This is a genomic window from Streptomyces sp. NPDC087845 (genome assembly GCF_044742755.1).
Lineage (GTDB): Bacteria > Actinomycetota > Actinomycetes > Streptomycetales > Streptomycetaceae > Streptomyces.
In genome coordinates this window covers 1-54,773 of record NZ_JBIUVC010000004.1, presented here as the reverse complement: position 1 = coordinate 54,773, position 54,773 = coordinate 1, and the positions used below count along the sequence as shown (strand labels likewise).

Annotated in this window: 49 protein-coding genes and 1 other RNA gene; 22 read left to right on the top strand and 28 right to left on the bottom strand. The window is 71.7% G+C overall.

Translation table 11 applies throughout. The features are described 5' to 3' along the window. Positions 1 to 628: 628 nt before the first annotated feature. From ACIOMQ_RS12210 to ACIOMQ_RS12195, 4 genes are all read right to left on the bottom strand, one after another. A complete protein-coding gene (locus tag ACIOMQ_RS12210) occupies positions 629 to 1,843 on the bottom strand; it encodes a recombinase family protein (protein ID WP_402188891.1) in 1,215 nt (404 codons plus the stop codon). 162 nt (positions 1,844 to 2,005) lie between these two features. After that, entirely contained in the window at positions 2,006 to 3,442 is a 1,437-nt protein-coding gene (locus ACIOMQ_RS12205; protein WP_402188889.1) for a sensor histidine kinase, read from the bottom strand. Between the two features lie 11 nt (positions 3,443 to 3,453). Continuing rightward, positions 3,454 to 4,176, bottom strand: a complete 723-nt coding sequence (locus ACIOMQ_RS12200; protein ID WP_401263818.1) for an ABC transporter permease — start codon at positions 4,174 to 4,176, stop codon at positions 3,454 to 3,456. Then, on the bottom strand, positions 4,176 to 5,126 hold the full coding sequence (locus ACIOMQ_RS12195; RefSeq protein WP_362194806.1) for an ABC transporter ATP-binding protein: 951 nt from the start codon (positions 5,124 to 5,126) through the stop codon (positions 4,176 to 4,178). The genes ACIOMQ_RS12200 and ACIOMQ_RS12195 overlap by 1 nt, the downstream gene beginning before the upstream one ends. Positions 5,127 to 5,401: 275 nt before the next feature. On the opposite strand from ACIOMQ_RS12195, the gene ACIOMQ_RS12190 reads away from it, so the two are divergent. From ACIOMQ_RS12190 to ACIOMQ_RS12180, 3 genes are read left to right on the top strand one after another with little or no spacing between them, the layout of a single operon-like run. Further along, positions 5,402 to 6,268, top strand: coding sequence for a MaoC/PaaZ C-terminal domain-containing protein (locus ACIOMQ_RS12190; RefSeq protein WP_402188886.1), 867 nt, complete (start codon positions 5,402 to 5,404; stop codon positions 6,266 to 6,268). 42 nt (positions 6,269 to 6,310) lie between these two features. Then, positions 6,311 to 7,387, top strand: a complete 1,077-nt coding sequence (locus ACIOMQ_RS12185; RefSeq protein ID WP_401263815.1) for a Zn-dependent alcohol dehydrogenase — start codon at positions 6,311 to 6,313, stop codon at positions 7,385 to 7,387. Positions 7,388 to 7,435: 48 nt separating this feature from the next. Next, positions 7,436 to 8,389, top strand: coding sequence for a 3-oxoacyl-ACP reductase (locus ACIOMQ_RS12180; RefSeq protein WP_362194815.1), 954 nt, complete (start codon positions 7,436 to 7,438; stop codon positions 8,387 to 8,389). Positions 8,390 to 8,763: 374 nt separating this feature from the next. Here the strand turns inward: ACIOMQ_RS12180 and ACIOMQ_RS12175 are convergent, their stop codons facing one another. Further along, positions 8,764 to 10,068, bottom strand: coding sequence for a hypothetical protein (locus ACIOMQ_RS12175; RefSeq protein ID WP_402188884.1), 1,305 nt, complete (start codon positions 10,066 to 10,068; stop codon positions 8,764 to 8,766). 199 nt (positions 10,069 to 10,267) lie between these two features. On the opposite strand from ACIOMQ_RS12175, the gene ACIOMQ_RS12170 reads away from it, so the two are divergent. The 4 genes from ACIOMQ_RS12170 (at position 10,268) to ACIOMQ_RS12155 (ending at position 14,274) form a co-directional block, all read left to right on the top strand. Next, entirely contained in the window at positions 10,268 to 11,311 is a 1,044-nt protein-coding gene (locus tag ACIOMQ_RS12170) for an iron-siderophore ABC transporter substrate-binding protein (RefSeq protein WP_362194821.1), read from the top strand. An 85-nt stretch (positions 11,312 to 11,396) separates the two neighbouring features. Then, positions 11,397 to 12,239, top strand: coding sequence for a Nif3-like dinuclear metal center hexameric protein (locus tag ACIOMQ_RS12165; RefSeq protein ID WP_362194824.1), 843 nt, complete (start codon positions 11,397 to 11,399; stop codon positions 12,237 to 12,239). Then, positions 12,236 to 12,979: a C4-type zinc ribbon domain-containing protein gene (locus ACIOMQ_RS12160; protein ID WP_362194963.1), complete on the top strand. Its 744-nt coding sequence runs from the start codon at positions 12,236 to 12,238 to the stop codon at positions 12,977 to 12,979. The genes ACIOMQ_RS12165 and ACIOMQ_RS12160 overlap by 4 nt, the downstream gene beginning before the upstream one ends. Continuing rightward, on the top strand, positions 12,979 to 14,274 hold the full coding sequence (locus ACIOMQ_RS12155; protein WP_402188882.1) for a bifunctional RNase H/acid phosphatase: 1,296 nt from the start codon (positions 12,979 to 12,981) through the stop codon (positions 14,272 to 14,274). The genes ACIOMQ_RS12160 and ACIOMQ_RS12155 overlap by 1 nt, the downstream gene beginning before the upstream one ends. Positions 14,275 to 14,487: 213 nt before the next feature. Here ACIOMQ_RS12155 and eda read toward each other — a convergent pair whose 3' ends face one another. Together eda and yaaA are read right to left on the bottom strand one after the other, a co-directional pair. Further along, complete coding sequence (eda, locus tag ACIOMQ_RS12150; RefSeq protein ID WP_362194830.1) at positions 14,488 to 15,108, bottom strand: bifunctional 4-hydroxy-2-oxoglutarate aldolase/2-dehydro-3-deoxy-phosphogluconate aldolase; 621 nt, start codon at positions 15,106 to 15,108, stop codon at positions 14,488 to 14,490. A 96-nt stretch (positions 15,109 to 15,204) separates the two neighbouring features. After that, positions 15,205 to 16,005: a peroxide stress protein YaaA gene (gene yaaA / locus ACIOMQ_RS12145; protein WP_402188880.1), complete on the bottom strand. Its 801-nt coding sequence runs from the start codon at positions 16,003 to 16,005 to the stop codon at positions 15,205 to 15,207. 222 nt (positions 16,006 to 16,227) lie between these two features. Here yaaA and ACIOMQ_RS12140 point away from each other — a divergent pair, with 222 nt between their 5' ends. Beyond that, a complete protein-coding gene (locus ACIOMQ_RS12140) occupies positions 16,228 to 17,670 on the top strand; it encodes an RNB domain-containing ribonuclease (RefSeq protein WP_362194836.1) in 1,443 nt (480 codons plus the stop codon). Here the strand turns inward: ACIOMQ_RS12140 and ACIOMQ_RS12135 are convergent. After that, complete coding sequence (locus ACIOMQ_RS12135) at positions 17,621 to 18,475, bottom strand: hypothetical protein (protein WP_362194839.1); 855 nt, start codon at positions 18,473 to 18,475, stop codon at positions 17,621 to 17,623. The genes ACIOMQ_RS12140 and ACIOMQ_RS12135 overlap by 50 nt on opposite strands. Continuing rightward, positions 18,472 to 19,215: a MerR family transcriptional regulator gene (locus tag ACIOMQ_RS12130; protein ID WP_362194842.1), complete on the bottom strand. Its 744-nt coding sequence runs from the start codon at positions 19,213 to 19,215 to the stop codon at positions 18,472 to 18,474. The genes ACIOMQ_RS12135 and ACIOMQ_RS12130 overlap by 4 nt, the downstream gene beginning before the upstream one ends. Positions 19,216 to 19,396: 181 nt before the next feature. Between ACIOMQ_RS12130 and ACIOMQ_RS12125 the strand changes: the two genes are divergently transcribed. Both ACIOMQ_RS12125 and rnpB read left to right on the top strand, forming a co-directional pair. Further along, positions 19,397 to 19,966, top strand: coding sequence for a Uma2 family endonuclease (locus ACIOMQ_RS12125; RefSeq protein WP_402189092.1), 570 nt, complete (start codon positions 19,397 to 19,399; stop codon positions 19,964 to 19,966). Between the two features lie 72 nt (positions 19,967 to 20,038). After that, an RNA gene (gene rnpB / locus ACIOMQ_RS12120) (RNase P RNA component class A) lies at positions 20,039 to 20,440 on the top strand. Between the two features lie 334 nt (positions 20,441 to 20,774). On the opposite strand, the gene ACIOMQ_RS12115 is transcribed toward rnpB, so the two are convergent. Together ACIOMQ_RS12115 and ACIOMQ_RS12110 are read right to left on the bottom strand one after the other, a co-directional pair. Beyond that, positions 20,775 to 22,148, bottom strand: a complete 1,374-nt coding sequence (locus tag ACIOMQ_RS12115) for an alkaline phosphatase (protein WP_401753380.1) — start codon at positions 22,146 to 22,148, stop codon at positions 20,775 to 20,777. Positions 22,149 to 22,344: 196 nt separating this feature from the next. Beyond that, complete coding sequence (locus ACIOMQ_RS12110) at positions 22,345 to 23,235, bottom strand: EamA family transporter (protein ID WP_402188877.1); 891 nt, start codon at positions 23,233 to 23,235, stop codon at positions 22,345 to 22,347. Positions 23,236 to 23,303: 68 nt separating this feature from the next. On the opposite strand from ACIOMQ_RS12110, the gene ACIOMQ_RS12105 reads away from it, so the two are divergent. Next, positions 23,304 to 24,173 carry a LysR family transcriptional regulator gene (locus ACIOMQ_RS12105; protein ID WP_362194851.1) on the top strand — a complete coding sequence of 290 codons (870 nt, stop codon included), beginning with the start codon at positions 23,304 to 23,306 and terminating at the stop codon, positions 24,171 to 24,173. Between the two features lie 128 nt (positions 24,174 to 24,301). Here the strand turns inward: ACIOMQ_RS12105 and ACIOMQ_RS12100 are convergent, their stop codons facing one another. Further along, positions 24,302 to 24,538 carry a hypothetical protein gene (locus ACIOMQ_RS12100; protein WP_401263809.1) on the bottom strand — a complete coding sequence of 79 codons (237 nt, stop codon included), beginning with the start codon at positions 24,536 to 24,538 and terminating at the stop codon, positions 24,302 to 24,304. A 510-nt stretch (positions 24,539 to 25,048) separates the two neighbouring features. Here ACIOMQ_RS12100 and ACIOMQ_RS12095 point away from each other — a divergent pair. Next, entirely contained in the window at positions 25,049 to 25,966 is a 918-nt protein-coding gene (locus tag ACIOMQ_RS12095; RefSeq protein WP_362194857.1) for a metallophosphoesterase, read from the top strand. Here the strand turns inward: ACIOMQ_RS12095 and ACIOMQ_RS12090 are convergent. The 3 genes from ACIOMQ_RS12090 to ACIOMQ_RS12080 form a co-directional block, all read right to left on the bottom strand. Then, on the bottom strand, positions 25,944 to 26,249 hold the full coding sequence (locus ACIOMQ_RS12090; protein WP_362194969.1) for a VOC family protein: 306 nt from the start codon (positions 26,247 to 26,249) through the stop codon (positions 25,944 to 25,946). The genes ACIOMQ_RS12095 and ACIOMQ_RS12090 overlap by 23 nt on opposite strands. Positions 26,250 to 26,500: 251 nt before the next feature. Beyond that, on the bottom strand, positions 26,501 to 27,403 hold the full coding sequence (locus ACIOMQ_RS12085; protein ID WP_362194860.1) for a glycosyltransferase: 903 nt from the start codon (positions 27,401 to 27,403) through the stop codon (positions 26,501 to 26,503). Positions 27,404 to 27,577: 174 nt separating this feature from the next. Next, positions 27,578 to 28,240 carry a ScbR family autoregulator-binding transcription factor gene (locus ACIOMQ_RS12080; RefSeq protein WP_362194863.1) on the bottom strand — a complete coding sequence of 221 codons (663 nt, stop codon included), beginning with the start codon at positions 28,238 to 28,240 and terminating at the stop codon, positions 27,578 to 27,580. Between the two features lie 133 nt (positions 28,241 to 28,373). Between ACIOMQ_RS12080 and ACIOMQ_RS12075 the strand changes: the two genes are divergently transcribed. Together ACIOMQ_RS12075 and ACIOMQ_RS12070 are read left to right on the top strand one after the other, a co-directional pair. Continuing rightward, positions 28,374 to 29,423 (top strand): ScbA/BarX family gamma-butyrolactone biosynthesis protein, encoded by a 1,050-nt coding sequence (locus tag ACIOMQ_RS12075; RefSeq protein WP_362194866.1) that lies wholly within the window; start codon positions 28,374 to 28,376, stop codon positions 29,421 to 29,423. Further along, a complete protein-coding gene (locus ACIOMQ_RS12070; protein ID WP_402188875.1) occupies positions 29,420 to 30,364 on the top strand; it encodes an NAD-dependent epimerase/dehydratase family protein in 945 nt (314 codons plus the stop codon). The genes ACIOMQ_RS12075 and ACIOMQ_RS12070 overlap by 4 nt, the downstream gene beginning before the upstream one ends. 20 nt (positions 30,365 to 30,384) lie before the next feature. Here the strand turns inward: ACIOMQ_RS12070 and ACIOMQ_RS12065 are convergent, their stop codons facing one another. From ACIOMQ_RS12065 to ACIOMQ_RS12055, 3 genes are all read right to left on the bottom strand, one after another. After that, positions 30,385 to 31,266, bottom strand: coding sequence for a PhzF family phenazine biosynthesis isomerase (locus ACIOMQ_RS12065; protein ID WP_362194872.1), 882 nt, complete (start codon positions 31,264 to 31,266; stop codon positions 30,385 to 30,387). A gap of 136 nt (positions 31,267 to 31,402) precedes the next feature. Beyond that, complete coding sequence (locus ACIOMQ_RS12060; RefSeq protein ID WP_362194875.1) at positions 31,403 to 31,870, bottom strand: lamin tail domain-containing protein; 468 nt, start codon at positions 31,868 to 31,870, stop codon at positions 31,403 to 31,405. Between the two features lie 146 nt (positions 31,871 to 32,016). Then, positions 32,017 to 32,790: an SDR family oxidoreductase gene (locus tag ACIOMQ_RS12055; RefSeq protein ID WP_402127650.1), complete on the bottom strand. Its 774-nt coding sequence runs from the start codon at positions 32,788 to 32,790 to the stop codon at positions 32,017 to 32,019. A 273-nt stretch (positions 32,791 to 33,063) separates the two neighbouring features. On the opposite strand from ACIOMQ_RS12055, the gene ACIOMQ_RS12050 reads away from it, so the two are divergent. Beyond that, complete coding sequence (locus ACIOMQ_RS12050; protein ID WP_401753390.1) at positions 33,064 to 34,692, top strand: alkaline phosphatase D family protein; 1,629 nt, start codon at positions 33,064 to 33,066, stop codon at positions 34,690 to 34,692. Between the two features lie 31 nt (positions 34,693 to 34,723). Here ACIOMQ_RS12050 and ACIOMQ_RS12045 read toward each other — a convergent pair whose 3' ends face one another. Beyond that, positions 34,724 to 35,728 carry a Gfo/Idh/MocA family oxidoreductase gene (locus ACIOMQ_RS12045; protein ID WP_362194972.1) on the bottom strand — a complete coding sequence of 335 codons (1,005 nt, stop codon included), beginning with the start codon at positions 35,726 to 35,728 and terminating at the stop codon, positions 34,724 to 34,726. A gap of 87 nt (positions 35,729 to 35,815) precedes the next feature. Between ACIOMQ_RS12045 and ACIOMQ_RS12040 the strand changes: the two genes are divergently transcribed. Beyond that, positions 35,816 to 37,138: a multidrug effflux MFS transporter gene (locus tag ACIOMQ_RS12040; RefSeq protein WP_362194884.1), complete on the top strand. Its 1,323-nt coding sequence runs from the start codon at positions 35,816 to 35,818 to the stop codon at positions 37,136 to 37,138. Between the two features lie 85 nt (positions 37,139 to 37,223). Continuing rightward, a complete protein-coding gene (locus ACIOMQ_RS12035; RefSeq protein WP_362194887.1) occupies positions 37,224 to 38,273 on the top strand; it encodes an RNA ligase family protein in 1,050 nt (349 codons plus the stop codon). 66 nt (positions 38,274 to 38,339) lie between these two features. Here the strand turns inward: ACIOMQ_RS12035 and ACIOMQ_RS12030 are convergent, their stop codons facing one another. Then, positions 38,340 to 39,647 carry a hypothetical protein gene (locus ACIOMQ_RS12030; protein WP_362210585.1) on the bottom strand — a complete coding sequence of 436 codons (1,308 nt, stop codon included), beginning with the start codon at positions 39,645 to 39,647 and terminating at the stop codon, positions 38,340 to 38,342. A gap of 140 nt (positions 39,648 to 39,787) precedes the next feature. Here ACIOMQ_RS12030 and ACIOMQ_RS12025 point away from each other — a divergent pair, with 140 nt between their 5' ends. Next, positions 39,788 to 40,798: a small ribosomal subunit Rsm22 family protein gene (locus ACIOMQ_RS12025; protein ID WP_401263803.1), complete on the top strand. Its 1,011-nt coding sequence runs from the start codon at positions 39,788 to 39,790 to the stop codon at positions 40,796 to 40,798. 27 nt (positions 40,799 to 40,825) lie between these two features. Here ACIOMQ_RS12025 and ddaH read toward each other — a convergent pair whose 3' ends face one another. Then, positions 40,826 to 41,641 (bottom strand): dimethylargininase, encoded by an 816-nt coding sequence (ddaH, locus tag ACIOMQ_RS12020; protein ID WP_402188871.1) that lies wholly within the window; start codon positions 41,639 to 41,641, stop codon positions 40,826 to 40,828. Positions 41,642 to 42,131: 490 nt separating this feature from the next. Between ddaH and ACIOMQ_RS12015 the strand changes: the two genes are divergently transcribed. After that, a complete protein-coding gene (locus ACIOMQ_RS12015) occupies positions 42,132 to 42,878 on the top strand; it encodes a bifunctional DNA primase/polymerase (protein ID WP_362210576.1) in 747 nt (248 codons plus the stop codon). Positions 42,879 to 42,920: 42 nt separating this feature from the next. Here the strand turns inward: ACIOMQ_RS12015 and ACIOMQ_RS12010 are convergent, their stop codons facing one another. The 7 genes from ACIOMQ_RS12010 to ACIOMQ_RS11980 all read right to left on the bottom strand — a co-directional run bounded on the left by ACIOMQ_RS12010 (position 42,921) and on the right by ACIOMQ_RS11980 (position 50,640). Beyond that, positions 42,921 to 43,913, bottom strand: a complete 993-nt coding sequence (locus tag ACIOMQ_RS12010; protein WP_402188869.1) for a hypothetical protein — start codon at positions 43,911 to 43,913, stop codon at positions 42,921 to 42,923. A 170-nt stretch (positions 43,914 to 44,083) separates the two neighbouring features. Continuing rightward, entirely contained in the window at positions 44,084 to 44,920 is an 837-nt protein-coding gene (gene efeU / locus ACIOMQ_RS12005) for an iron uptake transporter permease EfeU (RefSeq protein WP_362210570.1), read from the bottom strand. A gap of 80 nt (positions 44,921 to 45,000) precedes the next feature. Further along, positions 45,001 to 46,278 carry an iron uptake transporter deferrochelatase/peroxidase subunit gene (gene efeB, locus ACIOMQ_RS12000; RefSeq protein WP_401753393.1) on the bottom strand — a complete coding sequence of 426 codons (1,278 nt, stop codon included), beginning with the start codon at positions 46,276 to 46,278 and terminating at the stop codon, positions 45,001 to 45,003. Positions 46,279 to 46,298: 20 nt separating this feature from the next. After that, the gene (gene efeO, locus ACIOMQ_RS11995; protein WP_401753395.1) at positions 46,299 to 47,435 is read right to left on the bottom strand and encodes an iron uptake system protein EfeO; all 1,137 of its coding nucleotides are present in this window, start codon (positions 47,433 to 47,435) and stop codon (positions 46,299 to 46,301) included. Positions 47,436 to 47,624: 189 nt separating this feature from the next. Continuing rightward, entirely contained in the window at positions 47,625 to 48,464 is an 840-nt protein-coding gene (locus ACIOMQ_RS11990) for a heme ABC transporter ATP-binding protein (RefSeq protein ID WP_362210560.1), read from the bottom strand. After that, on the bottom strand, positions 48,461 to 49,561 hold the full coding sequence (locus ACIOMQ_RS11985) for a FecCD family ABC transporter permease (protein ID WP_402188867.1): 1,101 nt from the start codon (positions 49,559 to 49,561) through the stop codon (positions 48,461 to 48,463). Before ACIOMQ_RS11985 ends, ACIOMQ_RS11990 begins: the two co-directional genes overlap by 4 nt. Then, the gene (locus tag ACIOMQ_RS11980; RefSeq protein WP_401753399.1) at positions 49,558 to 50,640 is read right to left on the bottom strand and encodes a hemin ABC transporter substrate-binding protein; all 1,083 of its coding nucleotides are present in this window, start codon (positions 50,638 to 50,640) and stop codon (positions 49,558 to 49,560) included. Before ACIOMQ_RS11980 ends, ACIOMQ_RS11985 begins: the two co-directional genes overlap by 4 nt. A 138-nt stretch (positions 50,641 to 50,778) precedes the next feature. On the opposite strand from ACIOMQ_RS11980, the gene ACIOMQ_RS11975 reads away from it, so the two are divergent. From ACIOMQ_RS11975 to ACIOMQ_RS11965, 3 genes are all read left to right on the top strand, one after another. Beyond that, positions 50,779 to 52,188 carry an HtaA domain-containing protein gene (locus tag ACIOMQ_RS11975; protein ID WP_402188865.1) on the top strand — a complete coding sequence of 470 codons (1,410 nt, stop codon included), beginning with the start codon at positions 50,779 to 50,781 and terminating at the stop codon, positions 52,186 to 52,188. A gap of 69 nt (positions 52,189 to 52,257) precedes the next feature. Beyond that, positions 52,258 to 53,850 (top strand): HtaA domain-containing protein, encoded by a 1,593-nt coding sequence (locus ACIOMQ_RS11970; RefSeq protein ID WP_402188863.1) that lies wholly within the window; start codon positions 52,258 to 52,260, stop codon positions 53,848 to 53,850. 72 nt (positions 53,851 to 53,922) lie between these two features. Next, the gene (locus ACIOMQ_RS11965; RefSeq protein WP_362210546.1) at positions 53,923 to 54,615 is read left to right on the top strand and encodes a PhzF family phenazine biosynthesis protein; all 693 of its coding nucleotides are present in this window, start codon (positions 53,923 to 53,925) and stop codon (positions 54,613 to 54,615) included. Positions 54,616 to 54,773 lie beyond the last annotated feature (158 nt).

Genomic DNA, 54,773 nt, shown 5'->3' with positions numbered 1-54,773 from the left:
GCGTGTTGCACGGGCAGAGCTGTTAATGAGGGTCGGGCACTCAGACCGCCGTTTCCGGGCTGGCGGGGTGCGCGGTAACCCGCTCTCACTGTGTTGTGGGGACCAGCGAATTCCCGTCCCCGCCGTGCGGTGAACGTGGCTCGCTCGGTCCCTCACTGCGGTGTGGGGACCACGGGATTCCCAAGCGCCGAACATGGCGGGATGACGGTTGGACGGACGATTTGGTTTTCTCTCTATTTTTTTATGTACATACGAAAACAACCCTCTAACCGTCATACCGCCATAGGGTCCGCCCGCTGGCCCGGCTGCCGCTAGGCGGGCCCCGGAGCGTCCGCGAGCGGGCATGGCAAAGCCCCGGCGGGTCCGGAGACCTACCGGGGCTGTCTCGCCTCGCTACGCGGCTTGCTCGTATTTTGTGCGCTCGGTGCTTTTGGCCCAAGCGATCGTCAGACGTGAGTCACCGTCGAACTTCGCCCCTCGCCGGGGGGCTCGGCGCACTGTGATGCGGTCGATAGCCAGACGGAGCAGGTCACGCTTCAAGTAGGGGTCTGCGTCGTTCCATGCCGCTGTCAGATCCTCCACGGACAGGGAGAGGAACGGGAGTTGGACCCTGCCAACCGACCCATGCTTAGCCGCTTCCTCCTTGGCCGCTTCCACGGCTTCCGTGGCTTCGGCAAGTTGCTGGAAGTAATAGCGCTCGGCTGCCCCGGTGTACTGCTTGCGCGTCCGTACAAGCCCCGCCAAGTCGGCTTCCGCAGCGTCCAGCACAGCACGGGCCGTGTGCTCCTCGGAAGTTTCCTCGGGCTTCATGCGGGCGGCCCACCGTTCGGAGACGGCAACCATGCGGCATTCGTGAGCCGGGCCATCCGAGGCACTGCAACAGCCCAGTAAGAAGGTGCTTCGCGCGGGTATCCCTGGCTCGGTTCGGGACAGGGATCACGTTGTTGCCCGCAAGGTTGTTTTGCACCGTGCGCTGTTGGTCCCGCGTAATCAGTGCCGTGCCCCGGAGCGTCACCAACTCGCCCTTGACGTTGCGGTACGGCTCGGGGTGTCCGGGGCGAATCTGGATCACCTGCGTGCCGTAGTAGGCAGGGTTCCGGGTCATCCGGTAAACGTATGCAAAGCCCCATGACTTGCCGCCGGGCGAGGGCACGCCCATCCCGTTGAGCCAACGACATACGCCCCGCGTGGACTCTCCGTCCTCGGCGATCATGCGGAACATCTCGCGTACCAGCGCGGCGCGGGTCCATTCCTTGCGGGTCGCTACGTGGCAGATGAACGGTTCTTCATCCGGTGACAGCACGCGGTCCCGAGAGACCGTGTACCCGTAGGGGGCCCGGCCGGCGACCCACCTTCCTGCGTCGCGCTGTTCTTCCTTGGTGTCGCAGACCCGCTTGGAAAGTCCCTCGCTGTACTCGCGGGCTTCCTCGGCGCGGTTGATGATCCAGCGGCGGTCGCGCGGCTCGTTGGAGTCCAACCCGTCCATGTCGAAGATGACGCGCGCCTTGCCGATGAGCTTCAACAGATCCTCGGCACCCTTGCGGCTGAACCGGTCGATTGCGTACGCCCACAGCGCCGGAACGTCCTCGTCGGCGAGGGCTGCCAAAGCACGGTCAAAGTCGGAGCGCTTCACTGCCTTGAACGCGCTCGCGATGTCCTTCCACACCTTCCGCACGGCGTAGCCCTTGCGGTGGCTCCAGCGGTGTCCCTGCTCTGTCTGCGCGTCGGTGCTCTGTTCCCTGCGGTGGTCGTCCCGGCTGAGCTTCTTGGACTTCCGGACGTACAGGTCTATGGCGTTCGGCTCGGACTCTCCGCAGATGGCACAGACGTAAGTGACTGACATGATCACGCGCTCCCGATAGGCAGTAACCCTCAGGGCACGTAGGGACCAACAGATTCCAGGAGTGGAAAAGTGCTGGTCAGGCTAGATGTCTAAGGGTTCTGTTCTCCTCGGCGAGCAGAACGCGTACGGACTTGGTCGGACGGTGATCCTGTGGCATCTCGTTCACCGGCCCAGCGTAGGGCTCGGGGCGGTTCCGGCGGCCGTGTCCCCGTCCGTCCCGTCCGCCCGGTCCGTCCCGTCCACCGGGAGCTCCGCGGTGAGCACGAAGCCGCGCTCCGGTCCGGGGGCCGCCCGCAGCGAGCCGCCCGCCGCGGCGAGGCGCTCGGTCAGACCGGTCAGTCCGGTGCCGCCGATGCCGGGCGTGGCCGGTGCGTCCGGGTCGGGTCCGCCGCCGTCGTCCGTGACCGTCAGCCGGACCCGTTCGGAGGTGCCGTCGACCACGAACGAGCAGGTGGTGGCGCGGGAGTGGCGTACGACATTGGTGACGGCCTCCCGTACCACCCAGCCCAGCAGCGCCTCCGTCTGCGGGGCGAGCGGCGGCCCGGAGCGGCGGACCACCGGTGCGATCCCGGCGGCGGCCAGCGCGGACCGGGCCCGGTCCAGTTCGGTGGCGAGGCTTCCCTCGCGGTAGCCGGTGACGGCCTCCCGGATCTCAGTGAGGGCCTGGCGGCCGACGGACTCGATGTCCGCGACCTGGAGGAGCGCCGCGTCCATGTCGCGCGGCGCGAGCCGGCGCGCGGCCTCCGACTTGACCACGATCACGGAGAGCGTGTGGCCCAGCAGATCGTGCAGATCGCGGGAGAACCGCAGCCGCTCCTTCTCGACGGCGGTACGGGCCAGTTCCTGCCGGGTGTCCCGCAGTTCCATCACGGTCTCCGCGAGGGTGAGGATCGCCGAGGTCACCGCGCCCGAGATGAAGGTGCCGTAGCCGATGGTCCACGGATCCGTCCCGCTGTTGCCGCGCCACACGGCGATGAGGGTGGCGACCGCGGCGAGGGAGAGCAGCCCGGCGGCCAGCTGCCGGTGGCGCAGTACGGTGCCGCAGGCCAGCGAGAGCAGCGGGAAGAACAGCAGCCAGCTCCCGCCGTAGCCGATCGCGAGCCCGAACGTGACGGCGGCCATCGCGGCGAGCAGCCAGTACGACACCGGGCTCTCGCGCTTCTTCTTGTCGAAGCCGCGGAACACCACGGAGATGTAGAGGGAGTTGAAGGTGAGCAGCCCGAGGCCGCCGAGCCAGGGGTTGGCCGCCTCGCCCTGGAAGAGATTGGAGAAGGCGCCCATGCCCATCAGCAGCCAGGGCAGCAGGGCGTACGGTCCGGGCGGGCCGGGCCGCCGGCTGCCACGCCGCCGGCGTCGGCGCCGGTCCCGCCACGTACCCGTACAGGGATCCGCGCCGGTGCCGGTGCTGCCGTCCGTACCCGTACAGGGATCCGCGCCGGTGGCGGTGCTGCCGTCCGTACCCGTACAGGGATCCGCGCCGGTGGCGGTGCTGCCGTCCGTACCCGTACAGGGATCCGCGCCGGTGCCGGTGCTGCCGTCCGTACCCGCGTCCGCGGCCATACCCGTACCCGTCCCCGCGCCTGTTCGCTTCCCGGACATGTCCACTCCCGTCACACGGTTCTCGCGGACCGACGGTACGAGATCACGGCGTACGTGCCGAACAGCAGGAGCCACCCGCAGAGCACGGCGATCGTGCCGGCGCCGGGCGCGTGCCCGTCGGTGGTCGCCCAGCCCAGGTCGGCGAACCGGTTGGCCGGGGTGAACCTGCCGACGGAACGCAGCCACCCGGGAAGCAGTTCCAGCGGGAACCACAGTCCGCCGACGATCGCGAAGCCCATCAGACAGGCCACATTGACGACCCCGGTGCCCTGCGGGGTGAGCCGGTAGCCGTTGCCGAGGCCGAGCAGGGTGAACGGCAGTGCGCCGATCCACAGCAGCAGCGCCAGGACGATCCACTGCCAGGCGTCCAGCCGCACCCCGTTGACCAGCCCGCCGGCCAGCAGCACCGTCAGGATCGTCGGCAGGACGGTCACCGAACCGCTGATCGCCCGGCCCACGACCGCGCGCGACGGGGCGAGCGGGGTGACCCGCAGCTGCTGCAGCCAGCCGAGGGTCTTGTCGGACGCGACCCCCGTACCGATCGACATGGCGGAGCCCAGCGCCCCGTACGCGGCCATCCCGACCATCGAGGCCGTCTTCCAGCCGTCGACGCCCCCGCCCCCGCCGATGTTGGTGAAGAGCAGATACATCATCACCGGCATTCCGGTCCCGAAGATCAGGAAGAAGCCGTCCCGCAGGGTCCGTCGGACCTCCAGCACGATGTAGCGGAACATCACACGGACTCCTTGCCGGAATCGGTTGCGGGTGGCACGGCGGCCGGTGCGGTGAGGGCGAGGAAGGCGTCCTCCAACGTGGCCCGGGAGACCTGGAGACCACGGATCGCGCCGAGGCGGGCCAGTTCCACGACGGTGGCGTCCGAGTCGTCCGTGCGCAGCAGCGCCCGGTCCCCGGTCACCTCGACGGTGACGACCCCGGGCAGCAGCTCCAGGCCCTCGGTCGGCCGGCCCGCCAGGTCGAAGGAGACGAGACCGGCGCCCGCCGAGCCCCGGATCGCGTTGCCGCTGCCGTCCGCGACGACCCGGCCCCGGTCGACGACGACGATCCGGTCGGCGTTCTCGTCGGCCTCCTCCAGATAGTGGGTGGAGAAGAGGACGGTGTTGCCGCGCCGGGCGTAGGCGCGCATCGACTCCCAGAACGTCCGGCGCGCCTCCACGTCCAGGGCGGCGGTCGGCTCGTCCAGGACGATCAGCTCCGGATTGCCGGCCAGCGCGACGGCGAAGCGGACGCGCTGGGTCTGGCCGCCGGAGAGCTTGTCGATGCGCCGGTCCGCGTACGCGGAGACGCCCGCCAGGGAGAGCGCCTCGGCCACCGGCATCGGCCGCGGGTAGGTCGAGGCGACGAAGGCGATCAGTTCGCGGACGGTGACCCGCTGGATGGGCCGCCCGTCCTGGAGCATGGCGCCGACCAGACCGGCCCGTACCGCCTGCCCGGCGGTCCGGCCCAGCACCCGCACACTGCCGGAGTCCGGCTCGTTCAGCCCCAGCAGGAGGCTGATGGCGGTGGACTTGCCCGCGCCGTTGCGGCCGAGCAGGGCGACGGTCTCACCGCGGCCGATGGACAGGTCGATCCCGTCCACGGCCCGTACGGTCCGCCCCGCCCGGCCGAAGGTCTTGACCACCCCGGTGAGGACCACCGCGGCCGTACTCCCCGTTGTCTGCTTCATGGACATGACGCTACGGAAGGCGCCCGGCGGCCCGGCAGAGGTGTGTGTACGGACTTCGCCATGACATATGTCATGGCCGGGCGTTGCCCCGATCCCCGATCTGACGCTACGTCAGCAACGGTCTTCACAACGGCTGGGCGCTGCGTTATACATGAGGTCATCGGCTAGAACGCGTTCTAGAACGGGCGTGGCGGCCGGTCCCGCACGACCTCGGTGCGGCCGACGGTGCGGACGGCCGCACCGAGGTCTTCCCACCATCAAGGAGCAGCTTTCCCATGCCCATTGATGCCGAAAAGGCTGTCGCCGCCGAACCCCGGTCCACCCGGATCAGCTGGGGCCACAAGGACGTCCAGCTCTACCACCTCGGGGTCGGCGCGGGCGCCGACCCCGACCGGGCCGACCCCGCCACCGACCCCGGTGAGCTGCGCTACACGCTGGAGTCCCGGCTCCAGGTGCTGCCCTCCTTCGCCACGGTCGCGGGTGCGGGGGTCGTCGGAGGACTCTCCTCGCCCGGCATCGACATCGACCTCGCCGCCGTCCTGCACGGCGGGCAGAGCGTACGGGTGCACCGGCCGATCCCCGTGACGGGCAGCGCCGTACAGACCTCGAAGGTCGCCGCGGTGTACGACAAGGGCAAGGCGGCCGTGCTGGTGCTGCGCACCGAGGCCGCCGACGACGAGGGCCCGCTGTGGACCAACGACGCCCAGATCTTCGTCCGGGGCGAGGGCGGCTTCGGCGGTGAGCGCGGCCCGTCCGAACGGGTCGCCAACCCCGAGGTCGCGCCCGACCGTGTGGTGGAACGGCCGATCCGGCCCGACCAGGCGCTGCTGTACCGCCTCTCCGGGGACTGGAACCCGCTCCACGCCGATCCGGAGTTCGCCCGGCTCGCCGGCTTCGACCGGCCGATCCTGCACGGGCTGTGCACCTACGGCATGACGCTCAAGGCCGTCACCGACACGGTGCTCGGCGGCGACGTGACCCGGATCCGCTCCTACCGCACCCGGTTCGCCGGGGTCGTCTTCCCCGGCGAGACCCTCCGTATCCAGATGTGGACCGGCGAGAACCAGGTCCGGGTCGAGGTCGGAGCCGTCGAGCGGGACGGCGCCCCGGTCCTCGGCGACACCTTCGTCGAACACTCCTGAACCAACTCCAAGAGGTCACAGGCCCATGAGGGGAGCCGCACCGTGCGCGCAGCCGTACTGCACGAGATAGGTCAGGGAAAACTGGAGGTCCTCGACGACGTCGAGACGGTGGGCTTCGGCCCCGGCAAGGTCAAGCTCCGCATCCGGGCCACCGGACTGTGCCACTCCGACGTCTCCGCGATGAACGGCGTGCTGCCGCAGCCCGCCCCCTTCATCCCGGGCCACGAGGGCGCGGGCGAGGTCGTCGACGTCGGCGACGGCGTCACCGGACTCGGCGCGGGGGACCGGGTGCTGGTCTGCTGGCTGCCCGCGTGCGGAGCGTGTCCGTCCTGCAAGCGCGGCCAGACCCAGCTCTGCCTGGCCGGTTTCATGAACGCGGGCACCCCCAACTTCAGGCGCCCCGGCGGAGAGGTCTTCGGCTTCGCGGGCACCGGCACCTTCACCGAGGAGGTCGTCGTCGGCGCGGGCTGCGCGGTGCCGATCCCCGACGACGTGCCGTTCGAGATCGCCGCGCTGATCGGCTGCGGGGTGACCACGGGGCTGGGCGCGGCCATCAACACCGCACAGGTGGAGGCCGGTTCGTCGGTCGCCGTGATCGGCTGCGGCGGGGTCGGCATCTCCACCATCCAGGGCGCCAGGGTGCGGGGCGCCGCCCAGATCGTGGCCGTGGACCCGGTCGCGTCCCGGCGCGAGGCGGCCCTGCGCTTCGGCGCGACCGAGGCCGTGTCGCCCGGTGAACTCGCCGACGCCAAGCAGCGGGTCACCGCGGGCGAGGGATTCGACTACGTCTTCGAGGTCGTCGGCAAGTCGGCCACCGCCCGCACGGCGTACGAGAACACCCGGCGCGGCGGCACCCTCTGCATCGTCGGCGCGGGTGCCATGGACGACAACTTCCAGGTCAACATGTTCGAGCTCTTCTTCGACGAGAAGCGGATCCTGCCCTCCATGTACGGGGGAGGGGACGTGCTCCGCTCGTACGAACGGGCCATCGCGCTCTGGCGGGCCGGCCGCATCGACCTCGAATCGATGATCACCCACCGGGTGCGGCTCGACGGCATCAACGACGCCCTCGACCAGATGAGGACCGGCGAGTCGCTGCGCACCTGCATCGAACTCTGACGCCGCCACCTGTGCCCCTGTTCCCTTCCGAGAGGCTCCGGGATTCCGATGTCACTTCCCCTGTCCCTTCCCCTGGACGGCATGTCCGCGATCGTCACGGGCGCGGGCCGCGGCCTGGGACGCGCCGAAGCGCTGGAACTGGCCCGGCTCGGCGCGTCCGTCGTCGTCAACGACTACGGGCAGCCCGGCCGCGACGGCTCCGGCGAGGCGTCCGCCACCCCCGCCGAGGAGGTCGCCGCGGAGATCCGGGCGGCGGGCGGCCGGGCGGTCGCGCACCTCGGCGACGTCGCCGACCACGCGCAGGCCCGCGCCCTGGTGGAGCTGGCCGTCGACACATACGGAAAGCTCGACATCCTGGTCAACAACGCGGGCATCCTGCGCGACCGGATGGTGTTCTCGATGACCGAGGACGAATGGGACTCCGTCATCAGAGTCCACCTCAAGGGCCACTTCAACACCACGCACTTCGCCGCGTCCCACTGGCGCGCCCGCTCCAAGGAGTCCGGCGGCCCCGTCTACGGCCGGATCGTCAACACCTCCTCGGAGGCATTCCTGGCCGGCTCGGCGGGCCAGCCGAACTACGCGGCGGCCAAGGGCGGCATCGTCGGACTCACCACCTCCACGGCCCTGGCCCTGGCCAAGTACGGCGTCACCGCCAACGCCATCTGCCCGCGGGCCCGCACCCGGATGACGGAGGACGTCTTCGCGGGCTTCCAGGAACCGGCGGACGGCCGGCTCGACGCGCTCGCCCCCGAACACGTCTCGCCCCTGGTCGGCTATCTGGCCTCCCCGGCGGCCGCCAAGGTCAACGGGCAGCTGCTCGTCGTGCACGGCGGGATGGTCGCGATCGTCGAACGCCCCAGGGTGGCGGCGAAGTTCGACTCGTCGAAGGAGACGTTCTCCTTCGACGAGCTGGACGAACTGATCTCCCCGTACTACGAGGACCGCCCGCCGAACGAGACGTTCGCCGCGGCGGAGGTGCTCGGCCTGAAGCGCGGCTGACCGCAGACGGAAACGGGTGGGCCCCGGACGCCGACCGCGTCCGGGGCCCACCCGTCCCTCGTTGATGTTCCGCGTGGTCAGGCCGCCCGGCTGTCCCCTTCGGAGGGGCGGCGGTGACGGCCGTGCGGCTGTGCTGCCGTGTCGTCCGTCGCGACACCCCCTCGGTGCTTTCCGGAGCCGCCGGCTTCGGCCCGTTCCGCGTCCGCCCCCGGCGGGCGCGTCTGGGTCGTGTCGGTTCGGGCTTCAGACATGTGGGAAGTCACCCCGTTGTGATCGCTTGCGTGTGTGTCACCAGGGCCGATCACGCCACCGCAACACGGCACGGTCGCCCATGGCGACCGTGACACACGGCTGCGTGGCCCAGGCCCAGGATTTTAGCCAGGCATCACGCGCCCCGTGAGAGGCGCCTGCCCCAGTGGAACCGGCTTGCACACCGGAAGAGGCGCAGCGGCGGCGGACGGTTGCATACCGCTTTCCCCGTCCGCTCCCGTGCGTGCTCCCGTGCCCGCTTCCGCCGCCGGTTCCGTGCCGTGCTCCCCGTCCGCCGGCGCCTCCAGCCGTGCCACTCCGCACGCCACGCTCTCGTTGGCGTACGGAAGTCTGAGTACGCCGTCCCGGGTCCACACCCCGCGACCGGCCTGCCACCCCTCGGGGGCGGCGAGTCGGTGCAGCCGGCGCCCCGCCGGGCGCCACACCCCGAGCCGGCTGCCGGCCGCCCCGTCGATCCGCAGGGCCACCGCACAGCTCTCCGGCATCAGCATCTGCCCCGGCTGTACGGCGAACGGTGTCACCGCCACGCCCGCCGGGCTCAGGCACTCCGGGAAACGCACCGGCAGGCAGCTGCCCAGCACCCCCCATCCGATGCGGTCGCGCCCCGGCGCGTCCGAGCGGATCAGCAGCAGTCCGCTGTCCGCGTCGGCGAGCAGCAGCCGGTCGTCGCTCCCCGGCGCGATCTGCAGCAGCGGTGTCACCTCGCCGCGCCGCTCCAGGTCCACGGCGACCGCCTTGACCGGGCCGCCGCCCGGCATCTCCCGGTCCAGGGCCAGCATCCGCCCCGCCCGGTCCAGCCAGACCCCGCCGGAACAGTGCCCCGGCACCTCGGCGACCAGCTCGGGTCCGAAGGCGCCGCCCGCCACCAGCCAGACGGCCGTGGAGTGTGCCCCGACCGACAGGGCGTACGCGCTCGCGCCGTCCGGTGACGGCGGCAGCAGGGTCAGGTCCTCGCACCCGACGGCGCCGAGCGGCAGTTCACCGGTACCCGGGCCGGTCGGGTAGAGCAGCGAGAACGCGTGCCGGTCCGCGATCCGGCGCCGGATCAGTACCCGTCCGTCGGTCAGCGGCAGCACGTCCGAGTCCGGCTCCTCCGGCTGGTCGAGGGGGAGCGGCACCGCGTACGGCTCGTGCCCGTCGAGCGTCCAGCGCTCCACGAACCATGCCTGTCCGGCCCCGTCCGAGGGCTCCGCGGCGACGCCGCGGAGGGCGAGCCGGGCCGCGTACGAACCATCCGCCGCGATCGTGAGGGCAGGCGGGGCGAGGGCCGCCCGGTCCGGCGCGTCGTCCCCCAGGACGGTGACTCCGGCGGTCCCGGCGGCCGCATCCCCGGCATCCCCGGCGGTCCTGGTGTCCCCGGCGGCCCCGGTCGCTCCCACGGTCCCGTTCTCGATGGCACAGGCAGTCATGGGCTGATCACCTCCGGCAACCGAAGCTAGTTTTCGCACTTCCTGCCGAACAACACGAGACCGGCCGCTTCACACATAAGGGTGGTGATGCCTGGATTCGCCTGAGAGTGAGGGGGTACCTGTGCTCGGCGAAAAAGAGGGTGAGTAAGGTTAGGCAGCCCTAAGCAATGTTCGTGTGACCTTACAACTGGAGCAAGTGATGTCCCTTCGTCGCCGCGGTACCGCCGCAGTCGGCCTGGCGGTGGCCGCCGCCCTTTCCCTCTCCGCCTGCGGGAGCGACGACGGAGGGTCGGGCGGCTCGGCCAAGTCCGAGGGCGGCGGTGACAAGAAGGCGGCCGTCGCGACGGGCGGCAAGGACTTCGCCGACGCCGCGAAGAAGACGGCGGCGTACGGGACGGACGCCAAGCCCGGCCAGTTCCCCCGTACCCTCACCCACGCCATGGGCAAGACGGAGATCAAGTCCGCGCCCAAGCGCGTCGTCGTGCTGGACGTCGGCGAGTTCGACAACGTCGTCTCGCTGGGTGTGAAGCCGGTCGGCTACGCCCCCTCCGAGGGCGACGCGGCCATCCCCTCGTACCTGAAGAAGAACGCGGGCAACCCGAAGAACGTCGGCACGATCAACAACCTCAACCTCGAAGCCATCGCCGGCCTGAAGCCCGACCTGATCCTCGGCAGCCAGCTGCGCGCCGCCGACAAGTACGACGCCCTCTCCAAGATCGCGCCGACCGTGTTCTCCATCCGGCCGGGCTTCACCTGGAAGGAGAACTACCTCCTCAACGCGGCGGCGCTGGACAAGACCGCCAAGGCGAAGAGCGAGCTCGACGCCTACGGGGCGAAGGCGAAGAAGCTCGGCGAGGACATCGGCCCGGACAAGCCGACCGTCTCCATGGTCCGCTACCTGCCGGACCGGATCCGCCTCTACGCCAAGGCGTCCTTCATCGGCACCATCCTGGAGGACGTCGGTCTGCCGCGGCCCGAGAACCAGCAGATCGACGACCTCGCCGCGGAGATCAGCCCGGAGAAGATCGACGAGGCCGACGCCGACTGGATCTTCACCGGCGTCTACGGCGACGTGAAGGCCACCAAGCGCGACACCGCCCAGTCCAACCCGCTGTGGAAGAACCTCAAGGCGGTCAAGGAGGGCCGGGCCAAGGACGTCTCCGACGAGACCTGGTACCTCGGCCTCGGTGTCACGGCCGCGGACCTGGTCCTCGACGACCTCCGTGCCGACCTCGTGAAGTAACGATTCATCGGCGCGCTGCGGCCGGTCCGCACGGGTCGTGGAAGCCATGGGCGACGGGGCACGGAGGGCAGGTAGCCTTTTCCTTGTGCCCCGTCTGTCTGAAGTCCTCGCCGAGCTCGACGCTCTCTGGCCGCCCGAGCGGGCCGAAGGCTGGGACGCGGTCGGTACCGTCTGCGGAGACCCCGCCTCGCACGTCGACCGGGTCCTCTTCGCCGTCGACCCCGTCCAGGAGATCGTCGACGAGGCGCTCAGGCTCGGCGTCCAGCTGATCGTCACCCACCACCCGCTCTATCTGCGGGGTACGACGACGGTCGCGGCCGACACCTTCAAGGGCCGGGTCGTGCACACCCTCATCAAGCACGATGTCGCGCTGCATGTCGCCCACACCAACGCCGACACCGCCGACCCGGGCGTCTCCGACGCCCTCGCCGGCGCGCTCGACCTGCGCGTCGAGGCCCCTCTCGTACCGGATCCCACCGACCCCAAGGGCCGTCGCGGCCTCGGCCGGATCTGTGTGCTCGACCACCCCGAGAGCCTGGCCGACTTCGCCGCCCGCGCCGCCGCCCGGCTGCCCGCCACCGCGCAGGGCATCCGGCTCGCGGGCGACCCGGCGGCGACGGTGCACACCGTCGCGGTCAGCGGCGGCTCCGGCGACAGCCTCTTCGACGCGGTGCGCGCCGCGGGCGTCGACGCCTTCCTCACCGCCGACCTGCGCCACCACCCGGCCTCCGAAGCCATCCAGCACTCCCCGCTCGGCCTGATCGACGCCGCGCACTGGGCCACCGAATGGCCCTGGTGCGAACAGGCCGCAGCGCAGCTCGACGCGATTTCCGACCGCCACGGATGGGGCCTGCGGGTCCATGTCTCGAAGCAGGTCACCGACCCCTGGACCACCACCACCCACCACTCTTCTGGAGCCCCCAACTGAACGCCGCGCCCGCCGACCAGATCCGACTCCTCGACGTCCAGGCCCTCGACGTACGTCTGTCGCAGCTCGCGCACCGGCGCAAGTCGCTGCCGGAGCACGCCGAGATCGAGTCGCTCACCAGCGACCTCGCGCAACTGCGCGACCTGCTGATCGCCTCGCAGACCGAGGAGAGCGACACCGCCCGCGAGCAGACCAAGGCGGAGCAGGACGTCGACCAGGTGCGCCAGCGCGCCTCCCGCGACCAGCAGCGCCTCGACTCGGGTGCGGTCACCTCGCCCAAGGACCTGGAGAGCCTCCAGCGCGAGATCACCTCGCTGGCCAAGCGCCAGGGCGACCTGGAGGACATCGTCCTCGAAGTGATGGAGCGCCGCGAGTCCGCCCAGGAGCGCGTCACCGAGCTGTCCGACCGGGTCTCCGCCGTCCAGGCCAAGGCCGACGACGCGACCGCCCGCCGGGACGCCGCGACCAAGGAGCTCGACGAGGAGGCCGCGACCGTCACCAGGGAGCGCGAGCTCGTCGCCGGTTCCGTCCCCGCGGACCTGCTGAAGCTGTACGACAAGCTCCGCGAGCAGCAGGGCGGGGTCGGCGCCGCCCGCCTCTACCAGCGCCGCTGCGAGGGCTGCCGCCTCGAACTGAACATCACCGAGGTCAACGATGTGAAGGCGGCCTCCCCGGACACCGTGCTGCGCTGCGAGAACTGCCGCCGCATCCTCGTCCGTACGGCGGAGTCGGGCCTGTAATGACCCAGCCGCGCCAGCTCGTCGTCGAGGCCGACGGCGGTTCCCGGGGCAACCCCGGGCCCGCCGGTTACGGTGCGGTCGTCATCGACCCGGTGACGGGGGAGACCCTTGCCGAAGCCGCCGAGTACATCGGTGTCGCGACCAACAACGTCGCCGAGTACAAGGGCCTCATCGCCGGCCTGAAGGCGGCGAAGGCGCTGCTGCCGGACGCCACGGCGGACGGCGCGCTCCAGGTGCGGGTCCGGATGGACTCCAAGCTGGTCGTGGAACAGATGTCGGGCCGCTGGAAGATCAAGCACCCCGACATGAAGCCGCTCGCGGCGGAGGCCGCCAGGATCCTGCCGGCCTCCGTCGTCACGTACGAGTGGATCCCGCGCGAGAGGAACAAGCACGCGGACCGGCTCGCCAACGAGGCGATGGACGCGGGCAGGCGCGGCGAGCAGTGGAAGCCGTCGGCGTCGAGGGCCGCCCTCGACACCCCGCGCCCCTCGACGACCGCCGTCCTGCCGCCGGTCTCCGGCCCGCCCGGTGACGCGGCGGCGGGCGCGGCCAGGGCACGAGCCGCCCTGTCCGCCCGTCCGGGAGCCGGTACGGGCGCGGCGACCGGTACGGGCGCGGCCGCGGCATCCCCGGCCGCCCCCCAGGTGGGCTGGGCAGCGGCGCCCGATCTCGGGGCGCCCGCCACCTTCGTGCTGCTCCGGCACGGCGAGACGGCCCTCACCCCCGAGAAGCGTTTCTCGGGCAGCGGCGGAAGCGATCCCGAACTCTCGGCGACCGGCCGCGACCAGGCCGAACGCATCGCCCGGTCGCTGGCCGACCGCGGCACGATCGAGGAGATCGTCAGCTCCCCGCTGCGCCGCTGCCGCGAAACGGCGGCCGCGGTGGCGGCCCGGCTCGGTCTGGAGGTCCGGATCGAGGACGGCCTGCGCGAGACGGACTTCGGAGCCTGGGAGGGGCTGACGTTCGCCGAGGTGCGCGAGCGCTACGGCCCCGACCTGGACGCCTGGCTCGCCTCCGCGAAGGCGGCCCCCACCGGCGGCGGCGAGAGCTTCGCCGAGGTCGCCCGCCGCGTCGCGGCCACCCGCGACCGCCTCACCGCCCGCTACGCGGGCCGTACGGTTCTCCTGGTCACCCATGTGACGCCGATCAAGACCCTGGTCCGGCTGGCGCTCGGGGCCCCGCCGGAAGCCATGTTCCGGATGGAACTCTCGGCGGCGTCGGTGTCCGCGGTCGCGTACTACTCGGACGGGAACGTGTCACTCAGGCTGCTGAATGACACGTCGCATCTGAGGTAGAGGACGGAAGCCCCTGCGGGACGGAAGCCCTCGCGGGACGGAAGCCCTCGCGGGACAGAGACCTCCGCGGGAGGGAACCCCCTGCGGGACAGAGACCTCCGCGGGACGGAACCCCCCGCGGGACAGAAACCTCCGCGGGACAGAAGCCCCCGCGCGGAGGCGAGGCTCTCCGGGGCGGAGCCCCGGTTCCGGGAAGCGCCGAGTGGGGAAGAGTCAGCCGCGCAGCGCCGCCGCCTCGCTCGCCAGCCGCTCCACCCGCGCCCAGTCCTTCGCCGCCACCGCGTCCGCCGGGACCATCCAGCTTCCGCCCACGCAACCGACGTTGGGCAGAGCCAGATAGGACGGCGCGGAGGCGAGGGAGATGCCGCCCGTCGGGCAGAACCGGGCCTGCGGCAGCGGCGAGGAGAGCGCCTTCAGATACGCGGTGCCGCCCGCGGCCTCGGCCGGGAAGAACTTCATCTCGGTGACCCCGCGCTCCAGCAGCGCCACCACCTCGGACGTCGTCGAGACGCCGGGCAGGAACGGCACCTTCGACGCCTTCATCGCGTCCAGCAGCGTCTCCGTCCAGCCGGGGCTGACCAGGAACCGGGCACCCGCGGCGACGGTGTCGGCGACGTTCCGTACGGAGATCACCGTGCCCGCGCCGACCACCGCGTCCGGCACCTCGGCCACGATCGCCCCGATCGCGTCCAGTGCCGCGGCGGTGCGCAGCGTCACCTCGATGGCCGGGAGCCCGCCCGCCACCAGGGCCCGGGCGAGCGGCACCGCGTCGGCGGCGTCCTCCAGGACGACAACGGGCACGACGGGGGCGAGGTCCAGCACAGAGGAGGTCATCCGCACATCTTGCCGCGCGCTCAACACACCACGCAACGACCGTTGCGCATGCTGCAACGCGCGGGCGATGTGTCGTGACGCGCCGGGTCCCCCGGCTCAGTGGACCTCGGTCACCACGACATCGAGCGACCATGCCCGCCCGGCCCGCGCGGGGGCCTCGGCCTCCACCACGTACCCGAGCTCCCGCAACGTCCCCACGAGCTCCGCGGGCCCCTTCGGCCGTGCGCCCGCCAGCAGCAGATCGCGAACCATCCGCCCCTTCGTCGCCTTGTTGAAGTGGCTGACCACGGACCGCTTCTCGACCCCGTCCACCAGCTGGGAGTGCAGCACCCGCACGCTCGCTGTGCGCTCCGCCACCTCACCCTTCGGCTTCCAGGCCGCGGTGTACGCGGACGACCGCAGGTCCAGGACCAGTCCGTCCCCGGCGGCCTCCGGCATGACCTCCGTCATCGGGTCGCGCCAGTACGCCCCGAGCGGGCCCAGCCCCGGCAGCTTCACCCCCATCGAGCAGCGGTACGAAGGAATCCGGTCGCCCACCCGCACGGCGCCCCACAGCCCGGAGAAGACCAGCAACGACTTCCCGGCCCGCCGCCTGGCCGCCGCGTCCAGCGAAGCCAGGTCCAGGGCGTCGTACAGCACCCCCGTGTAGATCTCCCCGGCCGGACGCGTCCCCGCCGTCCGCAGCTCGACGTTCTTCGCGATCTCGCCGCGCAGCCCCTCGCTCAGCCCGAGCACCTCACGGGCCTTCTCCGCGTCCGCCGTGCACAGCTCCACCAGTTCGTCGAGGACCGCGGCCCGCGCCGAGGCCAGTCCCGGCAGCGCCAGCGACTCCGGCTTCAGGGGCGCTCCGCGCCCCGACGCGGCCTTTCCTTCGGAGGGCGGCAACAGCACGAGCACGGCGGTTCTCCTTCGTACGTACGCACAGGTAAACGGGCCGAGAAGGCCCGCGCACCAGCGTACGGGGGCCACCGGCGCGGCCCCGGGGCCCGTCCGGCGGATCAGGGCCGGCCAACGGCCCCGGGCCAGGCCCGACAGCGGCCCCGGATCAGGGCCGGACAACCCTTACGGTCCGTCGCCGCCCGGGATGCCGCCGGACCCGCCCCGCCATACGCTCGGTCCATGCCCCGCCGCCATCTCCACATGACCGGGCCGGCCGACACCCCGCTGAGGGCGGCCCTGCGCAAGCTGCGCACCGAACTCGGCGTGCCCGACGGCTTCCCGCCTGACGTCCTCGCCGAGGCGGCACAGGCGGCGGGTGCCCCCGCGGCGTCGGCCCACCAGGACGCGACGGACCTGCCGTTCTTCACCATCGACCCGCCCGCATCGGCCGACCTCGACCAGGCCATGCACCTCGAACGCCGCCGCCACGGCTTCCGCGTGCACTACGCCATCGCCGATGTCGCCGCCTTCGTACGCCCCGGCGGCGCGCTCGACACCGAGGCCCACCGCCGGGTGACGACCCTCTACTTCCCCGACGGCAGGGTGCCGCTCCACCCCACCCCGCTCTCCGAGAGCGCGGCCAGCCTCCTTCCCGGCCGGACCCGCCCCGCCGTGCTCTGGCGGATCGACCTCGACGCCGAGGGCGGCGCCGTCGCCACCTCGGTGCACCGGGCCCTCGTCCGCAGCCGCGCGAGACTCGACTACGCGGGTGTCCAGCGGCAGATCGGGACAGGCACCGCCGAAGAGCCCCTGGCCCTGCTCCGGGACATCGGGCGGCTCCGCGAGGAACAGGAGGTCGCCCGCGGCGGCATCTCCCTGAACGTGCCCGAACAGGAGATCGTCGCGCGCGACGGCACATACGGCCTGGAATACCGCGCCCCGCTGCCCGCCGAGGGCTGGAACGCCCAGATCTCCCTGCTGACCGGCATGGCCGCCGCCCACCTCATGGCGGAGACCGGCACCGGCATCCTGCGGACCCTCCCGGTTGCCCCGGACGGCGCCGTCGCCCGGCTCCGGCGCTCGGCCGAGGCGCTGCACATCGACTGGCCGCACCATGTCCCGTACGCCGAGGTCGTCCGCTCCCTCGACCCCAGGAAGGCCGACCACGCCGCGTTCCTCCAGGAGTGCACCACCCTCCTGCGCGGCGCCGGCTACACCGTCTTCGAGCACGGCGAACTCCCCGCCCCCGCCGTCCACGCCGCCGTCGCCGACCTCTACACGCACTGCACCGCCCCGCTGCGCCGGCTCGTCGACCGGTACGCGGCCGAGCTGTGCCTGGCCGCCGTCGCGGATCAGGACCCGCCCGAATGGGTCCTTGCCGCACTGCCCGGCCTGCCGAAGGAGATGGCGGACGGAACCAGGCGCGCCAACACGGTCGAGCGCGAGTGCGTCGACGTGGTCGAGGCCGCGCTGCTCAAGGACCGGATCGGTGAGGTCTTCGACGGGTACGTGATCGACGTGTCGGAGCAGGAGCCGACGACGGGCACCGTCCACATCGACGACCCGGCCGTCGTCGCCCGTGTCGAGGGCGGCACGGCGAGGCTCCCGCTGGGGGAGCGGCTGCCGGTCAGGCTCACCCGGGCGGATCCTGGCTCGGCGAAGGTCCTTTTCGCCCCCGCGTGAGCGCGGCCACGGCGGCACCGGGATCATCCGCGTGGAACCGCACCGTCCGGGCCCACCCTCGCCGGCCGAGCGGCCGTACGAACGCCACCGGGGAGACCAGTTCCACGGTCACCGTCGTCTGCCCGCCCACGACGAGGTCGAGCACCCCGTCCGCATCCACCCGCAACCACCCGTCCGGATACCGCCGCTCGACCCGTGCCCCGGCGATCGCCGCGGCGGGAACCCGCAGGTCGAACAGGACGCCGTAGCGAATCCGCAGCGCCCCGTCGGCGCCCACCACATGCGGCCGGGTCACACACGCGGCATGGCGGGCGAGCACCAGAACCACCCCGTACACATCGAGGACGAGCAGAACCGCGTGCGCGACCGGCCACGGGACCAGCAGTGCCAGCATCACCGTCTCGACCAGGCAGACGAAGGCCAGGCCGTACATCGTCGCGGTCTGCGGACCGGTGTACGGGAGGGCAAGGGCGTCCTCCGGCACGGCATGGCGCCGCCGCAGCACCCACAGCCCGAGACCGTGCAGACCGCGCGCCTCCTGCGCGAGGAGGCGGCGCGCCTTCTCCGGCACGACGGTACGGAGCGCGGCCCCCATCGCCTCCCGGCGTCCGGCCCCCGCGCGCCGGCCCGCGAGCCAGAGCCGCCACAGGGTCACGCACTCCAACCCGAGCACGGCGACCACCAGGACCTCGACGCCGAACAGCACCGCACCCGGTATCCGGACCCCCGCCAACAGGCAACCGCCCAGAACCGACTCGACAGGCAGTACAGCCCACACCGCATACCGGGCCATCCGTACGCTCATCCCGTCCCCCTCCCCACCACGCGTGCTGTCACGGCCGCCATCACCCGGCGCACCACCTCGGCCTGCGCGGGCGGGTAGTCGTCGAGCAACGCCTCACCGAACCCCGACACGACCGGCCCACCGGAGGGGATCGCCGCCAGCACCTCGTCCGGCACGGCGGCGGCCAGATCGGCGGCGAGCGGGACGATCCGCGGATCGTCAACGGGCGCCGCGGCCAGTGCGTCCAGCCGCTCGTACAGCGCGTGCACGGCCGGGTCCTCGGCCAGCGGCCGCAGCGCGGCGTAGACCTCACTCCCGACGCCCGTCGTGTCCAGCAGCACCAGATGCTCGCGGTCCTTGGCGGCCGTGGGGGAGCCGGTGGCCGGAGCTGCGCCCAGCAGTTCGGCCAGCGCGGGCGACACGGGCTCCTCGGCGCTCACCGGCCCGTCCAGCAACCGGGCCAGCCGACGCCGCCGCTCCCGGATCTCGCTCTCCTGCCGGGCCAGATCGGCGTCCAACTCGACGAGTACGTCGACCAGTTCGCACCCGGCGTCGTCGGCGAGAACATCCCGCACCTCGTCCAGCCCGAGCCCGAGCTCGGTCAGCCTCCGGATCCGGGCCAGAACCACGGCGTCGCGCACGCTGTAGGCGCGATAGCCGTTGGCCCGGCGGCCGGGCTCGGGCAGCAGACCGATGTGGTGGTAGTGCCGGATCGCCCGCGAGGTGACCCCGACGAGCGCGGCAATCTCTCCGATGCGCATGGGGCCAGTAGAAACGTTGACGCCGCGGCAGGGTCAAGGGGTCACCACACCGGTCGGTATCTGACGGCCCCGGTCCTTTCTGTGCCACGATCGAAGGAAGTACTCCCCTCTCACGGACGGTGGATCGGCCGAAATGCCCCAATCTGGTGAGCGACCGAGGAAGGAGCGTGACATGACGGCCATGCCGCACGAACCGCTCACGCAGGCGAACGTCCTGCTGGAGGGCTTCCTGGCGCTGGATACGCCGGAGGGCTTCCGTGCCGAGCTGATCGAGGGGGAGATTGTCGTGACGCCACCGCCGGACGGGGACCACGAGGACTGCATCAGCCTGATCCTGAAGCAGGTGATCAGGCTCGCCCGGACCGATATGGACTTCTCCGGGAACAAGGGACTGAAGCTGAGGAGCGGCGGACGCTGCCCCAGGAACCACGTCATCCCCGATGGCACCTTCGCCCCCACCGAGCTGCGGCTGTACCGGGGAGCGGACCCCTGGATGCCGTGCGAGGGGGTGGCTCTCGTCGTCGAGGTCACCTCGGCCAAGCCCCGGGCCGACCGCACGGACAAGCGGCACTGCTACGCCCGCGGACCTGTCCCCCTGTACCTGCTGGTCGACCGAGAGGAGTCCTCGGTGACGCTGTTCAGTGAGCCGGAGGGCGACGACTACCGTCAGCACTGCACGATCCCGTTCGGCAAGCGGCTCACTCTCCCGGCTCCGTTCGCCTTCGAGCTGGAGACCGGGGAATTCATCTGAGCCCCCCATGCTTCGGCCGGCGGCCCCGTCCGGCGGCCCCCGCCAGGCGGGTAGCATGGTCGGCACGGCAGACGAGCCGGGCGGACGGCCGCGTGGGGATCCTTGGATCTCCCCGAGGAACGTCCGGGCTCCACAGGGCAGGGTGATGGCTAACGGCCACCCGGGGTGACCCGCGGGACAGTGCCACAGAAAACAGACCGCCGGGGACCTCGGTCCTCGGTAAGGGTGAAACGGTGGTGTAAGAGACCACCAGCGCCTGAGGTGACTCAGGCGGCTAGGTAAACCCCACCCGGAGCAAGGTCAAGAGGGGCCGTCGCGAGACGGCCCTGCGCGAATGTTCGAGGGCTGCCCGCCCGAGTTCGCGGGTAGACCGCACGAGGCCGGCAGCAATGCCGGTCCTAGATGGATGGCCGTCTCCCCGGCCGCCGCGAGGCGACCGGGCGACAGAACCCGGCGTACAGCCCGACTCGTCTGCCGCTACCTGCGGCTTTGCCTTCGAAGGGCCCCCGAAGGGGCTTCCGGCCCGGTCGGGGAATCCCAGATCTTTCGGCAGCCTGCTGGTCCGGGCGTTCGGAACACCCCGAGGCGTGCGGCAGGACGCCCATGACGGTTCCCATGAAGGACGTCGGCCGCACGGGCGGCATGCGGCCGCTCGCGGACCTGGCCAGGTACACCCTCCCCATGTCTCCGGCCCCGAGCCGCCCGAGGAGCAGATACGGGCCGAGGCGACCGGGGTCGCCCGGAGCACGCCCGTGAGGGGCCGACCGGTGGTCCGGCCGGCCCCTCACGGGCACATGCGGTACGGCGGTCAGCGCACCTGGAGCGCCTCGCGGATCGTGGTGAACAGGTCGGTCTGGTCGGTGACGCCCAGGACCCGGTAGGCCTGCGGGCCCTGCGCCGCGATGCGGACCTCGGTGCCGGTGTGCTCCTGCGACTGGCCGGGCGTGTTGGTCGAGTAGTTGACCTTGATCGGCTGGCCCTCGTCGGTGATCAGCGTGGAGGACAGGCCGGGCGGCTGGGCCTCCAGGGGAACGATCTGGCTGCTGTGGCCGTGGTCGGCGGTGGTGACGACCAGGGTGTCGGGGTGCTTGGCGGCGTACGCGCGGGCCGCCTTCACCGCGCGGTCGAACGCCGCGGTCTCGCCGATCTGGCCGCACGGGTCGGCCGCGTGGTCCTGCTTGTCGATCGACGCGCCCTCGACCTGGAGGAAGAAGCCCTTCTTGCTGTGCTTCTGCTTCTGCTTCGCCTCCAGGAGCTGGACGGCCTTGGTGGTCTGGTCGGCGAGGTTCGGGGTGCCGGAGGGCCGGTTCGGGTTGGAGGTGACGCAGCGCTGCGGGGCGGTCCCGCCGGCCGCGGCGGCCTTGCCGGTCCACTCGGTGGCCACGTTGCCGGACGCGAAGAGCCCGAGCACCGGCTTGCCGCCCTTGACCGCCTTCAGGGACGCGTTGTCGGTGACGACCTGGTAGCCCAGCTTCCGTGCCTGCTCGGTGACGGTCAGGCCCTTGTACTTGCCGTCGGTCACCTTCTGGTCGAAGCGCTGCTTGCCGCCGCCGAGGAGGACATCGACCTTGTGGTTGACGCTCTGCTCGGCGATCGAGCCGGGGCCGCCCTTGGCGATGGTGTCGGTGGGGCAGTTGGCCATGTCGGCGGGGCCCTGGCAGGAGCGGTCGGTGACGTGCGAGGCGAGGACGGCCGGGGTGGCGTCGGTCAGCTCGGCGGTGGTCACCGAACCGGTCGCGTACCCGCCCTTCTGCGCCAGTTCCAGAATGGTCGGCACGGCCTTGTTCTTGCCCGGCGTCTTGGAGATCCGCCCGTTGACGGTCTTCACACCGGTCGCCCAGCCGGTGCCGCTGGCCGCGGAGTCGGTGACGTAGTCCGGTGTGCCGTCCGCGTGCACGGCGTAGGTCGTGTAGGCGCCGGTCAGCGGGAACCTGTCCATGTTCAGGCGGCCGGCCGCGCCCACGGTGTAGTCACGGGCGAGGGTGATCTCCGAGTCGCCCATGCCGTCGCCGATGAGCAGGATGACGTTCTTCGCCTTCCCGCCCTTGACGGCGTCCTTCGCGTGCTCTTTCGCACCGTACGCGCCGGCCGTCGTCGTGACGGCGACGGCGGCGGTGGCGGTGGCGACGAAGACCGCACCGGCGGCTATCAGATGGCTGCGGGACAGGCGCAGTCCGGGCATGGAACTCTCCTTGAACGGGTCGTGCAGGGCACCGGCATCGGTCCTTGAACAGGTTGTGCAGGGCACCGACATCGGTCAGTCCATCAGCGCCGTGTGAACCGCGGGCGACACCCAGACGCCTTCCGTCCTGCCGGAACGTGACGCAACGCGCCCGCCCGCTGTCGCCCGTCCGCCGTCGCCCATCACCCGTCCACCGTCACCCCTCCACCGGCGCCGCCACACGTGTGGCGGCCGTTCCCACGGCAACCCCGTTGGCGGTGACGATCACCGCGATGGCCAGCCAGGACGCCGGTTCGAGGCGCTGGCCGAGGACCAGCGTTCCGGCCAGGGCCGCGAACACCGGATTGACGCTCATGAACACACCGAAGAAGTGGGCGGGCACGCGGCGCAGCGCGAGCAGATCGGCCAGGAACGGCACCGCGGAGGACAGCACACCGGCAGCCAGAGCGCACCACAGGGCGGTCGGCGTGGGCGGGTGCAGCCACAGGACGGCAACGCCGACGGGAAGATGGAACAGGCCGGAGATGCCCGCGGCGGCGGCCGACCCCTGCAAGCCCGGAAGGCGCTCGCCGACCGTGCGGTTGAGCAGAATGTACGAACCCCAGCAGGCGGCGGCGAGCAGGGCGAGTCCGATGCCGAGGTAGTCGGTGCTGGGCCGGGGACGGGTGAGGACCACCACAGCGGCCGCCACGGCCACCGCACAGGCGACGTCGGTACGCCGGCGGGAGCTCGCCAGCGCCACGGTGAGCGGGCCGACGAACTCCAGGGTGACCGCGAGCCCGAGCCCGATCCGGTCGATCGCCGTGTACAGCGTCAGGTTCATGGTCGCGAACACCGCGGCCAGCCCCAGTACCGGCCGCCACTGGGCGCCGCTGAACGCACGCAACCGCGGACGGCCGACGCTCAGCAGCACCGCGGCGGCCACCCACTGACGCACCGCCACCACGCCCACCGGCCCCAGGACGGGGAAGGCGAGCGCGGCGACCGAGGCACCGGCCTGGTTGGACAGGCCGCTGCCCAGCATCAGCATCATTCCGGACCACCGGGGCGCTCTCGTCGGCGCCGCGGCACGAGCTTCGATCGGCATGGCATGACCATCCGGCAGACCGAGGCGCGCGCAAAATGCATCCGATGCGTCATCTATACGCTGGACGTATGGATGGTCGCACCGAACTGGAGCTGAGGCACCTGCGTTGCCTGGTCACGATCGTCGACTCGGGCAGCTTCACCGACGCGGCGATCGAGCTGGGTGTCTCCCAGGCCGCCGTGTCCCGCACCCTGCTCGCGCTGGAGCGGATCCTCGGCGTGCGGCTGCTGCACCGCACCAGCCGCACCGTCACCCCCACCACCGCCGGGGTGCAGGTCCTCGCCCGTGCCCGCCACCTCCTCGCCGAGACCGACGAACTGGTCCACCAGGCCACCACCGGCCACACCCGGCTGCGCATCGGCCACGCCTGGTCCGCGATGGGGCGCCACACCGCCGAGTTCCAGCGACGCTGGCACGATCGCCACCCCGGCATCGAGCTCCACCTCATCCGCCACAACACCCCCACCGGCGGCCTCGCCGAGGGGCTGTGCGACCTCGCTGTCGTCCGCACCCCCGTCGACACCCGCCGCTACGCCCACGCCCTCGTCGGCCACGAACGCCGCTACGTCGCCCTCGCCTCCGACGACCCGTGGGCCAAGCGCCGCAGCGTCCGCCTGGAGGAGGCCCGGGGACGCACTTTGGTGGTGGACCGCCGTACCGGCACCACCACCCTGGACCTGTGGCCCGAGGACGCCCGCCCCGCCGTCGAATACACCCACGACATCGACGACTGGCTCGCCGCCATCGCCACCGGCCGCTGCATCGGCATCACCCCCCGGGCCACCGCCACCCAGTACCGCCGCGACGGCATCACCTACCGCCCCCTCCGCGACGCCGCGCCCGTCGCCGTCCACCTCATCTGGCGCCACCACGACCCCCACCCGGCCACGCCCGCCGTGGTCGCGCTGCTCCGCGACCTCTACCGCGCGGACACGTGACTCCCGAGCGACGGACGGACCGGGCCGGGGCGGAGGACCGCCGGATCACGGACGGACCGGGCCGGTGCTGCGGGGTCGCCGGATCACGGACAGGCCGTGCCGCCGAGCCGTGCGGCCGCGGGCAGCACTCAGCGCAGCCTCCAATGGAATTTGCCGCCGCTCACCCACCGGATCATCTCCATGTCGTCGAGATCGTGGACCGTGATGCCCGCGGCCGCGGCGATGGCGAGCACATCCGTCATCGACGTGGCCGCGCCGACGACCTCCCCGTCGATCTCCACGAGGCGGAAGGGCGGATCACCGGGCTGCACTTTCAGCACAGTGATCCGGGGGTTCGAGGAACGGGGGCTCGCGCTTTCGGTCATGCATGGATGTTCCACGCCGGGTGCGGCAGTATGCCCGGCGGCGGGGCTGCGCCGGACCTAGATCACCCGCCTGAGCGAAGACGGCCGCGGCCACGGCCGGTGGTCGCCGAGCGGTCCGGCCGCACACCCGTCGCCGCACCCCCGCGACGGACCGGTGCCCGTGCGCGGCCGGGGCGGATGGGCCGGGGAGGTGAGCGCGAGTCCGTCGTCGCGCGCACAGCGCAGGATGTCCGTCCCCGGCCTGTTGGGTGGTGCCCGCGCCCCACGGCGCGGCAACGAACCCGGTCCGAGGAAGGGACTGCCATGGCATACGGCGGCAACGTGAGCGCCGAGTTCACGACGGTCACCGTGAGCCGGAGGAGCTCCCCGCTCGGCTCGGGGTGCGGCCGCTCGGCCGTCCGCGGCGACGGTCGTCGGCGAACCGGATGTCGGCGAACCGGACACTACGGGTACTGCCGGGCCCGGTCATGGGGCACGATCTTGTCCAGTACTCCTCGGGAAGGGTTGTCCATGTCCGATCGCGCCTATGGAAACCACGGGTCTCTGCTCGCGGTGAGCGACCTTCACGTCGGGATGGCGGACAACCGCCCCCTCATCGAGTCGCTGCGGCCCGATTCGGACGAGGACTGGCTCATCGTCGCCGGTGATGTCGCGGAACGGATCGAGGACGTGGAGTGGGCGCTGCGATTGCTCGCGGGCCGCTACTCCCGGGTGATCTGGACCCCCGGGAACCACGAACTGTGGACGACCAAACAGGACCCGGTCCAACTCCGGGGCCAGGAACGGTACGAGCACCTGGTCGAGCTGTGCCGGAGTCTCGGGGTGTCCACTCCGGAGGACCCGTACCCGCTGTGGCCCGGCCCCGAGGGGCCGGTGGCCGTCGCGCCCGTGTTCCTGCTGTACGACTACAGCTTCCGGGCGCCGGGCACGACGACCAAGGAGGCGTCCCTGGCGTACGCGCACAAGACGGGGGTGGTGTGCACCGACGAATTCCTGCTGCACCCCGACCCGTACCCGAGCCGTGACGCCTGGTGCCGGGCGCGGGTGACGGAGACGGAACGGCGCCTCGCCGCACATGATCCGCAGGTTCCGCTGGTCATCGCCGGCCACTGGCCCCTGGTCCGGGAGCCGATGGCCGTCCTGACGTACCCCGAGTTCGCCCAGTGGTGCGGCACGGAGCTCACCGCCGACTGGCACCGGCGCTTCAATGTGGCGGCCGTGGTCTACGGCCATCTGCACATTCCCCGTACGACCTGGTACGACGGGGTGCGCTTCGAGGAGGTCTCCATCGGCTACCCCAGGGAATGGCGCAGGCGGGGCCACCCCAAGGGGCTTCTGCGCCAGATCCTGCCGTACGGCGGCGACGGCGACGGCGGTGGCGGGGGCGCAACGGCGCCGGAGTCCATCAGCGATGGCTCAGCACGTTGATCACACGGCCGTCGGGGTCGCGGACGAAGAAGCGGCGCACGCCCCATTCCTCGTCGTGCAGCGGGTACACGATCTCCGCGCCGCTCTCCTTCATGGTCGCGTGGACCGCGTCCACGTCCTCCACCTCCATGCTCATGTCCGGGGCGATCGGGGCGGTGGCGTCGGCCCCCATGATGCTGAGCTGGACCGAGGGACGGGAGGGAGAGGCGAGCGTCATGATCCAGCCGTGGTTCATGACCTCCTGGAGGCCCAGCAAGCCGTAGAACTCCGCGCTCCGCTTCATCGCGGCAGCGGCAGCGGCAGCGGCAGCGTCGGCGTCGGCGTTGGCAGTGGCAGTGGCAGTGGCAGTGGCGGCGTCGGCTCCGGCTCCGGCTCCAGTGCCGACTGCGGCTTCGGCCCCCGGACCGGTGGTGGTCCGGACGTTGGGAACGATCCTGCGGACGGACATCGGCAACTCCTGCTCTCGGGACCGAACCCGCGCCACCCGGCCCCGGCCGTTGTGACCCGGGTCGGCGGGTCGGTTGTGCCGGCGGGTCAGATGACCGGCGGCCGTCCCAGTTTCGTCATCCGCCACACCGTGCGCCACCGCATGGGCCGCCGCGGCCCGCACGGCGTACGGACCCCCTCCGCGAAGCCCCCGGCCCAGGCCCGCAGCCCCGTCGCCGACCGGGTGCGGGCCACGGTGAGGAGGGTCCAGGTGCCCAGATACGCCGGGACCAGGGGCACGGGCAGGTTGCGGCGGGCCAGCCAGACCCGGTTGCGGGCCGTCATCCGGTAGTAGACGGAGTGTCTGGCCGGGGAGGTCTTGGGGTGCTGGAGCAGCAGATCGGGCTCGTAGAGGATCTTCCAGCCCGCGTCGAGCGCCCGCCAGGACAGGTCCGTCTCCTCGTGCGTGAAGAAGAACTCCGCGGGCCAGGGTCCCGTCTGGGCGAGCATCTTCATCGAGAGGGCGTGGCCGCCGCCCAGGAACGCGGTGACCGGGCCGCCCCGCATCGGGTCGGCGGCGCGCAGGCGCGGGACGTGGCGGCGCTGGGTCTCGCCGTGCTCGTCGGCGATCCGGAAGCCGACGATGCCGAGCCGGGGGTCGGCGGCGTACAGCTCCCGGACCTTGCGGAACACTCCGCTGTCGACCAGGAGTCCGTCGTCGTCGAGCTCGATCACGACATCCACGTCGCCGAACTCCGCCAGTTTGCGCAGGGCGATGTTGCGGCCACCGGGGCAGCCCAGATTCTCGTCGAGTTCGATCGCCGTCACGCCGCCGGACAGGTCGCGGAGGCCGGGAAGGGCGGTGAAGTCCGGGAGCGGTGAGCCGTTGCCCACGACGACGAGACGGTCCGGCCGGACGTCCTGGGCTGCCACCGAGGCCAGCAGGGCCTCGACCTGCCGCGGGCGATCGCCCATGGTGACGATGGATACGGCGATGCGCGGTTCGGACACGGTCGGCACTCCTGGTCTCGCTGCGGTGCCCGTGATCGTAGCCGCACGAGCCCGTCGACCGTTGTTCAGCCACCCGTTGCCGCTGCGTCGTGCCCAGTGATCCTTCGTCGGCGTGGGTGGACCGACGGGGACCGGTGGCGGCCGGAGGCCGAGTGCCGCCGACGCCCTGACCCGTCAGCCGGGTGCGCCGGCCTGGCTGGGAACCGATTCGAGGAGGCCGACCAGGCGCTTGCCCCGGTCCTCGGCCATGTCGAGCGTGGCCAGCACGGACGGGGTCGAGATGCTCGGCAGTACGTAATGCAGAAGTACCGAGATCCGCCTCCCCAAGTCCTCGCGTTTGCAAAGGGCTTGAGACATGACCTGAATGCCGGAGAAGGAGCCTGCCAGCATTTCGGCGGTCTCGCGGGGGTCGACGTGCGGCAGGAGTTCGCCCTGATTCTTCGCGGCGACCAGCAGATTTTCGAGCCGGTCTATCCAGGCACGGAACGGAGTGCCCCGGTCGAGTCCTTCCACCGCCTGGTCCATGGCGAGTCCGACACTGGCGCGTACCAGCGGCTCATGACGGAGCCGGTGGGCGAGCAGCATTCCCTGATCGACCAATTCCTGAAGCTTCGTCAGCTGGGGAGGGAGCGGATCGCTGTCCAGCTGTACGTCCATCACCCCGAGAGCCAGGTCTTCCTTCGAGGTGAAATGGAAGTAGAGCGCACCTTTTGTCACACCGGCCCGCGCGAGAATTTCGCTGATGGTGGCGCTGCTGTAGCCGCGTTCATCGAAAACGGCGGCGGCCGCCACCAGGATCGACCGTCGAGTCTGGATCGCGCGCGCCTGCTGTGCCATCAGCTACGAGTCTCTCTCAGTCGTGGCGTGGTCAGCACCACTGGGATATGGCTGGATAGGAAAACCGGACTGTCAGTATCTTACTGCGGGGGCGGACTGCCCTCCCGGTATGGATCCTCTGGGAGGAATATTCATGGTTCAGCTCACCTCGCGCAGTGCTTCGGTATCCGTCGACGGCATCGACGGTGCCGGACGTGTCGGAGCCGCCGAATTCGCCGAATACCTGGGAGCCGAGGGTACGGCGCCGACGGGAAGACGGCCGGAGGGCGACTTCCTGCGGCGCCTGGTCCACCGGCCCGACGCCGAGGACGTCTTTGCCACCGGCTGGACCCGGCAGACCGAGACCCAGTTCTCGGTGTCGGCCCGGTGGCCGCAGGCGCACCGCTTCTTCGCCCCCGTGTCCGGCCGTCACCAGGATCCGCTGCTGATCGCGGAGACCATGCGCCAGACGACGATGCTCCTGGGCCATGCGGCCTTCGGTATGCCGTTCGAGAACCAGTTCGTGATGTGGGAGCTGGCGTATGTCTGCGAACCCGGCCAACTGCTCCTGGGCGAGGCGCCCTGGGACATCACGGTGGATGTGTCCTGCTCCCGGATCCGGCGCGGCCGGCGGCACATCGGCTCCATGCATGTCGAGTTGCTCCTGCACCGCCTGGGCACCGTCCTCGCCAGCGGAGGCGGGCGCATCAGCTGCGCCTCGGCCGAGGCGTACCAGAAGCTGCGGAACGGGCGGCAGTACGTGATCGGCGCCCCGATACCCCTCCTGCCCGCCGTCGCACCGGCCGAGGTGGGCAGGGCCGATGAACGCGATGTCGTACTGGCGCCGGGGCCGCGGCGCGGCGTCTGGCAGCTGCGGATCGACACCGGACACCCGACGCTGTTCGCCCGGCCCAACGATCACGTGCCGGGCATTCTGCTGCTGGAGGCGGCCCGTCAGGCGGCGGTCGCCACCACCCCCGGCCACGACTTCCTCCCCGTGTCGGTCAGGACCGACTTCCTCCAGTACGTGGAACTCGACCGCCCCTGCTGGATCGAGGCCCGGACCGTCCCGGCCGGTGATCCCACGGCGAGCGCGGTGCACGTCTCGGCGACGCAGGACGACCGGCCGGTCTTCGCCTGCACTCTCGAATCCCCGGGCCCGCGGCAGGGCGCGGCCCACCCCCGACAGGCCGGACAGTCATGACACCGCGCGTACTCATCACCGGCGCGACCGGCTTCATCGGCGGCCATGTGGTGGCCGCGGCCCGCGCCACCCCCGGTCTCCGGCTGCGTCTGATGACCCACCGGACCGCCCTCGCCGCATCCGCCGGAGGACCCGGCGTCGAGACGGTGTACGGGGATCTCGCCGACCCGGCGACGCTGCGCGGCAGCTGCGAGGGCGTCGACGCGGTGATCCACTGCGCCTCCTGGATCGGGGGTGACGAACCGACCGCGCGGTCGGTAAATGATCAAGGAACGCGGGCTCTGGCCGAGGAGGCGGATCGCTGCGGGGTCACCCGGATCGTGTACCTGAGCACGGCATCCGTCTACGGCCGGGGCCCGTTCACCGGGCTGCTGCCCGGACAGGCCGAGCCCGCCCCGGCCTCGGCCACCAGCCTGACCCGCGCCGCCGCCGAGCAGCATGTCCTCGCGGCCGGCGGCGTCGTCGTGCGGCCGCACCTCGTGTACGGCGCCGGGGACCGGTGGGCGGTGCCCGGGCTGGTCGCGCTGGTCCGGCAGCTCTCGGCCGGTGTGACCGGGTGCGGGGCGCGGCACTCGATGATCGACGCAGAGGCGCTGGGGCGGGCGCTGCTGGGTGCGGCGCTGTCCCCGAAGGAGCCGGCCGGGGTCTACCACGTCAACCACCCCGAGCCGGTGAGCTGTTCGCAGCTGCTGTCCACGGTCCTCGACGAACTGCGGCTGCCCTGGGGAGCCACCGGTGTCGACGTGGCGGCCGCCCGTGAGCGGCTCGCCGGGGTGCCGTACGCACTGCACCACCTCGGCATGCTCGCCGTGGACCACTGGTTCGCCGACGAACGGGTCGGGCAGGACTTCGACTGGGAGCCGGGCGAGGGCTTCACGACCGCGTTCGCCCGGCACGCCCCGTGGTACCGCCGGCACCTCGGTGGTGGTCCGAGCCGCTGACGGCGCCGGGCGCCGTCGCGTCAGGGCTCGATCCGGGTGCCCGTACCGCTCACCCGCACCCGCGCGTCGCCCGACCGGAGTTCGACCGTGAGGACGCCGGGGCGGCCCATGTCCTCACCCTGGTGGAGGGTGAGGAGCGCGGTGTCCGGGACGAGGTCCAGCGCACGCAGAAAGGCGCCGAAGGCGGCCGCCGCCGCGCCCGTGGCGGGGTCCTCGACGACACCGCCCACCGGGAACGGGTTGCGGACGTGGAAGACGGTCGGCGACGCCCGCCACACCAGTTGCAGGGTGGTCAGGTCCAGCCGGTGCATCAGGGCTTCGAGGCGCGCGAAGTCGTAGTCGAGGTCGGCGAGCCGCTCCCGGGTCGCGGCGGCCAGCACCAGGTGCCGGGCGCCCGCGTACGCGATCCGGGGCGGCAGGGCCGGGTCGAGGCCGGCGGTCGGCCAGTCCAGGGCGGCCAGCGCCTCCGCCAGGTCCTCCGGGGCGATGTCCGTCACGTCCGGCTCGACGCTGGTGAGCGTGGCGCGGAGCTCGCCGCCCTCCCGGGTGACGGTGACCGGGACCGTGCCCGCGCGGGTGCTGAACACCAGATCGCCGGGGCCGTCGCGCTCGGCGAGTGCGACGGCCGCCGCCACGGTGGCGTGGCCGCAGAACGGGACTTCGGCCTTCGGGCTGAAGTAGCGGATCGTGTACCCCCGGGCGGCCGGTGGTCCGTCGTCGGCCGGTTCGTTCCGACCGGTCAGGAAGGCCGATTCGCTGTACCCCAGTTCCGCCGCGACGGCGAGCATCGCCGCGTCGTCGAGACCGGACGCGTCAAGGACGACCCCTGCCGGATTGCCGCCCTCCGGATCGGCGGAGAACGCGGTGTAACGCAGGATCCCGATACTTGAATTCTGGCTCATGCCGCAGGTCAACCCCGTCGCGGCCCGGAGCATTCCCGGCCCGGGGCATTCCCGAGCCGGCCGGACCCGGTCCGAGGCATTCCGGACCAGGCCGGACCCGACCCGGTCGGACGCCCCGGGCCGCGAGGGCATCGGCTCAGTGGCAGTTCTTGGTGCCCTTGCCCGACTTCGTCCAGGAGCAGGAGTCCTGGAGCTTGCCGTTCGGCTTGATCAGCCGGGCCTTGTCACCGGTGTTGTTCCAGACGTACGAACCGCGGTTCCAGTAGACGTTGCCCGACGCGTTCCTGCCCTTGCCCGTGTGGACCTTGACGGTCTTGCCCGCGCCGATGGTGTAGCTGGGGAAGGTGTACGTGTACCCGGTGTTGTCCTTGAGCTTGTAGCCCTTGAGCTGGAGCTTCGACGTGCCGTTGTTGTGGATGTCCACCCATTCGGCGTTGAGGGAGGCGTTGGTGCGGGTGTCCTTGCCGGGGCTGTCGTACTGGATCCTGCCGAGGTGCAGTCCGCCCTGGTGCGAGGCGGCCGACGCCGGGGCCGTGACGAGCAGTGAGCCGGCCAGGGCGGTGGCGGCGGCCAGGGCGAGCGGTGCGGCGCTGGGTATGCGCATGCTGTGGTCCTTGCATGGAGTTCCGGTGAAGAACTGTGAGCATAAGGGCAGCGCGCACCCGCCCGGCCGGAAAGTGCGCTTTCCGGCCGGGATACGGCCGTGGAACGTCAACCGCCCGCGCGGGGCGGCCCGTTCGGGCGGATCCGTCAGCCGCGCCCCACGTACGGCATCGCCGTCGCCAGGACCGTCGCGAACTGCATGTTCGCCTCCAGGGGCAGCTCTGCCATGTGGAGCACCGTCCGGGCCACGTCCGCCACCGCCATCACCGGCTCCACCGCGAGTTCGCCATCGGCCTGAAGGGTGCCCGTCCGCATCCGTTCGGTCATGTCCGTGGCCGCGTTGCCGATGTCGATCTGCCCGCAGGCGATCCGGTACGGACGCCCGTCCAGTGACAGCGACTTCGTCAGGCCCGTCATGGCGTGCTTGGTCGTGGTGTAGGCGACGGAGTGCGGGCGCGGCGCATGGGCGGAGACCGAGCCGTTGTTGATGATCCGGCCGCCCTGCGGGTCCTGTTTCTTCATCAGCCGGTATGCGGCCTGCGCGCACAGGAACGCGCCCGTCACGTTCACGTCCACCACCGAGCGCCAGTCCTCCACCGGGAGATCCTCGACGGGGACGGAACGCGGGCCGAACGTACCCGCGTTGTTGAAGAGCAGGTCCAGGTGGCCGAAGCACTCCCGTGCCGAGGAGAAGAGCGCATCCACGTCCTCGGGGCGCGAGACATCGGCGGGGACGGTGATCACCCGGGCGCTCCCCCCGGCCAGCGCGGCCGTCTCGGCGAGGGGTTCCGGGCGCCGGCCCGAGAGCGCCACCGACCATCCGGCGCCGGTCAGGGCCAGGGCCACCGCGCGGCCGATTCCGGAGCCCGCGCCCGTCACGACCGCCGTCTTCGCGTCGGATTTCAACAACGTGTTGCTCATGGAGCCGCAGCGTACGCCCACCCGCCCGGCCGGTCCGGGCGGATCCGTGGGGCCACATGGGGGTCAAGAAGGCGTCGTCGGCGGCGGGTTCGTGCCAGGGGCGGCCAATAGCGATGATCATGGTCTCCGTCACGTATGCGCGCTATGCCCCGCGAATCCATTCCTGCCGCACTCCTCATCCACGCGATGCCCGAGCGACGCGAACACGACAGCCGCTCGATGTGCCGGTCCGGTGTACTTGTCCGAGTACACCACCAGTCAGGGGAGGGACAGATGACGCACTCATCGCACCAGCAGGAGCTGCGCGACGCCGCCAGGAATCTCGGACGCCGCCGCTTCCTCACCGTCACCGGTGCCGCTGCCGCGCTCGCCTTCTCGGTCAACCTGCCGGCCGCGGGCACCGCGAGCGCCGCCGAGCTGGACGCCCGGAAGATCAGCGAGGACCCGTTCACCCTCGGCGTCGCCTCCGGCGACCCGCTGCCCGCCTCGGTCCTGCTGTGGACGAGACTCGCCCCGCGCCCGTACGAGCCCGGCAGCGGACTGCCCCGCACCCGCGTCCAGGTGCGCTGGGAACTCGCCCGCGACGAGCGCTTCTCCCGCATCGTCCGGCGTGGATCGGCCACCGCCCACCCGGAGTTCGACCACAGCGTCCACGTCGAGGTCAAGGGCCTCGAAGCGGACCGCGTCTTCTACTACCGCTTCCGTACCGGGAACTGGACCAGCCCCACCGGCCGGACCCGCACCGCGCCCGCCCGCGCCGCCCGCAACAGCACGCTGAGCCTGGCCGCCGTCTCCTGCCAGGCCTACCACGACGGCTACTTCACCGCGTACAAGCACCTCGCCCAGGAGGACGTCGACGTCGTCTTCCACCTCGGTGACTACCTCTACGAGTACGCCGTCGACGCGACCGGCGGGGCCCGTGCCTACACCGACCGCACCCTCCCCGCCCACTTCAACCGGGAGACGATCACGCTGGAGGACTACCGGCTGCGCTACGGCCTCTACAAGTCCGACCCCGATCTGCGCGCCGCCCACGCCGCGCACCCCTTCGTCGTCACCTGGGACGACCACGAGACCGAGAACAACTACGCGGGCGACATCCCCGAGAACGATGTACCGCCGGAGGAGTTCCTGCTGCGGCGCGCCGCCGCCTACCGGGCGTACTGGGAGAACCAGCCGCTGCGCACCCCGCAGCGGCCCACCGGGCCGGACATGAAGCTCTACCGGCGCCTGCACTTCGGCCGCCTCGCCCAGTTCGACATCCTCGACACCCGCCAGTACCGCAGCGACCAGGCGTACGGCGACGGCTGGCAGAAGCCCGGACCGGAGTCCGAGGACCCGTCGCGCACCCTCACCGGCGCCGCCCAGGAGCGCTGGCTGCTCGACGGCTGGCGCGCCTCGCACGCCACCTGGAACGTCGTGCCGCAGCAGGTCACCTTCGCCCAGCGGCGCGACGTCCCCACCGACGCCTTCAAGCTGTCGATGGACGCGTGGGACGGCTACCCCGCCTCCCGGGACCGGGTCCTGAAGGGAGCCGAGGCCGCCGGGATCGACAACCTGATGGTGCTGACCGGCGATGTGCACGTCGGCTACGGCTTCGACCTGAAGAAGGACTTCGACGACCCGTCGTCCCGCACCCTCGGCACGGAGATCGTCGCCACCTCCATCACCAGCGGCAAGAACGGCTCGGACAAGCCGGGCAGCTGGAACAACCAGATGCAGGCCAACCCGCACATGAAGTTCTTCAACGGCCGTCGCGGATATGCCGTCGTCACGCTGGGCGCGCAGCGGGCGCGCGCCGACTACCGCACGGTGTCGGCCGTCACCACGCCCGGTGCGCCCCTCGCGACGGCCGGATCGTTCGTCACGGAGGTGGGGAACCAGGGCCTCAAGCCCGCGTAGGGCCCCTGGTTCCCAGCCGGGCGGGCGCCGGTCAGCCGAGTCCGTCGGCCGGGTAGCGGACGCCGATGCGGTCACGTACCGCGTCGAGCGTCCGCATCACGGCGAGGGAACCGTCCAGCGGCACCAGCGGCGACTCCGTCTCGCCCGCCCGCAACGCCCGCGCCACCTCGGCCTGCTCGAACTGCATCCCGCGCAGCCCCGCGCCCGCCGCCCCCGCGGTGAACTCCTCCGGCTCACGCCCCGGCCGGTGCAGCACGAACCGTTCCGGGTAGAAGAAGCCGTGCGGGAAATCGATCCGTCCCTTCGTCCCCGTGATCGTCGCGGTCATCGGGGTGTCCCCGACGATGGAGCAGTTCAGCAGCGCCGAGGCGCCCGCCTGCGACCAGCTCAGCAGCATCGCCGTGTTCAGGTCGACGCCCTCCGGGGAGAGCAGCGCGTCCGCCTGCACCCGGTCCGGCTCACCCAGCAGCAGATGCGCGAACGACACCGGATAGACCCCGAGGTCCAGCAGCGCGCCACCGCCCAGCGCCGGGTCGCGCAGCCGGTGCCCGGGACCGAAGTCGCCCGCGAACCCGAAGTCGGCCTGCACGGTCCGGATGTCCCCGACGGCGCCGTCCCGCACGAGCTCCGTCATGCGCCGGATGACCGGGTTGCAGTACGTCCACATGGCCTCCATCAGGAACAGCCCGCGGTCCCGGGCGAGCTTCACCAGCTCGTCCGCCTCCCGCGCGTTGAGGGTGAACGCCTTCTCGCACAGCACGTGCTTCCCGGCCTCCAGGCAGAGCGCGGTCGCCTCCCGGTGCGCCGAGTGCGGCGTCGCCACGTACACCACGTCGACGTCGTCGTCGGCGGCGAGCTCGGCCCAGCTGCCGTAGGCCCGGGGTATCCCGAACCGCTGCGCGAACGCCTTCGCGGACGCGTCCGTACGGGACGCGACGGCCACCACCTCCGCGTCCGGCATCGTCCGGAGGTCCTCGGTGAACGTCGCCGCGATACCGCCGGTCGCCAGCACGCCCCACCGCACGGCCCTGTTCATGCCTGTCATGCCTGCACCCCAAAACGGTCTCGACCAGTCCGGCTGAGCTGAGAGCATAGAGGCGGATTCAACGACATGGAGATGAGAATGCCGGAGAGCGGCGCAAGCCGAGCCCAGCAGGAACGCACACACATACCGACCACCGGGACCGGGGCGCCAGAGCCCCGGGTCACCGGTACAGCCCCCGGGCCACCGGCCGCCACCGACGCGGCCCGGCGCACCGGACTTCTCGTCACCCTCGTCCTGGGCGGCCTCACCGCACTGCCGCCGCTCTCCATGGACATGTACCTCCCGGCGCTGCCCGCGGTCACCGAGTCCCTGCACGCCCCCGCCGCGACCGTCCAGCTCACTCTCACCGCCTGCCTCACCGGCATGGCGCTCGGGCAGGTCGTCGTCGGACCGATGAGCGACCGGTGGGGGAGGCGCACGCCACTGCTCCTCGGCATGATCGTCTACGTCGTCGCCACCGCGTTGTGCGTCTTCGCCCCCACCACCGGACTTCTCATCGGCTTCCGCCTGCTGCAGGGCCTGGCAGGTGCGGCCGGGATCGTCATCGCCCGCGCCGTGGTGCGCGACCTGTACGACGGCGTGGAGATGGCCAGGTTCTTCTCCACGCTGATGCTGATCTCCGGCGTCGCACCGATCGTCGCGCCGCTGATCGGCGGGCAGGTGCTGCGGTTCACCGACTGGCGGGGGATCTTCGCCGTCCTCACCGTCGTCGGCGTGCTGCTCACCCTGATCGTCTGGAAGTGGCTGCACGAGACCCTGCCGCCGCAGGACCGGCACACCGGCGGCATCGGCGACGCGCTGCGCACCATGCGCGGGCTGCTCGCCGACCGGGTCTTCACCGGCTACATGATGGCGGGCAGTCTCGCCTTCGCCGCCCTCTTCTCGTACGTGAGCGCCTCGCCGTTCGTCGTGCAGGAGATATACGGGGCCTCGCCGCAGACCTTCAGCCTGCTCTTCGGCATCAACTCGGTCGGTCTGATCGCCGTGGGCCAGATCAACGGCAAGGTGCTGGTCGGCCGGATCAGCCTGGACAAGGCGCTCGCCTTCGGTCTCTCCGTCATCGTGCTGGCCGCGACCGCGCTGCTGCTGATGACGTCCGGGGTCTTCGGGGACGTCGGCCTGGTCCCGGTCGCGGCCGGGCTGTTCGTGCTGATGTCGGCGATGGGTCTGGCGATGCCGAACACGAACGCGCAGGCCCTGATGCGTACCAAGCACGCGGCCGGGTCCGCGTCCGCGCTGCTCGGCACCTCGTCCTTCCTGATCGGCGCCATCGCCTCGCCGCTCGTCGGGATCGCGGGCGAGGGGACGGCCGTGCCGATGGCCGTCGTGCAACTGGTGTGCGGGGTGGGCGCGATGGCCTGCTTCCTGGGGCTGTGCAGGCCCTGGCAGCGCGTGTCGTGACGCCGGTTCCGTGACGGGGGCGCCGGGACCGGGGCCGGTTTGAATCCGGTTGCCCGGGGCCCGGCGGGCAGCGATGCTCCTCCTCATGTCCGACGCTGCGTCTGCGGGTTCCGCGCTACGGCCGTATCCCAAGATCTCCGCGAGGGGAGGGCTCGGTGTTTCCGGGGCCCGGGAGTGGGTCGCGGTGGAAAAGGTGCACGGAGCGCACTTTGCGGTGGTGTGCGACGGCGCGGGGGTTCATCCGGCGAAGCGGCGTGAGCTGTTGGGCGACGACGCGCTGGATGGTTTCTTCGGCGTGAGCAGGGTCTGGCCGGTGCTGTCCGTGGCGGCGGCCCGTTTCGCCTCCGCGCTGCGCGGCGTGCGGGGTGATGCCGCGGTGGTGACGATCTACGGTGAGCTGGCCGGTGGGTGCTACCCGCACCCGGATGTGCCCGCCGTTGCCGGGGCCGAGCCGGTGCAGACGGGCGTGTGGTACGCGCCGGGCCTGCACTGGCTGCCGTTCGACGCATCGGTCGAGAAGGCCGAGGGACGCCGCTGGATCTCCGACCGTGCTCTGCGCGGAGCCGCGGCGGCCGCAGGGCTCGTCTGTCCCCCCGCTCTCGGGCACGGCGCGCTGAACAGGCTCCAGGAGCTGCCGTGCGCCTTCTCCACAAGGGTCCCAGCCCTCTTCGGGCTGCCCGAGCTGGCGGACAATCTCGCCGAGGGCTACGTCCTCAAGCCGGCCGGCGAATGGCGGGAGGCGGAGTCCGCAGGTGCGGGCATGCGTCCGGTGGCCAAGGTGAAGCAGAAGTCCTTCGCGGAGGACGAGCGGTTCGACGGCGCACGTCCCTATCTGCCCCCGCCGCAGGGAGCGGCCGGAGTTCCCGCCTGGCTCCTGGCCCGGGCCTCGGCACTCCTCACCCCCGCCCGCGCGGCCGCCGTGGTCAGCAAGCTGGGCCCCCGCACCCCGGTGGATGCCGTGGCGGAGGAGATCACCCGGGACGTTTCGGAAGAGCTCGCCGAAGCGCTGGGAGGCTTGGAGGACACCCTCCTGCGCCCGCTGGAACGAGCGCTGCTGCCCGGGGCACGCTCGCTTGCGGTGTTCGACGCCGAGGACCGCCGTTCCTCCCGGACGGGCAGAGAAGGCACCCGGTGAGGCAGTAAGCAGTCGCCGCACTCGCAGGCAGACCACCCGCCGGCCGCGTCCCCGACCTCACAGGCCCTAGTGCGCGCTCGGGTAGCCGATCAGATGCGGGCGGTCCTTCTCGTCCGTCCAGCGGAACAGACCGACGCCGTCCGACGTCACCGTGCCCGGAATCCGCTGGTTCGACGGCAGGGCGCCCGTCGTGCCGCTCCTGACCGCCACCGCGACGGGGGTGCCGCCGCCGGCCAGTACGTCCGCCGCGTTGCGCGCGTTCGCCGCGCCGTACGCGATGCCCTCGTCGTTCACCGACGCCAGTGTCAGCGGCTTCGTGCCGTCCGTCCCCTCGAAGCAGAAGCCGCGCTTCGTCAGCAGGTCGAAGGCGAGCGGCCCGGCCACCAGGAAGTTCCCGGAGGGCGCGGAGACGAGCTGCGGGTACTGGCCCGGCTTGATCGCGGGCTTGCTGCACTCCACCGAGGCGAGCGCCTTGCCCGTCTCCAGGTCGTGCACCGTCCACAGGTCATGGGTGGCGGCGCGCTTCGCGCCCTTGGCGAGCTGCCACTTCGCCAGTACCAGGCCCGGAATCACCGACGTCGGGATCCCGCTGAGCCGGTCGGTGCCCTTGGGGGCGACATTGCGGCTGAACCAGCCGCCCTGCACCCAGAACTCCTTGGACCCGCTCACCAGCAGGCCCTTCTGCGTCAGCCCGCGGACCTCGGTGAGCTGCTTGCAGGTCGTGCAGCCCTTCGGGTACTTGAGGGCGGGGGCGGCTATCTGCGACACCCGGCCGGTCACCGGGTCGACCACCGCGCTGTTCGTCCGGCCGTCGCTGATCAGGATGCCGGGGCCGGAGGTGGAGACCGTGGGCACGGAGCTCCACGGCACCTCGACGCGCCGCCGGGAGCCGTCCTCCACGTCGTAGACGTCCAGCGAGACGATCGTGTCGGCGGGGGTCAGCGCGTTCTCGCCGACCTTTCCGTACGACCACGTCACGAAGTACTCGTGGTCGCCCACGGTGAGCGGGAGGAGCCTCGGGAAGTGCTGCGGGGACGGCGGCCGCCAGCTCTCCCCGTGCCAGCCGGCCTCGCCGGTCTCCGCGTCGATGGTCCGCAGCTGGTACTTGGTGTCCGAGACCCGCGCGAGGTAGGCGAGGCTGCCCGTCGTCCGGGACAGCGCGTAGTCGGGCGAGGTGCCTATGAGCTCCCAGCCGCGCTCCGTCGCGAACACGGACGGGACGGTGAGCTGGGTCACCGGGACCGAGCTCTTCTTGGCATGTTTCTTCGGCTTGTCGGCACTCTTCTCACCACTGGCGCAGGTCGCCAGTAGAAGAAGCATGGCGAGTACGAGCACTCCGCCGACCAGAACCAGGCGCACGATCTTCTGTCTCATGGCTTCCCTCGATGGGCAATCCCGACCTCGCGGCGGTCAGCGTAGCAACTGGCGCAGGGGTCGCGGCAGTTCGCATGCCATGCTGTTCGCCGCCGGTCCGGGCCGGAAGCGGGAGGGCGGCCTCCGCCTACAATTCGTCGGTGAACGCCACCCTCCCCACCGCGGAAGCCCTGCGCGCGGCGCTGGCCGGACTGCTCGACGGGCTGCCGCCCAAGCAGGCCGCCCAGGCGGTCGACCGGCTCATCGCCAATTACCGGGGGACCACCCCCACCGACGCCCCGGTGCTCCGCGACCGCTCCGATGTCGCCGCCTACGCCGCGTACCGGATGCCCGCGACCTTCGAAGCGGTACGGTCCGCCCTCGCCGCGCTCCAGGAGGCCGCCCCGGACTGGGTGCCCGCCACGCACACCGACATCGGCGGCGGCACCGGAGCGGCGAGCTGGGCCGTGGCCGGGGCCTGGGAGGGGCCGCGGACGACCGTCCTGGACTGGGCCGAGCCCGCGCTCGCCCTGGGCCGTGAGCTGGCCGAGGTCTCCGGCGTCCCCGCCCTGCGCGCCGCCGAATGGCGCCGGGCCCGGATCGGCGCGGGCCTCGAACTCGCCCCCGTGGACCTGGTCACCGTCTCCTACGTACTCAAGGAGCTGACGGCGGACGTCCGTTCCGCGCTCGTCGACACCGCGGCGGCCGCGGCCCGGGCCGTCGTGGTCGTCGAGCCCGGCACCCCCGACGGCTACGCCCGGATCATCGAGGCCCGCGACCGGCTGATCGCCGCCGGGCTGAAGGTCGCCGCGCCCTGCCCGCACAGCGACGCCTGCCCCATCGAGCCGGGCACGGACTGGTGCCACTTCTCGGCCCGGGTCAGCCGCTCCTCGCTCCACCGGCAGGTGAAGGGCGGCTCGTTGCCGTACGAGGACGAGAAGTTCAGCTATGTCGTGGCGACCCGCTTCGACACGGAGCCCGTCCGGGCACGCGTCACCCGCAAGCCGCAGATCCGCAAGGGACAGGTGCTGCTGGACCTGTGCACCCGCGACGAGGCCCTGCGGCGCTCCACGGTCACCAAGCGGCACGGTGAGCTGTACCGGGCCGCCCGGGACACCGGGTGGGGCGACGAGTGGCCGCCGCCCCACCTGCCGAGCCCGTCCGGGGACTGAGGACGGGGCACGCGGGGGCGGGCCCGGCTACCCGCGCAGCTCCTGTGTGCAGCACTTCACACTGCCGCCGCCCTTCAGCAGCTCGCCCAGATCCATCGGCACCGGCTCGAAGCCGCGCGCCCGCAGCGGATCGAAGAGCCCCGTGGCGGCCTGCGGCAGCAGCACATGGAGTCCGTCGCTCACCGCGTTCAGGCCGAGCGCCGCGGCGTCCGCCTCCTCGGCGATCAGCGCGTCGGGGAAGAGCCTCGCCAGTACCGCCCGGCTGCCGGGCGAGAACGCCCCCGGGTAGTACATGATCTCGTCGCCCGCCTCGTCGAGCACGGACAGGGCCGTGTCCAGGTGGTAGTAGCGCGGGTCGACCAGATCGAGCCCGATCACCGGGCGTCCGAAGAACTCCTGCGCCTCGCCGTGCGAGAGCGGGCTGGACCGGAAGCCCTGTCCGGCCAGCAGGTACGAGGCGGTGACCGCGAAATCGCCCTCGCCCTCGTTGACGTGGGCCGGTTCGTGGATCTCGGTGAAGCCGTTGGCCCGGAACCACTCGCGATGGGCCCCGGCCTCCGCGTAACGCTCCTGGTACGCGAACCGGGCCCCCAGCACCCGGCCGCCGATGACGGTGGCGCCGTTGGCGGCGAAGACCATGTCGGGCAGATCCGGCCGGGGCGCGAGCAGCTCCACGGTGTGTCCGAGGGCGCGGTAGCGGTCGCGGAGGTCCTCCCACTGGGTCTGGGCCAGGGGGAGGTCCACGGGCTTGCTGGGGTCCATCCAGGGGTTGATGGAGTACGTCACCCTGAAGTGGGCCGGAGCGCACATCAGGTAACGGCGGGGTGTGGCTTCACGAGGCAACGAAGGCTCCTCACGAACACAGCAGGGGTGGCCTGCGGGGGACTTCGCACGGGTGTGTGCGTCAGCCCATGGTCCGCTCTCCGGGGCCCGCGCGCAGTGATCCGATCGGGTGGTTCCGCACGGTGACGAGACGATACGTATCGGCTCGCACGACTGCTGGACCGGCCGGCCCGGCAGAACGCGCCGCCGGCTGCCGTGCACCCTCTCGCTCACGGGCCGCCGGCTGCCGCGCACCCTCTCGCTCACGCGCCGCCGGCTGCCGCTCGCCCTCCCGCTCACCCGTGCGTACCCGGACGCGATCGTCGACCGCACCCCGCGCGGGCCGACGCAGCCCGCCGCGACCCTGAGACGCACCCGTCATTTCATGACAACAAGTGCCATAGTGCCCAGCTCATGGCGCTGTGCCGCGCACCCCGCTTCGGAACTCCGGCCACCTGAGGCGCAGGATGGTGGGACCATGGGCAGGAGCAACGCTGAGGTAAGGGGATTGATGGGCGCCGATTTCGGCCGTTATCGCGGCTCAGAGAGCAAATTTTCCCAATGGCTTCGCCGCCGACCCAAACCGCAGCAGAGCGAGGTCGACGACACCGCCCGGGAGGCGCTGCTCCTGGCCGTCGCCGAGGCCGGAATGCCGATCGCGCCCGCCGCCCATCCGGTCGGCTACCGATGTTCGTGCGAGCGCATCGGATGTCCCACCCCCGCCCGGCACCCCATCTCCTTCGCCTGGCAGACGCAGTCCACCACGGACCGCGCCCAGATCGAGCGCTGGGCCCGCAGCCAGCCGCAGGCCAACTTCATCACCGCGACCGGCATGATCCACGACGTGCTCGACGTGCCGCTGTCCGCCGGCGGCCAGGCGTTGGAGCGGCTCCTTGCCGCGGACATCGACGTCGGCCCCGTCGCCCGGTCCGGCGACGACCGGATGCTCTTCTTCACCGCCACCCGCGGTACGCCCGAGGACGAGGACGAGTGGTGGCCGTGCGAGCTGGACTGCCATCCCGAGACCATGGACGAGCATCCGGGACTGCGGTGGCACTGCCGCGGCAGCTATGTGCTCCTGCCGCCGGCCAGACTTCCGGGTGAGCTGGACGTGGGGTGGGTGCGGGGGCCGGAGAACCCGCTGCCCGATCCGCTGACGCTGCTGGAGACGCTCACCGACGCGTGCGCGCAGTACGCGGACGCGGCGGACCAGAGCGATCTCGACCACGACTCGGTGGCGTGGCCGATGAGCCGCTGACGAGACTGCCGGACAGGCCCTGGGCGAGTCCGGCAGTCCCGGTCACGAGCCCTTCGCCGCCGTCAGGCCCGGCAGCCGGTTCAGCATGACCACCTTGCCGTCCTTCGCGCCCTTCTTCGGCACGTACACCAGCTGGCTGGAGATCCGCTCCTTGGTGAGGGTCGACTTCAACTCACCGGTCAGCAGCGCCTCCACGTCCGAGTTGAGCGGCGGACGCAGTCCCTTCGCCGCCGTCTGCTGTTCGAAGTGCTTGCTGCTGAAGAAGACCAGCGCGCCGCCGTCCTCCGTCTCCAGGCCGAGCGGGGCGAACGTACCGCCGTCCAGCGGCTGGTCGATGTACTGGTACGAGAAGCCCGCCCGCCGGGTGGTGCGGCGCGCCTCCCGCCAGCCGGACGTGGCGGTGCCGGGGGCGAAGACGTCCGGGGTGCCCTGCTGCAGGTACTGCGTGTACCGGGTGCTCAAGTCCTCCGGTGCCACGGCCAGTCCGGAGCTGTCCGCGGCCACCGGTTCGGCGCGGCCGTCGCCGTCCACGGCGACGGCGGGCAGCTGGGACGGTGCGACGACCGACAGGTAGGCGGTCTTCCACCCCGCGCCGGGCCCGGACTTGACGAAGACGAGCAGCCAGCGGGTGTCGAGCTTCCCGCTGTCCTCGTCACGGTTGGAGTCGGTGTCCGCGAGGAACCAGCGCGGCCAGCCGGCCTTCTTCGGGATGAGGTACCGGGCGTCGGTCAGCTCCAGCGGCCTGTGGTTCGTGTTGCCGTCCGGATTGTTCTTCTGCCGGGCCTTCAGCCCGGCCTGGTTGATCGCGCCGAGCGGGCCGGTGACCCGGTCCGCGTCCAGAGCCGGGTCGTAGGCCTTGTCCGCCGCGTTGTACGCGGCGGTGAAGTCCTTCAGGGCCTGAGCGGCCTCGGACCTGGTTGCCGCCGGCACCACTGCCAGCTCGCCGTGCACCGTCACGCACCCGCTCGCCGTCAAGGACAGCACCGTCGCCGTCGCGAGCCCCGTCGCCAGCCGAATCGGCCTCAGACTTCTCATCCGCTGCTTTCCGCGCCTTCTGGTCCGTCGCCCCCTCGGAGAGGGCCGGGCAGCGGACTTCGCGGCGTCGTGGGGCCGGGGCACGCACCTCGCGGCGTTGTCGTCAATCACCGACGCTCCGCGTCGATTCAATCCTCCGCCTTGCGATGCACGCACCCCGGCCCCGCTCCTTAACCCGCGCTGCCCACTGCCCGGCTCTCTGACCGTCCGAACCCTACCGGGGCGAGGAACAGTGCGAGGGTGGGGATCAGATACAGCGCCCACACCGTGATCTGGAGAACGGTCGGGTCGGGCTGGAAGTTGAACGTGCCCTTCAGCAGCGTGCCGTACCAGCTGTCCGGCGGAATCGCGGCGCTGATGTCGAACGCCTGGTTGTGGAGGCCGCCGATGAACTCGGCCTCCTGCAGGTCGTGGACGCCGTACGCGAGCACGCCCGCGGCGACGATCACCAGCATGCCGCCGGTCCAGGTGAAGAACTTCGACAGGTTGATCTTCAGCGCGCCCCGGTAGAACAGCCAGCCCAGGACGACGGCGGCCGCGATGCCGAGGAACGCGCCGATCATCGGGTGCCAGCCGTCGTCCGCCGCGTGCACCGCGCGCCAGACGAACAGCGAGGTCTCCAGGCCCTCCCGGCCCACCGCGAGGAGCGCCGTGGCGACCAGCGCGCCGGTCCCCATCGCGAGTGCCGTGTCGAGCTTTCCGTGCAGCTCGGTCTTGAGATGCCGCGCGGTGCGCCGCATCCAGAAGACCATCCAGGTGACCAGGCCGACCGAGACGATCGACAGCGAGCCGCCGAGCGCTTCCTGGGCCTTGAACGTCATCTCCTGCGAGCCGAATTCGAGGCCGGCGCCGAATGCCAGGCTGACGACGATCGCGATACCGACGCCGACCCAGATCGGCACCAGCCTGTCCTTGTTGCCGGTCTTCACCAGGTAGGCGATGAGGATGCAGACGACCAGGCTGGCCTCCAGCCCCTCGCGCAGGCCGATCAGGAAGTTGCTGAACACGTTCCGGTTCTCCTTTTCTGCTTCGAGTCCCCAAGAGGGAACGGCAATCGGGGGGCCTCGCGGGCCCCGTGCCGGTCCCTCTACGAGAACAGCGCCCGGCCCCACCAGTCGTCCTTGTCGCGGACGCCCGGCGGGACGGCGAAGTGCGCCGAACCCACGTGCTGGATGTACTCGTTGAGTGCGTCGTGCGCCGCGAGGCGCCGCTGAAGCGGGATGAATGCCTTGCGGGCGTCGCGCTGGTAGGCGAGGAAGAACAGCCCGGCGTCGAGCCGGCCGAGGCCGTCCGTGCCGTCGGTGAAGGAGTAGCCGCGGCGCAGGATCGTCGCCCCGTCGTTGCTGTCCGGGTGGGCGAGCCGCACATGCGCGGTCGGCAGCATCGCCTTCAGGAACGGCTCGTCGCGCTCCTTGGCCTTGCCGACCGGGGCGCCCTCGCCCTTGTCGCGGCCGAAGACGTCCTCCTGCTCCTGGAGCGGGGCGCGGTCCCAGGTCTCGATGTGCATCCGGATGCGCCGGGCCACCAGGTACGAACCCCCGGTCATCCAGCCCGCCCTGTCCTTCTCGCCCACCCACACGTGCTGGTCCAGGGCGGCGGTGTCGGTGCCGGAGATGTTCCGGGTGCCGTCCTTGAAGCCCATCATGTTGCGCGGGGTCTGGGCGTCGGGCGTCGTCGAGGACGTCTTGCCGAAGCCCAGCTGGGACCAGCGGATCGCGGTGCGGCCCATGCCGATCCTGGCCAGGTTGCGGATGGCGTGCACCGCGACCTGCGGGTCGTCCGCGCACGCCTGGACGCAGAGGTCGCCGCCGCTGCGGGCCGCGTCGAGGTTGTCGCCGGGGAACTTCGGGAGATCGACGAGCGCCTCGGGGCGCTTGCCCTCCAGACCGAACCGGCCCTTGGCGAAGAGCGAGGGGCCGAAGCCGATGGTGAGCGTGAGCCGGGACGGCTTGAGGCCCAGCGCCTCTCCGGTGTCGTCCGGCGGGGCCTCGGCGAGGCCGCCGTACGCACCGTCGCCGACCGCGTGACCGGCCGTCATCCGCTCGGCCGCCCGCGTCCACTCCTTGAGCAGCGCGATCAGCTCGGCGCGGTCCTTCGTCGTCACGTCGAACGCGGCGAAGTGCAGCCGGTCCTGTACGGCGGTGGAGATACCGGCCTGATGCGCCCCGTGGAAGGGCACGGCCGCACCGCTGTCCGCGGCAGGCACCGCGTCGCTGTCCGTACGCACCGCGGCGACCGCGCCGCCGGCCGCCACGGCGCCCAGCGCGAGACCGGCCCCGCCCCAGCCGAGCAGCGCCCTGCGGGAGGGGGCGGCGCTGCCGGACGCCGCCGCCGTCCCGGTGGTGCTCTGTGTCCGATCGGACATGACAGGTCCCTTCCCGTCCGTTACTTCGTCACCGCGGCGGCGAGCCGGGACAGCGGCTCGGCCAGCGCGTTGACCGCGTCCGACAGCTCCTTGCGGTCGGCCTTGCCGACCTTCTCGTACGAGGTGAACTCGTAGGAGCTCTTGTCCTTGCGGTACTTGTCCAGCAGCGTGTTCAGCGCCGCGAACTGCTTGTCCAGGGACGCCGTCAGCGCCGGGTCGTTCTTCGAGGCGATCGGCTTCAGCAGCTCGTAGGACTTCTCCGCGCCCTCGACGTTGCCCTTGAAGTCGATCAGGTCGGTGTGGCTGTAGCGCTCCTCCTCACCGGTGACCTTGCCGGTCGCGACCTCGTCGAGGAGCTCCTTGGCGCCGTTGGCCATCGAGGTCGGGGTGATGTCCGCCGTGCCGACCCGCTTCTGCCAGTCGAGCAGGTCCTTGTAGAGGACCGGAGCCAGGGCCTTCTCCTCGGCGCCCAGCTTCTTGTCCTGCCACAGCGCCTTCTCCAGGCGGTGCCAGCCGGTCCACTTCTGGCCGTCCTCCAGGCCGTCCTCCCGGATGTCGACCTTCGGGTCGATGTCACCGAAGGACTCGGCGACCGGCTCGGTGCGCTCCCAGCCGAGCCGGGAGTCGGCGTAGACCTTCTTGGCGGCCTCGATGTCACCCGCGGCGACGGCGTCGGTGAAGGCCTTGGCCTTCGGCAGCGTCTCGTCGGCCTGCGCCTGGACGTAGGTGCGGTACTCGGCGACGGCCTTGTCCATCTCGGGGCTGCGCTTGGCCGCGTTGCCGCCGGTGACCTCGATCTTCTGCCGGATGCCGTGGCCCTTCATGCCGGGCTTGCAGGCGACCTCGTACGAACCGGCCTTGATCTCGGCCGTGATGGTGGCCTTGGTGCCGGGGCCGATGTTCTCGCGCTCGGCGACGATGCGGTCGTCCGGGAAGAGGACGTAGACCTCGGTGACCTTCGAGCCCTTGTTCTGCACGGCCAGTTCGATGTGACCGGCCGGCAGCTTCTTCTTCGAGACCTCGCAGGAGTCGTCCTTCGCGACGACCTGCACGGCCCCTTCGCTCTTCCCGTCGCTCTTCTCTGCGCAGCCCGTGACGGCGGTCAGGGCTGCCACCGTGGCGGCAGCGGTGACGACGGAGAAACGAACGGCTCGCATACGGGCTCCACAGAGGATGAAGGAGAAGCAGGAGAAGATCGGACAAAAATAGGTGAGGCGGACCTAACTTAACCGAGGCTTACCTGACCGGTACCCACCTGTCCAGTGATTCAGCTCTCATCCCGGCGGTGCGGAAACGGGGTGATCACGGGTATCTCATGGATGCCTCACGGGATGGTCAAGTGCGGGTCAAGTTCCTCGGGTCGGTACGACGAGGGGCGCCCCGGTCCGCGGATGCGGGAACACCTCGACCGGCTGCCGGTAGACCTCGCCGAGCAACTCGCCCGTGAACACCTCGGCGGGCGGGCCCGCCACCGCGATCCGCCCGTCGCGCAGCACGGCGGCCCGGTCCGCGTACGCCGCGGCGAGCCCCAGATCGTGCAGCACGACGACGACCGCGTCCCCGGCGGCGGCCCGCTCCCGGCAGATCCGCAGCACGAGTTCCTGATGGCGCAGATCGAGCGCCGCGGTCGGCTCGTCCAGCAGCAGCAGCGGGGCGCGCTGCGCCAGCACCCGGGCCAGTGCGACCCGGGCCCGTTCCCCGCCGGACAGCGCGGAGAAGGGGCGCGGGGCGAACTCGGTGACCTCGGTGGCCGCCATCGCCGCGGCGACCGCCGGGTCGTCCTCGTCCGCGTGCCGCGTCCCGGCCCACGGCGCCCGCCCCATCCGTACGACGTCCTCCACCGGGAACGGGAACGACAGCGCGGCGGACTGCGGCAGCACCGCCCGGCGCAGGGCCAGTTCGGGGGCCGACCAGTCGGTGACCGGGCGCCCGTCGATCCGTACCTCACCGCTCTCGGCGGGCAGATCGGCGGACAGCGCGGCCAGCAGGGTCGACTTCCCGGCCCCGTTGGGCCCGACGAGCGCCAGCACCTCGCCCGCGTGCGCGGTCAGTTCGATGGAGTCGAGCACCGGCCGCTGCCCCAGCCGCACGCGCAGCCCGCGCGCCTCGGCGACGGGGGAACCGGGGGAGACGGGAGCGGGCAGCCGCCGGCCCCGGCTCCGGAACGGGTTCTTCAAGGCCCTCATGCCCAACCACCTTGCCTACGACGGGTCCTGCGCAGCAGCCAGAAGAAGAAGGGGCTGCCGAAGAGCGCGGTCAGCACACCGAGCGGCAGCTCGGCGGGATCGGCGACGGTACGGGCCGCGAGATCGCCCACCACCAGTACGAGGGCGCCGCCGAGGGCGCTGCCGGGGACGAGGAAGCGGTGACCGGGACCGTTCGCCATCCGCAGCAGATGAGGCACCAGCAGCCCCACGAACGAGATGATTCCGGCGACCGCCACCGCGGCCGCGGTCAGCAGCGCCACCACGAGGACGAGCACGATCCGCAGCCGCTCGACATCGACCCCCAGATGCCGGGCGGGCCGCTCGCCGAGCGCGAGGAGGTCCAGTTTCCGGGCGTAGAACGGCGCGACGAGCAGCCCGAGCGCCGCACACGGCAGCACGGCGAGCACCTTGGGCCAGGTCGCCTGGGCCAGGGAACCCAGCTGCCAGAACGTGATCTGCGAGATCTGCGCGTTGTCGGCGAAGAAGATGAACAGCCCGATCAGCGCGCCCGCGAAGGCGTTGACCGCGATCCCGGTGAGGATCAGCGTCACGACCTCGGTCCGCCCGCCCGACCGCGACAGCGCGTACACCAGCAGCACGGTCGCGAGTCCGGCGGCGAACGCGCAGGCGGTGATGGTCCAGTTGCCGAGGAAGTCCAGCCCGAGCGCGATCGAGGCGACCGCGCCGACCGCCGCACCGGAGGAGATCCCGATCACCCCGGGTTCGGCGAGCGGGTTGCCGAACACCCCCTGCATCAGGGCGCCCGCGCAGCCCAGCGACGCCCCGACGAGCAGGGCGAGGACGACCCTCGGCAGCCGTACGTTCCACAACACGCTCTCGCCGACCCGGTCCAGCGCGGCTCCACCGAGTCCGAGCCGGTGCTGGACCGAGCCGAGGACGTCGCCGAGCGGGATGCTGTAGGCGCCGAGCCCGGCGGAGAGCAGGCAGCACACGACGAGAGCGACGAGCAGTCCCGTGGTCAGGACGAAGCCGGTGGAGCGCCGGGACCCGGGCGCCCGCGGTTCCGGGGCCGCGGTGGCGGCCGGCCGGGTGCGTTCCTCGTACGAGGCGGTCACTTGGCGGCCCCGTCCTTCGGGTGGAGCTGCGCGATCAGATCGCCCAGCACCCGGTCCGTGCGCGGCCCGTAGTTCAGCAGCACGCCGTCGTCGATGGAGACGATCCGCCGGTCCATCCCGGCCGGGGTCTCGGCGACGCCCGGGATCTTCACCAGGCCGTCGACGCCGCCCACCGATTCGAGCCCCTTGCTCATCACCAGGATGGCGTCGGGCGCGGCCTTGGCGAGGGCCTCGCTGGTGATGGCGGTGAAGTCCTTCTTCAGCCCCGACGCCTTGCCCGCGTCGACGGCTCCGGCCGCTTCGATGAGCGAACTCGCACCGGACTCGCGGCCGCCCAGCAGATAGACGGAGGCCGAGCCGCGCAGGTAGAGGAACGCGACCCGCGGCTTCTCGCCCCCTTCCGCCGGGGCGGGCGCGGACTTCTGCACGGCTTCGATACGGGACCGGGTGCGCGCGTTCAGCTCCGCGCCCGAGTCCGGCACGCCCAGGGCCGCCGCCACGGTGTCGATCCGGGGGCCGACGTCGGCGAGCTCCTTGGCCGGTTCGACGACGACGAGCGCGATCCCCGCATCGCGGATCTGGTCGATGGCCTCCGCGGGCCCGGTCGTGGTGTCCGCGAGGACGACGGTCGGCTTCAGCGACAGCACGCTCTCCGCCGAGACGTCGTGCGCGCGGGTCACCACCGGGAGTTTCGCCGCCTGTTCGAAGGTGGCGGTGATGTCGCGGGCCACGACCTGCTTGCCGAGGCCGAGCGTGAAGACGATCTCGCTCAGGCTGCCGGTCAGCGGAACGATGCGGTCCGTCGAGGTGACGGTGACCTCGGCGCCGTCCGCCGACTTCACCGTGACCGGCAGGTGCGGCTTCGGGGCAGTGGTCAGGGGTTCGACGCGGTCGGCCGCGGCGCTCTCGGAACGGGCGGCGCGAGCCCCGGTGTCCGTACCGCCGCCGCAGCCCGTCAGGACAAGGGCCAGGGCGACGGCGGCCGTCAGCGCGCCCAGCGGTCCACGGGTCCTGACCGGGCCGCGCCCTGGCCGCCGGGATTCCCGGCCCGGCGGGGCGAAGTCCTGCGAGAAGCGCACTGGGGCACCGTCCTGTCGTTCTGCGGTGAGTGGTTGGCAAGGGTTTGCGAGCAATGTGGTGGAAGAGGGGGTACCGCCACAGAACGCGCATAGCTTAGGTTAGCCTTACCTAGCCCGCTAGACCTCGGAGGGGTCCCCATGCTGTCGTCCAGACCTGCCCGCGCGCTCGCCGTCGCGCTTCTCGCGGCCCTCCTGGGGGCCCTGCTCCCGGCCGCCGCCGCGCAAGCGGCGAGCCGCACGGTGCAGGGCGGCCGGCTGGACTGGGGCATCAAGTCCTCCTTCCAGAGCTACGTCACCGGCCCCATCGCCCACGGCAGTTGGAGCCTGATCGGCGGTGCCGCCACGGTCGGCGGCAGCCAGTTCCGCTTCCACTCCGCCACCGGTTCCTACGACCCGGCGACCGGCGCCTTCACCTCGGGCTTCTCGGGCGGGGTCCGCTTCGTCGGCCACAAGAAGTCCGACGGCAGCCATGAACTGGACCTCACCATCAGCCGCCCCACCGTCCGCATCGCGGGCGGCAGCGGCACCGTGTACGCCGACATGGTCAGCAAGGACCGGGGGAGCGGCCGGGTCACCTCGACCGCCCAGGTGCCTCTCGCGACGCTCGGTCTCTCCGGGATCGACATGCGGGGCGGTGCCACCCCCGTCGCCCTCAACAACGTTCCGGCGACGCTGACTTCACAGGGCGCGAAGGCGTTCGCCGGCTACTACACGGCCGGTACGCCGCTCGACCCGGTCAGCCTCTCCGTGGACACCACCGCTCCGGCCGGGAAGCCGGCCGCGTCCAAATCCCCCGGCAGGCCGGCGGAACCGAAGAAGGCCGGGAAGGCCGGGAAGGCCGCGGGCCGCTTCGAGGACGCCGCCGTCGACTGGGGTGTGCGCCGGACCTTCCGCGAGTACGTCACCGGCTCCATCGGCAAGGGCAAGTGGACCCTCGCCGACGGCGCCCAGGACGGCGGGGCGCTCTTCCGCTTCCCGCGCGGCAAGGGCACGTACGACCCGAAGAAGCAGACCCTGGACGCCGACTTCGCGGGCAGTGTGCGCTTCACGGGCGCCGACGGGCTCGATCTGAAACTCTCCGCGGTCGCGGTCCGGGTGGGGGCGGGCCGGGGCACGCTCTCCGCCGACGTCCTGAGCGCCGGCGACCGGCGGAAGGCCGTCCCGCTCGTCACCTTCACCGCGAAGGACTTCGCACCCGAGGACGGTCTCGCCGTCCTCACCGAAGCCCCCGCGACCCTCACCGCCGACGGCGCCGAGGCATTCGGCTCGCTCTACAAGGCGGGCACCGCGATGGACCCCGTCTCGCTCGCCGTCGCCGTCGACACCAAGGCCCAACTGCCCGCCCTGCCCGACCTGGGCAGCGCCCCCGGCGCGTCGCCCCAGCCGTCCGGAGCGCCCACGGAGAGGACCACCACCGCGGCGTCGGTGTCCGACTCCGGTTCCCGCACCGGGCTGTACCTCGGCATCGGCGGCGCGGGTGTGCTCGCCGCCGCAGCGGGTGCGCTGTACCTCGCCCGCCGCCGCGCCACCCGGCAGAGCGGCCACTAGACCCACCGGACCCCCGTTCCCCATCCCCCCGTCCCACCCCCGATTCATTTCCTGAGGAGACCACCGACCATGGCAGCCACCCGCCGTCCCACAGCTCTCGCCGCCGCCGTCGCCACGGCAGCCGCCCTCGGCGCCACCGCGTTCGCCCTTCCGGCGCTCGCCGCCGACAGCACCGCATCCGACGGGTCGGCCGCCGCGGCGCCGAAGCTGGAGCTGAAGGACGGCACGCTGGACTGGGGCGTCAAGGAGTCCTTCCGCAAGTACCTCGCCTCCTCGTTCTCCGGCGGGAAGATCACCGTCAAGGGCGGCGCCACCCAGGCGCCGGACAACGGCGTGTTCACCTTCGCCAACGGCAAGGGCACCTACGACACGGCCACGCACGGCACCGACACCGCCTTCGAGGGCGGCGTCAACTTCTACGCCCACGGGGGCGTTCTCGACATCACGCTCTCGGACGTGAAGCTCTCCACGACCGGTACCGGCGGCGCGATCACCGTCGATGTCACGACCCCGGAAGGCACGCGCGACGACGTGGCGTTCGCGGCTCTCGACCTGTCGGCGGTGAAGCCGGGCCAGGGCGCGGGCGGTGCGATGGTCTTCAAGGACATCCCGGCGACGCTGACGAAGGCGGGCTCCGAGGCGTTCAACGGCCAGTACAAGGAGGGCGACGCGCTCGACCCGGCCACGCTCTCGGTGAAGGCGGTCTCGGCCCCCACCGAGAAGCCCACTGAGAAGCCCACCGAGAAGCCGACCACCGAACCGACCGGAAAGCCCACCGAGAAGCCGACCACCAAGCCCACGGAGCGGCCCACCTCGACCGGGTCCCCGTCCTCCCCGGCCACCGGCAAGCCGGCCGCGGACCCGGGCGCGATCGTCGACGGCACCCTGGACTGGGGCGTCAAGAAGTCCTTCCGCAGCTACGTCACGGGGCCCATCGCCCACGGCAAGGTCGAGACGACGGCCGGCGCCACCGCGTCCGGCGACGGCTACCGGTTCCCCGACGCCACCGGCCACTTCGACGCCGACGCGCAGACCCTGAACGCCGGCTTCGACGGCAAGGTCCGCTTCCTGGGCCACGAGGAGAACGGTGCGTACACCCTCGACCTCTCCCTGACCCGCATGAAGATCCAGGTGAACGGGACGAAGGGCAAGCTGATCGCGGACGTCTCCACCAAGGACCGCGAGACCAAGAAGGTCAGCACGTACACCGGTCTGGCCGTCGCCGACCTGAAGCTGCCCAAGGGGGGACTCGCGGCCAAGAACGGCGTGGTGACCCTTCCGTCCGTCCCGGCGACCCTCACCGCCGACGGCACCAAGGCGTTCGGCGGCATGTACCCGGCGGGCGAGCAGCTCGACGCGCTGACCGTCGCGGTCGCCCTCGACAAGGACGCCGAACTCCCGGGCGGCGCGGGCGGCAGCGGTTCCACGGGCTCCACCGGCTCCACCGGCTCCACCGGCTCCACGGGCCTGGCGGGAGGCTCCACGGCCACCGGCGGCGGCAGCGTGGGCGGCGGCTCGGTCGGTGGTTCGGTCGGCGGTTCGGGCTCCCTCGCCGCCACCGGCTCCGACATCCCGGCCGGTGCCCTGTTCGCCGCCTCGGGTGTCGTCGTGGCGGCCGGCGCCGGAGTGGTGATCGCCGCCCGTCGTCGCCGTACCGCCTGATCCGTCCGGCAACACCGCCCGGGTGGCGGCCCAGTCACGGGGCCGTCACCCGGGCGGTGCTTGAATGCCCGCGTGAGCGACGGCGACTTCGACGTACCCGCGGGCATCGACGTACTGCGTGTGTTCTGCGGCCCCGACGGCAGGCACGGCAACGCCCTCGGGGTCGTACGCGACGGGCGTGCGTACCCCGACGAGGCGTCCCGGCAGGAGCTCGCCCGCCGGATCGGTTTCAGCGAGACCGTGTTCGTCGACGACCCCGAGCGCGGGCACGTCGACATCCACACCCCGGGACTCCGCCTCCCCTTTGCCGGGCATCCGCTCGTCGGCACCGCCTGGCTGCTCGATCTGGAGATCCTGGAGCTGCCGGTCGGGGAGATCTTCGCCCGCCAGGACGGGGAGTTCACCTGGATCACCGCCCGCCCCGAGTGGGCGCCGCCGTGCACGCTGGAGCGGTACGCGTCCGTCGCGGAGGTCGAGGCGCCGGCCGGGCCGCCACCGGGCGAGGGCCGGCTGTACGCATGGGCCTGGGAGGACGAGGCGGCGGGCCGGGTCAGGGCGCGGGCGTTCCCGCGGCGCGACGACGGCATCGTGGAGGACGAGGCGACGGGCGTGGCGGCCCTGCTGCTCAGCGCCGAGCTGGGCCGCGCCCTCAACATCACGCAAGGACGCGGCTCCCAGATCCTCACCGCGCCCGCGCCCGACGGCACGGTGGAGATCGGGGGCCGCGTCCTGTGGGGGCTTCGACCGGGACCGTCCGGCGACTGACGGCGCAACGGAGCGGCGGGGGGGGGGGCCCGCCCCCCCCCGCCCCCCCCCCCCCCCCCCCCCCCCCCCCGCCCCCCCCCCGGGGGCCCCCCCCCCCCCCCCCCCACCCCCCCCCCCAGGTGTAGGGGGGGCAGGAGACCCCCCCCCCCCACACACAG

What these genes read in the sequence shown, in the direction of transcription:
- ACIOMQ_RS12210 (WP_402188891.1), bottom strand. Translation starts at nt 1,843, where the DNA reads ATGTCAGTCACTTACGTCTGTGCCATCTGCGGAGAGTCCGAGCCGAAC.
- ACIOMQ_RS12205 (WP_402188889.1), bottom strand. Translation starts at nt 3,442, where the DNA reads ATGTCCGGGAAGCGAACAGGCGCGGGGACGGGTACGGGTATGGCCGCG.
- ACIOMQ_RS12200 (WP_401263818.1), bottom strand. Translation starts at nt 4,176, where the DNA reads ATGTTCCGCTACATCGTGCTGGAGGTCCGACGGACCCTGCGGGACGGC.
- ACIOMQ_RS12195 (WP_362194806.1), bottom strand. Translation starts at nt 5,126, where the DNA reads ATGAAGCAGACAACGGGGAGTACGGCCGCGGTGGTCCTCACCGGGGTG.
- ACIOMQ_RS12190 (WP_402188886.1), top strand. Translation starts at nt 5,402, where the DNA reads ATGCCCATTGATGCCGAAAAGGCTGTCGCCGCCGAACCCCGGTCCACC.
- ACIOMQ_RS12180 (WP_362194815.1), top strand. Translation starts at nt 7,436, where the DNA reads ATGTCACTTCCCCTGTCCCTTCCCCTGGACGGCATGTCCGCGATCGTC.
- ACIOMQ_RS12175 (WP_402188884.1), bottom strand. Translation starts at nt 10,068, where the DNA reads ATGACTGCCTGTGCCATCGAGAACGGGACCGTGGGAGCGACCGGGGCC.
- ACIOMQ_RS12170 (WP_362194821.1), top strand. Translation starts at nt 10,268, where the DNA reads ATGTCCCTTCGTCGCCGCGGTACCGCCGCAGTCGGCCTGGCGGTGGCC.
- ACIOMQ_RS12155 (WP_402188882.1), top strand. Translation starts at nt 12,979, where the DNA reads ATGACCCAGCCGCGCCAGCTCGTCGTCGAGGCCGACGGCGGTTCCCGG.
- eda (WP_362194830.1), bottom strand. Translation starts at nt 15,108, where the DNA reads ATGACCTCCTCTGTGCTGGACCTCGCCCCCGTCGTGCCCGTTGTCGTC.
- ACIOMQ_RS12140 (WP_362194836.1), top strand. Translation starts at nt 16,228, where the DNA reads ATGCCCCGCCGCCATCTCCACATGACCGGGCCGGCCGACACCCCGCTG.
- ACIOMQ_RS12135 (WP_362194839.1), bottom strand. Translation starts at nt 18,475, where the DNA reads ATGAGCGTACGGATGGCCCGGTATGCGGTGTGGGCTGTACTGCCTGTC.
- ACIOMQ_RS12130 (WP_362194842.1), bottom strand. Translation starts at nt 19,215, where the DNA reads ATGCGCATCGGAGAGATTGCCGCGCTCGTCGGGGTCACCTCGCGGGCG.
- ACIOMQ_RS12125 (WP_402189092.1), top strand. Translation starts at nt 19,397, where the DNA reads ATGCCGCACGAACCGCTCACGCAGGCGAACGTCCTGCTGGAGGGCTTC.
- ACIOMQ_RS12115 (WP_401753380.1), bottom strand. Translation starts at nt 22,148, where the DNA reads ATGCCCGGACTGCGCCTGTCCCGCAGCCATCTGATAGCCGCCGGTGCG.
- ACIOMQ_RS12110 (WP_402188877.1), bottom strand. Translation starts at nt 23,235, where the DNA reads ATGCCGATCGAAGCTCGTGCCGCGGCGCCGACGAGAGCGCCCCGGTGG.
- ACIOMQ_RS12105 (WP_362194851.1), top strand. Translation starts at nt 23,304, where the DNA reads ATGGATGGTCGCACCGAACTGGAGCTGAGGCACCTGCGTTGCCTGGTC.
- ACIOMQ_RS12100 (WP_401263809.1), bottom strand. Translation starts at nt 24,538, where the DNA reads ATGACCGAAAGCGCGAGCCCCCGTTCCTCGAACCCCCGGATCACTGTG.
- ACIOMQ_RS12095 (WP_362194857.1), top strand. Translation starts at nt 25,049, where the DNA reads ATGTCCGATCGCGCCTATGGAAACCACGGGTCTCTGCTCGCGGTGAGC.
- ACIOMQ_RS12090 (WP_362194969.1), bottom strand. Translation starts at nt 26,249, where the DNA reads ATGAAGCGGAGCGCGGAGTTCTACGGCTTGCTGGGCCTCCAGGAGGTC.
- ACIOMQ_RS12080 (WP_362194863.1), bottom strand. Translation starts at nt 28,240, where the DNA reads ATGGCACAGCAGGCGCGCGCGATCCAGACTCGACGGTCGATCCTGGTG.
- ACIOMQ_RS12075 (WP_362194866.1), top strand. Translation starts at nt 28,374, where the DNA reads ATGGTTCAGCTCACCTCGCGCAGTGCTTCGGTATCCGTCGACGGCATC.
- ACIOMQ_RS12070 (WP_402188875.1), top strand. Translation starts at nt 29,420, where the DNA reads ATGACACCGCGCGTACTCATCACCGGCGCGACCGGCTTCATCGGCGGC.
- ACIOMQ_RS12065 (WP_362194872.1), bottom strand. Translation starts at nt 31,266, where the DNA reads ATGAGCCAGAATTCAAGTATCGGGATCCTGCGTTACACCGCGTTCTCC.
- ACIOMQ_RS12060 (WP_362194875.1), bottom strand. Translation starts at nt 31,870, where the DNA reads ATGCGCATACCCAGCGCCGCACCGCTCGCCCTGGCCGCCGCCACCGCC.
- ACIOMQ_RS12055 (WP_402127650.1), bottom strand. Translation starts at nt 32,790, where the DNA reads ATGAGCAACACGTTGTTGAAATCCGACGCGAAGACGGCGGTCGTGACG.
- ACIOMQ_RS12050 (WP_401753390.1), top strand. Translation starts at nt 33,064, where the DNA reads ATGACGCACTCATCGCACCAGCAGGAGCTGCGCGACGCCGCCAGGAAT.
- ACIOMQ_RS12045 (WP_362194972.1), bottom strand. Translation starts at nt 35,728, where the DNA reads ATGAACAGGGCCGTGCGGTGGGGCGTGCTGGCGACCGGCGGTATCGCG.
- ACIOMQ_RS12040 (WP_362194884.1), top strand. Translation starts at nt 35,816, where the DNA reads ATGCCGGAGAGCGGCGCAAGCCGAGCCCAGCAGGAACGCACACACATA.
- ACIOMQ_RS12035 (WP_362194887.1), top strand. Translation starts at nt 37,224, where the DNA reads ATGTCCGACGCTGCGTCTGCGGGTTCCGCGCTACGGCCGTATCCCAAG.
- ACIOMQ_RS12030 (WP_362210585.1), bottom strand. Translation starts at nt 39,647, where the DNA reads ATGAGACAGAAGATCGTGCGCCTGGTTCTGGTCGGCGGAGTGCTCGTA.
- ACIOMQ_RS12015 (WP_362210576.1), top strand. Translation starts at nt 42,132, where the DNA reads ATGGGCGCCGATTTCGGCCGTTATCGCGGCTCAGAGAGCAAATTTTCC.
- ACIOMQ_RS12010 (WP_402188869.1), bottom strand. Translation starts at nt 43,913, where the DNA reads ATGAGAAGTCTGAGGCCGATTCGGCTGGCGACGGGGCTCGCGACGGCG.
- efeB (WP_401753393.1), bottom strand. Translation starts at nt 46,278, where the DNA reads ATGTCCGATCGGACACAGAGCACCACCGGGACGGCGGCGGCGTCCGGC.
- efeO (WP_401753395.1), bottom strand. Translation starts at nt 47,435, where the DNA reads ATGCGAGCCGTTCGTTTCTCCGTCGTCACCGCTGCCGCCACGGTGGCA.
- ACIOMQ_RS11990 (WP_362210560.1), bottom strand. Translation starts at nt 48,464, where the DNA reads ATGAGGGCCTTGAAGAACCCGTTCCGGAGCCGGGGCCGGCGGCTGCCC.
- ACIOMQ_RS11975 (WP_402188865.1), top strand. Translation starts at nt 50,779, where the DNA reads ATGCTGTCGTCCAGACCTGCCCGCGCGCTCGCCGTCGCGCTTCTCGCG.
- ACIOMQ_RS11970 (WP_402188863.1), top strand. Translation starts at nt 52,258, where the DNA reads ATGGCAGCCACCCGCCGTCCCACAGCTCTCGCCGCCGCCGTCGCCACG.